Annotated in this window: 55 protein-coding genes and 2 pseudogenes (1 of these 57 running past the window's edge); 40 read left to right on the forward strand and 17 right to left on the reverse strand. The window is 60.2% G+C overall.

Annotation, left to right across the window (positions count from 1 at the left end; translation table 11 throughout):
- Nucleotides 1–432: 432 nt before the first annotated feature.
- The 3 genes from CKW16_RS28390 to CKW16_RS28400 form a co-directional block, all read right to left on the reverse strand.
- Nucleotides 433–849 carry an arsenate reductase ArsC gene (locus tag CKW16_RS28390; protein ID WP_095132670.1) on the reverse strand — a complete coding sequence of 139 codons (417 nt, stop codon included), beginning with the start codon at nt 847–849 and terminating at the stop codon, nt 433–435.
- Between the two features lie 60 nt (nt 850–909).
- Entirely contained in the window at nt 910–1845 is a 936-nt protein-coding gene (locus tag CKW16_RS28395) for a Ppx/GppA family phosphatase (RefSeq protein ID WP_095132580.1), read from the reverse strand.
- A 193-nt stretch (nt 1846–2038) separates the two neighbouring features.
- Nucleotides 2039–2857, reverse strand: a complete 819-nt coding sequence (locus tag CKW16_RS28400) for a CHAD domain-containing protein (RefSeq protein WP_095132582.1) — start codon at nt 2855–2857, stop codon at nt 2039–2041.
- A 105-nt stretch (nt 2858–2962) separates the two neighbouring features.
- Here CKW16_RS28400 and CKW16_RS28405 point away from each other — a divergent pair.
- A pseudogene (locus CKW16_RS28405) lies at nt 2963–3103 on the forward strand (rhizopine-binding protein); the annotation flags it as partial.
- A 57-nt stretch (nt 3104–3160) separates the two neighbouring features.
- On the opposite strand, the gene CKW16_RS28410 reads toward CKW16_RS28405, so the two are convergent.
- The 3 genes from CKW16_RS28410 to CKW16_RS28420 form a co-directional block, all read right to left on the reverse strand.
- Nucleotides 3161–4564, reverse strand: a complete 1404-nt coding sequence (locus CKW16_RS28410; RefSeq protein ID WP_095132584.1) for an MFS transporter — start codon at nt 4562–4564, stop codon at nt 3161–3163.
- Nucleotides 4565–5188: 624 nt separating this feature from the next.
- The gene (locus CKW16_RS28415; RefSeq protein ID WP_218244137.1) at nt 5189–5620 is read right to left on the reverse strand and encodes a DUF1801 domain-containing protein; all 432 of its coding nucleotides are present in this window, start codon (nt 5618–5620) and stop codon (nt 5189–5191) included.
- A gap of 42 nt (nt 5621–5662) precedes the next feature.
- Nucleotides 5663–5899, reverse strand: a complete 237-nt coding sequence (locus CKW16_RS28420) for a hypothetical protein (protein ID WP_008151753.1) — start codon at nt 5897–5899, stop codon at nt 5663–5665.
- A 172-nt stretch (nt 5900–6071) separates the two neighbouring features.
- On the opposite strand from CKW16_RS28420, the gene CKW16_RS28425 reads away from it, so the two are divergent.
- Entirely contained in the window at nt 6072–7835 is a 1764-nt protein-coding gene (locus CKW16_RS28425) for an L-lactate permease (protein WP_095132588.1), read from the forward strand.
- A 454-nt stretch (nt 7836–8289) separates the two neighbouring features.
- On the opposite strand, the gene glcC is transcribed toward CKW16_RS28425, so the two are convergent.
- A complete protein-coding gene (gene glcC, locus CKW16_RS28430) occupies nt 8290–9057 on the reverse strand; it encodes a transcriptional regulator GlcC (protein ID WP_095132590.1) in 768 nt (255 codons plus the stop codon).
- Between the two features lie 234 nt (nt 9058–9291).
- Here glcC and glcD point away from each other — a divergent pair, with 234 nt between their 5' ends.
- The 7 genes from glcD to CKW16_RS28465 all read left to right on the forward strand — a co-directional run bounded on the left by glcD (nt 9292) and on the right by CKW16_RS28465 (nt 17552).
- Entirely contained in the window at nt 9292–10791 is a 1500-nt protein-coding gene (gene glcD / locus CKW16_RS28435) for a glycolate oxidase subunit GlcD (RefSeq protein ID WP_095132592.1), read from the forward strand.
- Nucleotides 10791–11855, forward strand: coding sequence for a glycolate oxidase subunit GlcE (glcE, locus tag CKW16_RS28440; RefSeq protein WP_095132594.1), 1065 nt, complete (start codon nt 10791–10793; stop codon nt 11853–11855). The genes glcD and glcE overlap by 1 nt, the downstream gene beginning before the upstream one ends.
- A 3-nt stretch (nt 11856–11858) precedes the next feature.
- Nucleotides 11859–13076 carry a glycolate oxidase subunit GlcF gene (gene glcF / locus CKW16_RS28445; RefSeq protein WP_095132596.1) on the forward strand — a complete coding sequence of 406 codons (1218 nt, stop codon included), beginning with the start codon at nt 11859–11861 and terminating at the stop codon, nt 13074–13076.
- 20 nt (nt 13077–13096) lie between these two features.
- Nucleotides 13097–13498 (forward strand): heme-binding protein, encoded by a 402-nt coding sequence (locus tag CKW16_RS28450; RefSeq protein ID WP_008157093.1) that lies wholly within the window; start codon nt 13097–13099, stop codon nt 13496–13498.
- 55 nt (nt 13499–13553) lie between these two features.
- Nucleotides 13554–15734: a malate synthase G gene (locus CKW16_RS28455; protein ID WP_095132672.1), complete on the forward strand. Its 2181-nt coding sequence runs from the start codon at nt 13554–13556 to the stop codon at nt 15732–15734.
- Nucleotides 15735–16081: 347 nt separating this feature from the next.
- The gene (gene yghX / locus CKW16_RS28460; protein ID WP_095132598.1) at nt 16082–16969 is read left to right on the forward strand and encodes a YghX family hydrolase; all 888 of its coding nucleotides are present in this window, start codon (nt 16082–16084) and stop codon (nt 16967–16969) included.
- A gap of 130 nt (nt 16970–17099) precedes the next feature.
- Nucleotides 17100–17552, forward strand: coding sequence for a hypothetical protein (locus CKW16_RS28465; protein WP_095132600.1), 453 nt, complete (start codon nt 17100–17102; stop codon nt 17550–17552).
- Nucleotides 17553–17591: 39 nt separating this feature from the next.
- On the opposite strand, the gene CKW16_RS28470 is transcribed toward CKW16_RS28465, so the two are convergent.
- Nucleotides 17592–17996, reverse strand: a complete 405-nt coding sequence (locus CKW16_RS28470; protein ID WP_095132602.1) for a RidA family protein — start codon at nt 17994–17996, stop codon at nt 17592–17594.
- A 142-nt stretch (nt 17997–18138) separates the two neighbouring features.
- On the opposite strand from CKW16_RS28470, the gene CKW16_RS28475 reads away from it, so the two are divergent.
- The gene (locus CKW16_RS28475) at nt 18139–19065 is read left to right on the forward strand and encodes a LysR family transcriptional regulator (protein ID WP_095132604.1); all 927 of its coding nucleotides are present in this window, start codon (nt 18139–18141) and stop codon (nt 19063–19065) included.
- 64 nt (nt 19066–19129) lie between these two features.
- Here CKW16_RS28475 and CKW16_RS28480 read toward each other — a convergent pair whose 3' ends face one another.
- Nucleotides 19130–19447 carry a carboxymuconolactone decarboxylase family protein gene (locus tag CKW16_RS28480; protein WP_095132606.1) on the reverse strand — a complete coding sequence of 106 codons (318 nt, stop codon included), beginning with the start codon at nt 19445–19447 and terminating at the stop codon, nt 19130–19132.
- Between the two features lie 212 nt (nt 19448–19659).
- On the opposite strand from CKW16_RS28480, the gene CKW16_RS28485 reads away from it, so the two are divergent.
- The 4 genes from CKW16_RS28485 to CKW16_RS28500 all read left to right on the forward strand — a co-directional run bounded on the left by CKW16_RS28485 (nt 19660) and on the right by CKW16_RS28500 (nt 25331).
- Nucleotides 19660–21033 carry a glutamine synthetase family protein gene (locus CKW16_RS28485; RefSeq protein ID WP_095132608.1) on the forward strand — a complete coding sequence of 458 codons (1374 nt, stop codon included), beginning with the start codon at nt 19660–19662 and terminating at the stop codon, nt 21031–21033.
- A gap of 10 nt (nt 21034–21043) precedes the next feature.
- The gene (locus CKW16_RS28490; protein WP_095132610.1) at nt 21044–22435 is read left to right on the forward strand and encodes an aldehyde dehydrogenase family protein; all 1392 of its coding nucleotides are present in this window, start codon (nt 21044–21046) and stop codon (nt 22433–22435) included.
- Between the two features lie 3 nt (nt 22436–22438).
- On the forward strand, nt 22439–23599 hold the full coding sequence (locus CKW16_RS28495; RefSeq protein WP_046046824.1) for an iron-containing alcohol dehydrogenase: 1161 nt from the start codon (nt 22439–22441) through the stop codon (nt 23597–23599).
- 166 nt (nt 23600–23765) lie between these two features.
- Nucleotides 23766–25331, forward strand: a complete 1566-nt coding sequence (locus tag CKW16_RS28500; RefSeq protein WP_095132612.1) for an amino acid permease — start codon at nt 23766–23768, stop codon at nt 25329–25331.
- Between the two features lie 54 nt (nt 25332–25385).
- On the opposite strand, the pseudogene CKW16_RS32990 reads toward CKW16_RS28500, so the two are convergent.
- Nucleotides 25386–25500: pseudogene (locus tag CKW16_RS32990) on the reverse strand (DUF6124 family protein); the annotation flags it as partial.
- A 10-nt stretch (nt 25501–25510) separates the two neighbouring features.
- Here CKW16_RS32990 and CKW16_RS28505 point away from each other — a divergent pair.
- The gene (locus CKW16_RS28505; protein ID WP_095132614.1) at nt 25511–25966 is read left to right on the forward strand and encodes a VOC family protein; all 456 of its coding nucleotides are present in this window, start codon (nt 25511–25513) and stop codon (nt 25964–25966) included.
- A 232-nt stretch (nt 25967–26198) separates the two neighbouring features.
- On the forward strand, nt 26199–26360 hold the full coding sequence (locus CKW16_RS28510; RefSeq protein ID WP_095132615.1) for a DUF2986 domain-containing protein: 162 nt from the start codon (nt 26199–26201) through the stop codon (nt 26358–26360).
- A gap of 130 nt (nt 26361–26490) precedes the next feature.
- On the opposite strand, the gene CKW16_RS28515 is transcribed toward CKW16_RS28510, so the two are convergent.
- Nucleotides 26491–28392: a potassium transporter Kup gene (locus CKW16_RS28515; protein WP_095132617.1), complete on the reverse strand. Its 1902-nt coding sequence runs from the start codon at nt 28390–28392 to the stop codon at nt 26491–26493.
- A 305-nt stretch (nt 28393–28697) separates the two neighbouring features.
- On the opposite strand from CKW16_RS28515, the gene CKW16_RS28520 reads away from it, so the two are divergent.
- Nucleotides 28698–30137, forward strand: a complete 1440-nt coding sequence (locus CKW16_RS28520) for a M15 family metallopeptidase (RefSeq protein ID WP_095132619.1) — start codon at nt 28698–28700, stop codon at nt 30135–30137.
- Nucleotides 30138–30354: 217 nt separating this feature from the next.
- On the forward strand, nt 30355–31098 hold the full coding sequence (locus tag CKW16_RS28525; RefSeq protein ID WP_095132621.1) for a hypothetical protein: 744 nt from the start codon (nt 30355–30357) through the stop codon (nt 31096–31098).
- Nucleotides 31099–31140: 42 nt separating this feature from the next.
- Here the strand turns inward: CKW16_RS28525 and CKW16_RS28530 are convergent, their stop codons facing one another.
- The gene (locus CKW16_RS28530; protein ID WP_095132623.1) at nt 31141–31941 is read right to left on the reverse strand and encodes a hypothetical protein; all 801 of its coding nucleotides are present in this window, start codon (nt 31939–31941) and stop codon (nt 31141–31143) included.
- Nucleotides 31942–32144: 203 nt separating this feature from the next.
- Here CKW16_RS28530 and CKW16_RS28535 point away from each other — a divergent pair, with 203 nt between their 5' ends.
- The 15 genes from CKW16_RS28535 to CKW16_RS28605 all read left to right on the forward strand — a co-directional run bounded on the left by CKW16_RS28535 (nt 32145) and on the right by CKW16_RS28605 (nt 47631).
- A complete protein-coding gene (locus tag CKW16_RS28535) occupies nt 32145–32816 on the forward strand; it encodes a GntR family transcriptional regulator (protein ID WP_176471612.1) in 672 nt (223 codons plus the stop codon).
- Between the two features lie 114 nt (nt 32817–32930).
- Nucleotides 32931–33863 carry a 4-hydroxyproline epimerase gene (locus CKW16_RS28540; protein WP_095132625.1) on the forward strand — a complete coding sequence of 311 codons (933 nt, stop codon included), beginning with the start codon at nt 32931–32933 and terminating at the stop codon, nt 33861–33863.
- Nucleotides 33860–34975, forward strand: coding sequence for an FAD-binding oxidoreductase (locus CKW16_RS28545; protein WP_095132627.1), 1116 nt, complete (start codon nt 33860–33862; stop codon nt 34973–34975). The genes CKW16_RS28540 and CKW16_RS28545 overlap by 4 nt, the downstream gene beginning before the upstream one ends.
- Complete coding sequence (locus tag CKW16_RS28550) at nt 34968–35204, forward strand: (2Fe-2S)-binding protein (RefSeq protein WP_095132629.1); 237 nt, start codon at nt 34968–34970, stop codon at nt 35202–35204. The genes CKW16_RS28545 and CKW16_RS28550 overlap by 8 nt, the downstream gene beginning before the upstream one ends.
- Nucleotides 35201–36457: an FAD/NAD(P)-binding oxidoreductase gene (locus CKW16_RS28555; RefSeq protein WP_095132631.1), complete on the forward strand. Its 1257-nt coding sequence runs from the start codon at nt 35201–35203 to the stop codon at nt 36455–36457. The genes CKW16_RS28550 and CKW16_RS28555 overlap by 4 nt, the downstream gene beginning before the upstream one ends.
- A 74-nt stretch (nt 36458–36531) precedes the next feature.
- The gene (locus CKW16_RS28560; RefSeq protein WP_008157205.1) at nt 36532–37281 is read left to right on the forward strand and encodes an AraC family transcriptional regulator; all 750 of its coding nucleotides are present in this window, start codon (nt 36532–36534) and stop codon (nt 37279–37281) included.
- Between the two features lie 250 nt (nt 37282–37531).
- Nucleotides 37532–38350 carry a transporter substrate-binding domain-containing protein gene (locus CKW16_RS28565; RefSeq protein WP_095132633.1) on the forward strand — a complete coding sequence of 273 codons (819 nt, stop codon included), beginning with the start codon at nt 37532–37534 and terminating at the stop codon, nt 38348–38350.
- A gap of 10 nt (nt 38351–38360) precedes the next feature.
- A complete protein-coding gene (locus CKW16_RS28570) occupies nt 38361–40139 on the forward strand; it encodes an aconitase X (protein WP_095132635.1) in 1779 nt (592 codons plus the stop codon).
- Nucleotides 40132–40797, forward strand: coding sequence for an amino acid ABC transporter permease (locus CKW16_RS28575; protein WP_095132637.1), 666 nt, complete (start codon nt 40132–40134; stop codon nt 40795–40797). The genes CKW16_RS28570 and CKW16_RS28575 overlap by 8 nt, the downstream gene beginning before the upstream one ends.
- A gap of 10 nt (nt 40798–40807) precedes the next feature.
- Nucleotides 40808–41458, forward strand: coding sequence for an amino acid ABC transporter permease (locus CKW16_RS28580; protein WP_056745275.1), 651 nt, complete (start codon nt 40808–40810; stop codon nt 41456–41458).
- Entirely contained in the window at nt 41451–42173 is a 723-nt protein-coding gene (locus CKW16_RS28585; RefSeq protein WP_008157200.1) for an amino acid ABC transporter ATP-binding protein, read from the forward strand. Before CKW16_RS28580 ends, CKW16_RS28585 begins: the two co-directional genes overlap by 8 nt.
- A gap of 116 nt (nt 42174–42289) precedes the next feature.
- The gene (locus CKW16_RS28590) at nt 42290–43318 is read left to right on the forward strand and encodes a proline racemase family protein (RefSeq protein ID WP_076030925.1); all 1029 of its coding nucleotides are present in this window, start codon (nt 42290–42292) and stop codon (nt 43316–43318) included.
- Nucleotides 43319–43456: 138 nt separating this feature from the next.
- Nucleotides 43457–44374 (forward strand): dihydrodipicolinate synthase family protein, encoded by a 918-nt coding sequence (locus CKW16_RS28595; RefSeq protein ID WP_095132639.1) that lies wholly within the window; start codon nt 43457–43459, stop codon nt 44372–44374.
- Between the two features lie 73 nt (nt 44375–44447).
- On the forward strand, nt 44448–45845 hold the full coding sequence (gene abaF, locus CKW16_RS28600; RefSeq protein ID WP_095132641.1) for a fosfomycin efflux MFS transporter AbaF: 1398 nt from the start codon (nt 44448–44450) through the stop codon (nt 45843–45845).
- A gap of 205 nt (nt 45846–46050) precedes the next feature.
- Nucleotides 46051–47631: an aldehyde dehydrogenase (NADP(+)) gene (locus CKW16_RS28605; protein WP_095132643.1), complete on the forward strand. Its 1581-nt coding sequence runs from the start codon at nt 46051–46053 to the stop codon at nt 47629–47631.
- 138 nt (nt 47632–47769) lie between these two features.
- Here CKW16_RS28605 and CKW16_RS28610 read toward each other — a convergent pair whose 3' ends face one another.
- Nucleotides 47770–48777 (reverse strand): Ldh family oxidoreductase, encoded by a 1008-nt coding sequence (locus CKW16_RS28610; RefSeq protein ID WP_095132645.1) that lies wholly within the window; start codon nt 48775–48777, stop codon nt 47770–47772.
- Nucleotides 48778–49014: 237 nt separating this feature from the next.
- Here CKW16_RS28610 and CKW16_RS28615 point away from each other — a divergent pair, with 237 nt between their 5' ends.
- The 4 genes from CKW16_RS28615 (at nt 49015) to CKW16_RS28630 (ending at nt 51120) form a co-directional block, all read left to right on the forward strand.
- A complete protein-coding gene (locus CKW16_RS28615) occupies nt 49015–49455 on the forward strand; it encodes an Ohr family peroxiredoxin (RefSeq protein WP_095132647.1) in 441 nt (146 codons plus the stop codon).
- A 76-nt stretch (nt 49456–49531) separates the two neighbouring features.
- A complete protein-coding gene (locus CKW16_RS28620; RefSeq protein WP_095132649.1) occupies nt 49532–49975 on the forward strand; it encodes an Ohr family peroxiredoxin in 444 nt (147 codons plus the stop codon).
- Nucleotides 49976–50084: 109 nt separating this feature from the next.
- Nucleotides 50085–50525, forward strand: coding sequence for an Ohr family peroxiredoxin (locus tag CKW16_RS28625; RefSeq protein WP_095132651.1), 441 nt, complete (start codon nt 50085–50087; stop codon nt 50523–50525).
- A gap of 133 nt (nt 50526–50658) precedes the next feature.
- On the forward strand, nt 50659–51120 hold the full coding sequence (locus tag CKW16_RS28630) for a MarR family winged helix-turn-helix transcriptional regulator (RefSeq protein WP_095132653.1): 462 nt from the start codon (nt 50659–50661) through the stop codon (nt 51118–51120).
- A 37-nt stretch (nt 51121–51157) separates the two neighbouring features.
- Here CKW16_RS28630 and CKW16_RS28635 read toward each other — a convergent pair whose 3' ends face one another.
- Nucleotides 51158–52042, reverse strand: coding sequence for a LysR family transcriptional regulator (locus CKW16_RS28635; protein WP_046046804.1), 885 nt, complete (start codon nt 52040–52042; stop codon nt 51158–51160).
- Nucleotides 52043–52142: 100 nt separating this feature from the next.
- Here CKW16_RS28635 and CKW16_RS28640 point away from each other — a divergent pair, with 100 nt between their 5' ends.
- Nucleotides 52143–53534, forward strand: a complete 1392-nt coding sequence (locus tag CKW16_RS28640; RefSeq protein ID WP_095132656.1) for an aldehyde dehydrogenase family protein — start codon at nt 52143–52145, stop codon at nt 53532–53534.
- Between the two features lie 44 nt (nt 53535–53578).
- On the opposite strand, the gene CKW16_RS28645 is transcribed toward CKW16_RS28640, so the two are convergent.
- Nucleotides 53579–53950, reverse strand: a complete 372-nt coding sequence (locus CKW16_RS28645; RefSeq protein WP_056745311.1) for a nuclear transport factor 2 family protein — start codon at nt 53948–53950, stop codon at nt 53579–53581.
- Nucleotides 53951–54097: 147 nt separating this feature from the next.
- On the opposite strand from CKW16_RS28645, the gene CKW16_RS28650 reads away from it, so the two are divergent.
- Complete coding sequence (locus CKW16_RS28650; RefSeq protein WP_095132658.1) at nt 54098–54778, forward strand: glutathione S-transferase family protein; 681 nt, start codon at nt 54098–54100, stop codon at nt 54776–54778.
- Between the two features lie 18 nt (nt 54779–54796).
- Here the strand turns inward: CKW16_RS28650 and CKW16_RS28655 are convergent, their stop codons facing one another.
- The gene (locus tag CKW16_RS28655) at nt 54797–55741 is read right to left on the reverse strand and encodes an aldo/keto reductase (RefSeq protein ID WP_095132660.1); all 945 of its coding nucleotides are present in this window, start codon (nt 55739–55741) and stop codon (nt 54797–54799) included.
- Between the two features lie 412 nt (nt 55742–56153).
- Between CKW16_RS28655 and CKW16_RS28660 the strand changes: the two genes are divergently transcribed.
- Entirely contained in the window at nt 56154–56942 is a 789-nt protein-coding gene (locus CKW16_RS28660; RefSeq protein WP_095132662.1) for an alpha/beta hydrolase, read from the forward strand.
- Nucleotides 56943–56956: 14 nt separating this feature from the next.
- Here CKW16_RS28660 and CKW16_RS28665 read toward each other — a convergent pair whose 3' ends face one another.
- A protein-coding gene (locus tag CKW16_RS28665) for an epoxide hydrolase family protein (RefSeq protein WP_095132664.1) crosses the window boundary here: on the reverse strand, nt 56957–57059 show its final stretch. It continues 1169 nt past the right edge of the window; the window shows 103 of its 1272 coding nt (coding positions 1170–1272); its start codon lies beyond the right edge, outside the window; it ends in the stop codon at nt 56957–56959.

Raw genomic sequence — 57059 nt, forward strand, 5'->3', positions numbered from 1 at the left:
TTGAAAAGGTCGCCGAGGTCGAGCAGGTCCTGTTGAACAGACATAAAAAATCCGATGCCAGAGGTCTGGCATCGGATTTTCGGATAAGCCCGGCTTTGACTCAAATGCTTAAGTGAACAGCATTACGCACAAGGCGGGCTTTGTAAATCGAGTAGGTGGCCGGCGCTGGTCTCCGGCTTACAAGGTTTATCAGGCTTCCCACAGAACAGTTTTGTGCTGTCCTGCTTCACACGGCATAAGGGCTGGATCTCAGCGCGGAGATCTTTCTAACCGTGTACCCTTCGGAACGCGCCCCACGTTTCCTCGCCATCCGCTTGCGCATCAGTCTGCGTCTTCACCTACATCTTCAAGAGTAGTACAAACTCCAAAGCGCAAGGCGGGCTTTTTAGAACGATTTTGCCCTGAGGGCAACATCGTTAGCTTCAGGTGGACCTATGCCTGTCTGGTCTTCACGGTGACGAACATTTTGATGCGGTCGTGAATTTCCTGGAGGGCATGACGAAAAGGCTCATGGCGCTCACTGGTCGTCGGATCTTCGAAACTCCACACCATCACCTCGCCGGAAGTTGGCATCCGGGAGGCTTCTTCGGACGATTTATCACACAGGGTGATGACATAGTCGAACGGCTGCCCCTCAAACTCATCGATTGCTTTACTACGTAACCCCGCGCGGTCTACCCCAATGTGATCGAGAGATTCCAAGGTGCGTGAGTCGATCTCACTGGCCTCAAGGCCAGCGCTGAAGGCTTCGAAGCGTACCGAGTCAGTGTGTCGCAGCAGTGCTTCTGCCATGGGTGAACGAACGTCATTTTTTGCACAAACGAACAGCACTCGACATTTATCAGCCATAACGGACTTCCCCTGTTTCAAACTGTTGGCCTTCATCGAGGCAAGGTTGCTACGGGCTTATCAGTGTTTACTCATCAGACCATGCAGAACGCCGAACCTCAGACCCGGTTCGGAAGGCGTCATATGCGAGACACCAAACACCTTGAATGCCGCCAGCATGAGCACCAGACCGCCAGGCAAGATGCTCTGGCGATGGGTTTGCAAGCCCGCCAGGCCGAGCTGTTTGACATGCCCCACTTCAAGCAGGCGCAACGACAAACGCAACAGGCCGCTATAGGTGATGCCGCTTTCGCCATAGTCATTCAACCCGTTGGCCTTGAGGACTTTGGCCAGCATCCGTGCGGTGCCTGAAGAGCCAATCACCTGCTGCCAACCCAGCGCACGATAACGACGCGCCACTTTTTCAAACTGTAAAGTGGCTACACGCTCTGCCTCCAGAAGCGCCTGAGCCGTGATACAGCCACCCTGAAAGTAACGCGCGCCGAAGTTGCCGCTGCCTATGGCAATACTCTCGGTCATCAAGGGCTGAGCGCCCTGCCCCAGAATCAATTCAGTGGAGCCGCCACCGATATCCACGACCAGTCGCCTGTTTTCGGTACCGGGTATCGTATGGGCGACACCGGCGTACACCAGTCGGGCCTCTTCATGCCCAGAGATGACGTCAATACGAAACCCCAGGTGCCGCTCCGCGCTGGCCAAAAACAGTTGCGCATTGTCGGCTTCGCGCACAGCGCTGGTCGCCACCGCCCGCACACGACCGGCCTCGAAGCCGCGTAACTTTTTGCCAAATCGCGCGAGCGCTTGCCATCCCCGATCCAGAGCCAACTCGTCCAGCGCTCCACCTTGAAACCCCTCCGCCAAACGGACAGGTTCACGCAGGGTTTTCACTTCCTGGATCACGAACCCCTGACGCCCTCGGACTGACTGGCCGATCATCATGCGAAACGCATTAGAACCAAGGTCAATGGCTGCAAATAGAGAGGCATCTCCTTTCATGGGCGGGATTCCTTGCAAGCTGAGCGCTCTAGGCGGTTTGCGAGGATTTTGCCATGGGGTCGATGACGCTAAGATGACACCCGCTACTCTTTACGGATGAGCAGACACCAGGATCGCGGGTCTTGAGGATGTGATCTTCGAAGGACGCAAAAAATGTGTCATCGCGCTGTAACCTTCGACAGTAATACTCAGGCTATACAACGCGTGCTTGTTCTTCTGCTGCCCCTTTAGGCGGCTTTTTTTTGCCTGATGATTTTGGCAGCCGTTTTGCCAAGCCTACCAATTGGATCTCAGCTTTTTCGAGAGCGGTTGCCGCGCAGCCTTGCCAAACCTTTTCCAACGCACGCAGGTCGGATTCGATCAGCGCCTTTTGGCACCATTGATAATGGTCATGCCAGGCGCCCAAAGCCGATTGCAGTGCCTTGAGCGCACTCGCCGCTTTACGCGAAAGCGGTGAAAGACGGGGAAACGCTTCCGTCAGGTAACGCGTTCGCTTGACCAGGATTCTCAACTCGTGCCGATCAAACCCAACGTCATCCACGGCCGCATGCAGCCGGTCAATCTGCTTTTTCAGCGCTTTTTCGATTTGAGGCTGGATGTGTTTTAAACCGCCGCTGACTTCAACTGAGCGAAAAGCGGAAGGCCACTCATCCAGTTGACTGAACAGGTTCTTGAGGACCGGGCTTTTTAGAATCCTGGAGTAGTGAGATGCCAAGCGCGCTTTTCTGGGCTGTACCAGGCCAGGAAAGCCCCTGTCCTCCAGTTCCTGAATCATCACCTCCAGATCGCGAGCAGGTGTGGTCAGTCTTCCCACTTCAGTCGCCGCAGTGTTCAGAGCCACCACGCCGTTGAGGGTGCGCATCGGTCGAAGCAAACTCCTGATACGCCTCACGGCGATCCTCAGATCATGCAAAGCTTCGCTATCAGTTCGTGCCTCCAACCGAGCACGGGCGTGGTACAGGGCAACCTGAAGGGCCAGTATCTCAGCAACGAACTTGTCGACGAATGCCATTCGGTCATCTCATTGAAACGGAATTGACACGAGCTTAGCAGAGCCGTCGATTATCAATGTTGACCTCCATGAGCATTACTGCGCGATATTCCTGACCACGCGAATGACCCCAAGGCGCAAGCAACGAGCGCGCTGCAAGCGGCCATCAAAATGATCAAGGGGGAGCCGGTCGAGGCGGATGTCTGGGTGCCCTTCCAGCTGATCATGCCGGAGCAAGTGGCCGTGTTTGAGCAACGCTACAAGTAACGTCAAACGGGCGCATGGCCTGCGGACGGGAAGTCAGCAGGCCATGCGCGTCGCTGTTTACAGGTCGGTGATTTCCTTATGGCGCGGCACCAGCACCTTCATCACGCTCCACGCCACCAGATAGGCCAGCGCACAGATGGCAAACATGATCATGTAGCCGGTATGGATATCGTTGATCAGTTTGTAATGGTCGATCACCCAACCGCCGATCTTGGTCATCACGACGCCCCCCAAGCCGCCGGCCAAACCACCAATGCCGACCACCGATGCGATGGATTTTTGCGGGAACATGTCAGACACGGTGGTGAATATGTTGCACGACCACGCCTGATGCGCCGATGCGCCCACACCGATCAGCAGCACCGGCACCCAGAAACTGATGTAACCGAATGGCTGTGCCAGCAGTACCAGCAGCGGGAAGAAGGCGATCACCAGCATGGCTTTCATGCGGCCGTCATACGGCGCGTCGCCGCGTGACATGAAATAGCTCGGGAACCAGCCGCCGCCGATACTGCCCACCATGGTCATGCTGTACAACACGGCCAGCGGCAACACGATGGCCTGGCCCTTCATGCCGTATTGCGCAGACAGATAGGTCGGAAGCCAGAACAGGAAGAACCACCACACGCCGTCGGTCATGAATTTGCCGAAGGCAAAAGCCCAGGTCTGGCGGTAGGTCAGCAACTTGAACCACGATACTTTTTTGGCGGCGGCACCCGAGTCTGTGCCGGTGAGCGCTTGCGCGCCCTGATCGCTGCGGATGTAGGCCAGCTCTTGCACCGACAGACGTTTTTGCTGCTCCGGTTTTTCGTACAGCGCAATCCATACCACCACCCAAACGAAGCCCAACGCACCGATCACGATGAACGCCGCTTCCCAACCCCAAAGGCCGGCAATCAGCGGCACGCAGATCGGTGCCAGGATCGCGCCCACATTGGCGCCGGAGTTGAAGATACCGGTGGCGAAGGAACGCTCCTTCTTCGGGAAGTATTCGGCGGTGGCCTTGATCGCAATCGGGAAGTTACCCGCTTCGCCGATCGCCAGCACGGCGCGCGACAGCATGAAACCTGCGATCGAAACCGGGATCACTGCAAGGCCCAAGGCGCTGCTGATGCCGGCAATCCCCTCGCCCATCGGCTCCGCAAAGGCGTGCATGATCGCGCCGGTCGACCAGATGCAGATCGCTACCACATAGGCCTTCTTGGTGCCGATCTTGTCAACGAAGCGGCCGGCGAACAGCATGGAAATCGCGTACACAAACTGAAAGACAGAGGCGATGTTCGCGTAATCGGTATTACTCCAGCCAAATTGTGTCGACAGATCCGGCGCCAACAGACTCAGTACCTGGCGGTCCAGGTAATTGACGGTGGTGGCAAAAAACAACAGCGCGCAAATCGTCCAGCGGTACTTGCCGACGGCCTGGCCGATTCGTTGCGGATTGATGGGCTCGTTCAGATTCATGGCATCACTTTATTGTTGGATTATGGTGATGATCTCTCGGTTTCAAGCGAGATCAATTGTGTCGTGAAGCATCGCCAAAACGCGATGGGTCGGCGCCACTGTATTGCGGGCTCGAAAATGGGTACCCCATGCTCAGCGGCTGGAGTTGGACATTTGGCAAGAGCTATCGGGCGTTTGGTGGGACAGTCGTTTGCAACAGGCGTGACTGTGGGGATGGGCAAGCAGTCAAGGTCGAACCATAGGAAGCGGCATTCAGGGCGATGCGCGGGCGGGTTGTATTCATGATGGGGCCGACACTCTTTTTATTTTTAGGGTTTAACAGTCGGTAATCGTCTGTCGTCGTACAACGTTGCCTTTTATATCGATTTCAATACCGCGCTGTCAATCTGAAAAAACAGCCGTTCGTCTCCACAATGACCGCCCGTTAACATGCTACTTCGTACACAAGCTGCTGGTTGTGGTGCCGTTAGCCTTTTGACGTTTCGGGTATTAAACGCAGGGTATGGATGATTTGATGATTGAGCATTGTTGTACGACAACGCACTTTGCAAGCGCTGACGAGAGACATCGATAGCGGGTTATCTCGTCAGCGTGCTTTTCGACTGGCAGGTCGGTGAAGACGAATCAGATTTCGCTGCCGGTTTGGTGCGATCGTGCCGATGTGTTGAGCGCCACGGCAGCGAGAATGAGCGCCTTCAAAGCTTTCTCATCGAGCTTGTCGCCCTCATGCAAATCAATGGCACGTCGGGTGCTGCCTTCAAGACTGGCATTGAAAAGGCCTGAAGGGTCGTCCAGCGAGGCGCCCTTGGCAAACGTCAGCTTCACGACCTGCTTGTAGGTCTCACCGGTGCAGATGATTCCGGCATGCGACCACACTGGAACGCCCCGCCACTTCCATTCCTCGACCACGTCGGGGTCGGCCTGCTGGATGAGCGCTCGAGCCCGAGCGAGCATCTCGCCTCGCCAATCGCCCAACTCCTTGATTCTCGCGTCTATCAGCTGAGAGGCCGAAACGCCTCCCTCTTCTTCCTTTGCGCCGACCTGCTCTTTCTTCATGATGGTTGTCGCCTTCTTCATGAGGGTGTCCAAAACCGGGCTTTACAGCGTTTTTTGACTGTTGCCCAGGGTCTTGGCCTTCTCGATCCCCCAGTCAAAGGCAGCCTCCATGTCCAGTAGATGCGGTTTTGGATCGTGGTCCTCAAAAATGGCCGTGCCGTCCGGTCGGTAAACACCGATGAACATCCCCAGCGAGCCGTCCTTCAATATCTCGGCTTTGACCTCGATCTTGCATCCGTTCGACAGCGTTTCCTTGTGGTGCATATGGCGTTCGGTCATGGCTGCATTTCTCCCGTCGTTGAAGTCCGAGTAGCGCATTTACCCATTGGCCATGTTAGCTCAGTGCGGCCCACTAAAACGCCTGCCAGGACAGCGGCGTAATGCCACCTATACTGGAAGCCACCGCCCCCTCGGGGTCTGCACTCCCAACAATAAAAAGCAGAGGTGGAACATGGTCTGGCAGCAAATCTACGATCCGTTCGGCAACCCGATACTTTCAACCCTCATGGCAGCAGTGCCGGTCGTGGTGATGCTGGCAGCCCTGGCGTTTTTCCATGTGAAGGCGCATCTGGCAGCATTGATGGCCCTGGCCTCGGCACTGGTGATCGCGATCTTCGCCTTCGGCATGCCGGCGAACATGGCTGGCTCGGCCGCACTGTACGGCGCCGCCAACGGCTTGCTGCCCATTGGCTGGATTGTGCTCAACATCATCTTCCTGCATCGGCTGACCACCGAGAACGGCTCGTTCAAAGTGCTGCAGGATTCCCTCGCGCGCATCACTGACGATCGACGCCTGCAACTGCTGCTGATTGCCTTCTGCTTTGGTGCTTTCTTCGAAGGGGCCGCCGGTTTCGGCACGCCGGTGGCGGTGACCGGGGCGATTCTGATCGGGCTGGGCTTCTCGCCTCTGGCCGCGTCTGGCCTGGCGTTGATCGCCAACACCGCACCCGTGGCGTTCGGTGCGCTGGGCACGCCGATCATCACCCTGGCCAAGGTGACCGGGCTGGATGAAATGGAGCTGTCGATGATGGTCGGCCGGCAATTGCCGTTCTTCTCGGTGATCGTGCCGTTCTGGTTGATCTGGGCCTTCGCCGGCTGGCGCAAGATGCTGGAAATCTGGCCAGCGATTCTGGTGGCCGGGGTCAGTTTCGCCGTACCGCAGTTCCTGGTGTCCAACTACCACGGGCCGATGCTGGTGGACGTGATCGCCGCACTGATTTCCATGGCTTGCCTGACCGGTTTCCTCAAGGTCTGGAAACCGGCCACCGTGCATACCTCAGCCGCGCTGTCAGGGCGGGTAGACAACTCAAAGATCGACGATGAGCACGACGTACAACCCACGGCGACCGCCACCTTCAACAGCGAAAACCGCTCGGCGGTGATGCGCGCCTGGATGCCTTGGATCATCCTCACGATCTTTGTGTTCGCCTGGGGCACCCAGAGCTTCAAAAACATGTTCGATACTCGCGCGGCGATCGATCCGGCCACCAGCTCCGCCAAACTCGACCCGCAAGGCAAACCGATGCGCGAAGCCAACCCGATTTTCGCCCCGACGCTGACCTTCACCACCATTCACCAGCAGATCGAGAAGGTTCCACCGGTGGTGCCTGCGCCGAAAACCGAAGAGGCGATCTACAAGTTCAATTGGTTCACCTCCACCGGTAGCGGCATCCTGTTGTCGGCGATCCTCGGCGGGTTGCTGATGGGTTACTCCATCCCGCAGTTGATCCACCATTACCTGCGAACGATCTGGTTGGTGCGTTACTCGTTGATTACTATCGTGGCGATGCTCGCCCTCGGATTCCTCACCCGCTACTCGGGCCTGGACGCCACCATGGGCCTGGCCTTCGCCGCGACGGGCATCTTCTACCCCATGTTCGGCACACTGCTCGGCTGGCTCGGCGTAGCCTTGACCGGCTCGGATACGGCGTCCAACGTGCTGTTCGGCGGCTTGCAACGGGTGACTGCAGAGCAGCTGGGGATCAGCCCGGTGTTGATGGCTGCCGCCAACAGTTCCGGCGGGGTCATGGGCAAGATGGTCGACGCGCAGTCAATCGTGGTGGCCTCCACCGCCACCCGCTGGTACGGGCATGAAGGGGAAATCCTGCGTTATGTGTTTTTCCACTCGATCATCCTGGCCATTCTGGTCGGTGGTTTGGTGACGTTGCAGGCGTATGTGGCGCCGTTCAGTCATATGGTTGTTGGTGGGCATTGATTGATGTAGTTCGGGATGGGATGGGGGGCATATCCGTTTCTGCGGTGATGGCGACTTAGGGTTCCGCCCTTACGGCGGGTCACTTGGAAAAGCGCCAAGTAACCAAACGCTCTTGCCCCTGACGTACGGTGCCTCGCCTAGGCTCGGCATACCCTCGCTCCGGTCCTGCTCCGTGGGCCTTCCGATGGGGCAAGAAGATCAAAAACAAAAGCGAGGCGGCCTACCGGCCGGCCTATCCTTCGAGCCCGCTCCCGCAGATCATCGGCGGAGCCCCCCAATCCCGAGCCCGGCAAAAATCCAAATGTGGGAGCGGGCTTGCTCGCGAAGGCGGACTCGAATTCACCTTTGATGTCGACTGGCACGACCCCTTCGCGAGCAAGCCCGCTCCCACATAAAGCAGATCGGTGTACAGCTTTTGCTTTTCACCACGCCTCACCCCGATGTGACCCGAGCCTTACGCCCACCCCTCAAGTCGCAACGTGGCCCGAACCAACCGCTGTTCCTCGCTTTCAATTTCCTTGAGGTTCTCGCAGATGCTCTGGATGTGCGCGATGGCCGCCTTGCGCGCCTGCTCCGGCATACGGCCGGTGACGGCGTTGTAGAGCCGCGCATGTTGACGGTCGATCTGACGCTTTTGCGGTTCGCGGTGATAAAGGTTGTTGACCGAGGCAAACACCGTGCTCAGCAGCAAGTCCGTCAGTGAGCGCAAGGTTTGCACCAGCACCGGGTTGTGCGAGGCCTCGCAAATCGCCAGGTGAAACGCATGATCGAGTCGGGCGTGTTCGGACGCCTCCAGCGAACGGCTGTGAGCATTGAGCAACGCCTCGTAGCTGCGGGTGATGAGGACGAAGTCGGCGTCGGTTCCGCGCAACGCCGCCAGGCGTGCGGATTCGCCTTCGAGCAGGCTGCGGACCTCGAACAAATCGTAGAGCGTGCGGGGCTGTGAGCTGAACAAGTGCATCAGCGGCGACGCGGCACCGTGACCCGAAAGGTCGGCGACAAATGAACCTTTGCCCTGCTCTGTCTTGATAATCCCGCGAGCGCGCAACAGCTTCAGGCCCTCGCGAAGTGCCGTGCGGGAAACGCCGAGTTTTTCGGTAAGACGACGCTCCGACGGCAACAGTTGCCCGGTCTTGAGCACCCCGTCCACGATCAGCCGTTCGATGCGTTCACAGACCACGTCGGCGACTTGCGGATTACGGCTCGTTCCTGCCCTTTCCATCGACTCTCCAACTGGTATGACCAGTCTCGCTGCCAAAACCACCAATGTTCAAACACAAACATAAGCTTATGTTTTAAAACTGTTTATTTGAACTCATAAAAAACCATCGAATAAAAAACTGGTTCGACCAGCCAAACAACACATAGACAGTAGAACGCCTCAGGCCAATCATGCAAGTCAGTGGTAAACGGACACAGACCTCCTATAAAAACAACTGAGGGTCGTCAACCGACTATGAACATTCTTTACGATGAACGCGTCGACGGCGTCCTGCCAGACGTCGACAAAACTGCCCTGCTGCAAGCCCTGCAAACGCAGTGGCCGGATCTGGAAGTCCTGCATCAACAGGAAGAGCTCAAACCGTACGAATGCGACGGACTTTCTGCTTACCGCACCACGCCCATGCTAGTGGTACTGCCGCGCCACATTGACGAAGTGCAAGGCGTGCTCCGACTCTGCCATGAGCGGCAGGTCGCGGTGGTCGCCCGCGGTGCCGGCACCGGTTTGTCAGGCGGTGCATTGCCGCTGGAAAAAGGCGTGCTGCTGGTGATGGTACGTTTCAACAACATCCTGCACATCGACCCTGCCGCCCGCACCGCTCGGGTTCAACCGGGGGTGCGCAACCTGGCGATTTCCCAGGCTGCAGCGCCGTTTGGCTTGTACTACGCGCCGGACCCTTCCTCGCAGATCGCTTGTTCAATCGGCGGTAATGTGGCGGAAAACGCCGGTGGCGTGCATTGCCTCAAGTACGGGCTGACCGTGCACAACCTGCTCAAGGTCGACATCCTCACCGTCGACGGCGAACACCTGACCCTGGGTTCGCAAGCGCTCGATTCTCCGGGCTTCGATCTGCTGGCGTTGTTCACCGGTTCCGAAGGCATGCTCGGTGTCATCACCGAGGTCACGGTCAAACTGCTGCCCAAACCCCAGACCGCCAAAGTGCTGCTGGCGGCGTTCGATTCCGTCGAGAAGGCCGGCCGTGCGGTGGGTGACATTATTGCCGCCGGCATCATCCCCGGCGGTCTGGAGATGATGGACAACCTGGCCATTCGCGCCGCCGAAGACTTCATCCACGCAGGGTATCCGGTCGACGCAGAAGCCATTCTGTTGTGCGAGCTCGATGGCGTTGAAGCCGACGTTCATGATGACTGCGACCGCGTACGCCAGGTGCTGGAACAAGCCGGCGCCACCGAAGTGCGCCAGGCTAAAGATGAAGCCGAACGCGTGCGTTTCTGGGCGGGGCGCAAGAATGCCTTTCCGGCGGTGGGCCGTCTCTCACCGGATTATTACTGCATGGACGGGACGATTCCTCGCCGCGAGTTGCCCGGTGTGCTGCAGGCGATCGCCGAGTTGTCGGCCGAGTACGGCCTGCGGGTGGCCAACGTTTTCCACGCCGGTGACGGCAACATGCACCCGCTGATTCTGTTCGATGCCAACCAACCGGGTGAGCTCGATCGCGCTGAAGCCCTGGGCGGCAAGATCCTCGAATTGTGCGTGAAGGTCGGCGGCAGCATTACCGGTGAACACGGCGTGGGCCGGGAGAAAATCAATCAGATGTGTGCGCAGTTCAATAGCGATGAGTTGACCGTGTTCCATGCCGTCAAAGCCGCCTTCGATCCGAGTGGCTTGCTCAACCCCGGCAAGAACATTCCGACGCTGCACCGCTGCGCCGAGTTCGGCGCCATGCACGTTCACATGGGTCAGCTGCCCTTCCCTGAACTGGAGCGTTTCTGATGCGCAGCGAACACGATATCGACGACAGCGCCTCGCTGCTGGAACAGGTCAACCAGGCGCTGCAAAACGCTACGCCGTTGCGCATTCAAGGCTCCAACAGCAAGGCGTTTCTTGGGCGCATCGTGGCGGGCGAAGTGCTCGACACGCGCAGCCACCGAGGCATCGTCAGCTACGACCCGACCGAGTTGGTGATCACCGCCCGCTGCGGTACCCCGTTGGCAGAACTGGCTGAAGTGCTGGACGCGGCGCAGCAGATGTTGCCCTGCGAACCGCCCTCCTTCGGCGACTGCGCCACCGTCGGCGGCATGATCGCCAGCGGGCTGTCGGGGCCACGGCGTCCTTGGTCGGGCTCCGTCAGGGACTTCGTCCTCGGGACACGGGTCATCACCGGCCACGGCAAGCATTTGCGCTTCGGTGGCGAAGTCATGAAAAACGTCGCCGGTTACGACCTGTCGCGCTTGATGGCCGGCAGCTACGGCTCGCTCGGCGTGGTCACCGAAGTCTCGCTCAAGATCCTGCCCAAGCCGCGTCAAGCTTTAAGCATCAGCCTGGAAATGGACAGCGATCGCGCCTTGCTGCGCCTCGCCGAATGGGGGCAACAGCCGCTGCCGATCAGCGCTGCGTGCCACGATGGGCAACGACTGCACCTGCGGCTCGAGGGGGGCGAAGGCTCGGTGGCGGCGGCTCATGACCGACTCGGCGGCGAGTTGCTCGACGCTTCCTATTGGGAGGATCTCAACGAACATCGATTGAGCTTCTTTGATGAGGACCAGGCACTTTGGCGTCTGTCCGTCCCTCACAACACGCCTCGGCTTTCCCTGCCTGGCCGTCAACTGCTCGATTGGGGCGGTGCACAGCGCTGGCTCAAATCTGACGCTGAGGCAGCGTTCATTCGCTCGATCGTCGAAGAAGTCGGCGGGCATGTGACCTGCTATACCCATGGCCTGATCGACAGCCCGTTTCAACCGTTGCCTGCCGCATTGATGCGCTACCACCGGAACTTGAAGCAACAACTCGATCCCCGGGGCATCTTCAACCCCGGGCGCCTGTACGCGGAGCTTTGACCCATGCAGACCACCTTGAGCGAACAAGCCCGCCAGCTACCCCGCGCCGAAGAAGCCGAAAGCATCTTGCGCACCTGCGTGCACTGCGGTTTCTGCAATGCCACCTGCCCGACCTATCAATTGCTGGGCGATGAACTGGACGGACCGCGAGGCCGCATCTACCTGATCAAGCAGGTTCTGGAAGGCAACGAAGTCACGCAGAAGACCCAACAGCACCTGGATCGCTGCCTGTCGTGCCGTAACTGCGAAACCACCTGCCCTTCCGGCGTTGACTACCACAACTTGCTGGACATCGGCCGCGCGGTGGTCGATGCGGCGGTGCCGCGCCCACTCGGTCAGCGCTTGTTGCGCGAGGGACTGCGCAGCGTCGTGCCCAATCCGGCGCTGTTCAAAGGGCTGGTCAGCAGCGGTCAGGTGTTCCGGGCGTTGTTGCCCAACACCTTGCAGATAAAGTTGCCTCGCCGCGTCTATCCGGCCAAACCGCGCCCGGTCACTCGCCACACCCGGCAGGTGCTGATGCTCGAAGGCTGCGTGCAACCGAGCCTGTCGCCGAATACCAACGCGGCCGCCGCGCGAGTACTGGATAGACTGGGGATCAGCGTCACCGCGACCCGCGAGGCGGGCTGTTGCGGCGCCGTGGATTATCACCTCGACGCTCAGGCGGCCGGCCTGGACCGCGCCCGTCGCAACATTGACGCGTGGTGGCCGAGCATTGAAAACGGTGCCGAGGCCATCGTGCAAACCGCCAGCGGTTGCGGTGCCTTCATCAAAGATTATGGCCACCTGCTCAGCACCGATCCGGCGTATGCCGAGAAGGCAAAAAAGGTCAGTGCGCTGGCCAAGGATCTGGTCGAAGTGCTGCGCGACGAGCCGCTGGAAAAACTCGGTGTCCACAGCGACCAGCGCCTGGCATTCCATTGCCCCTGCACCTTGCAGCACGCGCAAAAACTGGGTGGCGCGGTGGAAGCGATTCTGACGAGTCTGGGCTTCAACCTCACGTCGGTTCCCGACAGTCACCTGTGCTGCGGCTCGGCGGGCACCTATTCGCTGACCCAACCCGAACTGTCCCGGCAACTGCGCGACAACAAGCTGAACGCGCTGGAAAGCGGACACCCCGAAGTCATTGTCACGGCCAATATCGGCTGTCAGTCCCACCTCGACGGTGCGGGCCGAACACCTGTCAGGCACTGGATCGAACTGGTCGAAGCCGCCTTGCCATAACCGAGCACTGGAGAGTTCCCATGAAAAGCAAAGCCGTACTGAGCCAGACCGAAGTCAGCCAAATCCTCGCAGCGGCACGCACAGAAGCGCAGAACAACCAATGGGCCGTGACCATCGTGATTGTCGATGACGGCGGCCATCCCCTGGCTCTCGAGCGCCTCGACGGTTGCGCTCCGATTGGCGCCTACATCGCCACCGAGAAGGCCCGCACTTCGGCCCTGGGTCGGCGCGAATCCAAAGGCTATGAAGAGATGGTCAATGGCGGGCGCCACGCCTTTTTGTCCGCGCCATTGCTGACGTCGCTTGAGGGCGGCGTGCCGATCATCGTCGACGGCCAGGTGATCGGCGCGGTCGGGGTGTCCGGTGTCAAAGCCGAGCAGGACGCACAAGTGGCCAAGGCCGGCGCGCAATGCCTGAACTGAATTGAGCCGGGCGCGATTTAGCGCTCGATAACACTGTGTGATGGAGATGCAAAAAGTGACCGATTTCGTGAACTGCCAAGGCCTCACGGTCGCGCCTGTCTTGCAACGTTTCGTTGATCTGGACGTGCTGCCGGGAACCGGCCTGGAACCTCAAGCGTTCTGGAGTGGTTTCGCCGCACTGGTGCATGAACTGGCACCTATCAACCGCGCGCTGCTGGCTGAGCGTGATCGCCTGCAAACCGAACTGGACACCTGGCACCGCGCCCACCCGGGACCGGTGACGGACATGTCGGCTTATCGCAGCTTCCTGAGTGGTATTGGTTACCTGCAACCGCAACCCGCAGACGTCAAGGTCAGCACCGCCAACGTCGATACGGAGATCAGTGTGCAGGCCGGACCGCAACTGGTTGTCCCGGCCGTCAACGCGCGTTATGCGCTGAATGCCGCGAATGCGCGCTGGGGCTCGCTGTACGACGCGCTCTACGGCACCGATGTGATTTCCAATGACGGCGGCGCCGAACCGGGCCGGACTTACAATCCCGTGCGTGGAGAGAAAGTCATCGCGTTTGCCCGTGGTTTCCTGGATCAGGCATTCCCCTTGAGCAGTGGCTCTCATGCGGCAGTGGCGCGCTACCGGATCGACAACGGCACACTGCAGGCCACCTTGAAAGACGGCAGCCAAACCGGTTTATCGAACGCCGCGCAGTACATCGGCTACCAGGGTTCACTCGCTGATCCCACGGCCATTCTGCTGAAAAACAATGATCTGCACGTCGAGATTCAGATCGATCGGCAGAGCGTCATCGGCCTGGCTGACGCCGCTGGGGTCAAGGATCTGCTGATTGAGGCAGCCCTCTCGACCATCATTGATTGTGAAGACTCGGTCGCGGCGGTCGACGCCGATGACAAGGTGCAGGTGTACCGCAACTGGCTGGGTTTGATGAAGGGCGACCTGAAAGAGGACCTGGAGAAAAACGGTAAAACCATCACTCGGCGGCTGAACCCGGACCGCGAGTACACTGCGGCCGATGGCAGCTCACTGTCGCTGCACGGGCGGTCGTTGCTGTTCATCCGCAACGTCGGACACCTGATGACCAGTCCGGCGATTCTCGACAAGGGCGGACTGGAAATCCCGGAAGGCATTCTCGACGGTGTCGTCACCAGCCTGATTGCCCTGCATGACCTGCAACGCCGCGGCAATTCCCGCACCGGCAGCGTCTATATCGTCAAACCGAAAATGCACGGCCCCGCCGAAGTGGCCTTCGCCGAGCAATTGTTCAGCCGCATCGAAGACCTGCTCCAGCTCGAACGTCACACCCTGAAAATGGGCATCATGGACGAGGAGCGGCGCACCAGCGTCAACCTCAAGGCCTGCATCGCCGCAGCTTCCTTACGGGTCGCTTTCATCAACACCGGCTTCCTGGATCGCACCGGCGACGAGATGCACACCGCCATGGAAGCGGGCGCGATGCTGCGCAAGGGCGACATGAAAAACACCGCGTGGATCGAGGCCTACGAGCGCAACAACGTGCTTGTCGGTCTGGACTGTGGATTGCGTGGGCGGGCGCAGATCGGTAAAGGCATGTGGGCCATGCCGGACCGTATGGCCGATATGCTCAAGCAAAAAATCGCCCACCCGCAAGCGGGCGCGAATACCGCGTGGGTGCCCTCTCCGACCGCCGCCACCTTGCACGCGCTGCATTACCACCAGATCAACGTGCGCTCGGTGCAGGAGTCCCTTGAAACAACTGACTTCGGTGCCGCCAACCCGGCACTTCTGCACGGTTTGCTCAGCGTGCCGGTCGTCATCGAGCCATCCTGGTCGGCCGATGAGATTCGTCAGGAAGTCGAAAACAATGCGCAAGGCTTGCTGGGGTATGTGGTGCGTTGGGTCGAACAAGGCATCGGCTGCTCGAAGGTGCCCGACATCCATAACGTGGGCTTGATGGAAGATCGCGCGACCTTGCGCATTTCCAGCCAACACATGGCCAACTGGCTGCAACACGGGGTGATCACCAAGGATCAGACTGTCGAGATTTTGCAGCGCATGGCGCGGGTCGTCGATGAGCAAAACGCCGGTGATCCGATCTACACGCCTATGGCGCCGGACTTCGAGCAGTCGGTTGCATTTCAAGCGGCCTGCGCACTGGTGTTCGAGGGATGTGCACAATCCAATGGCTATACCGAACCGCTGCTGCATAAATTCCGGCGCGTGTATAAGCAGTCGAGGGTGTGAACCTAGGGAACAAAAGAAGAGGCTCCGGCCAATGCCAGTCAGTTCCGCCGTATCGCGATCTGTAGCAGCTGCCGAGCCCGCGAGGCTGCGTTCGGCTGCGTAGCAGTCGTAAAACCAGTAAATACGGTACGTCAGGCATACCGCGTCAGCCGGACTCACGACTGCTACGCAGCCGAACGCAGCCTCGCGGGCTCGGCAGCTGCTACAAAAAGTGTCGCGGCTGAAATTGGCTGACTGACTGGCATTAGTCTCCGGCCTCTTTTTTTTGTGAACGGCTACGCTCGTTAGGTATCGCCCACCCTGTCCAACCGACAGAGCAATCGGCCCGCCCAAGAGGAAGCGCACAGATGACCCGTCTCACTGCGAAAGACTTTGCCCCGGAACTGCTCGAACTGTACGACTACTACGCCCATGGCAAGATCAACCGGCGTGAGTTTCTGGATCGGGCAGCGTTGTTCACCTTGGGCGGTTTGACCGCCAGCGCGCTCCTCGCCGCGCTGAGCCCGAATTATGCGCTCGCCGAGCAGGTTGAATTTACCGACCCGGACATTGTTGCCGAGTACATCACCTATCCATCCCCCAAGGGCAACGGGCAGGTCCGTGGCTATCTGGTGCGCCCGGCGAAAGCCACCGGCAAGGTGCCGGCGGTGGTGGTTGTGCATGAAAATCGCGGGCTCAACCCGTACATCGAAGACGTCGCGCGGCGTGTGGCCAAGGCAGGGTTCATCGCTCTCGCCCCTGATGGCCTGACGTCGGTGGGTGGCTATCCTGGCAACGATGACAAAGGCCGGGAGTTGCAGGCGACCGTCGACCCGGAAAAGCTCATGAACGACTTTTTCGCTGCCATCGAGTGGTTGATGAAGCATGACGCGACTACTGGAAAAGTCGGGATCACCGGGTTCTGTTACGGCGGTGGCGTCGTCAATGCGGCAGCCGTGGCTTATCCGGAACTGGGGGCTGGCGTGTCCTTTTATGGTCGCCAGCCAGAAGCCAAGGATGTCGCCCGAATCAAGGCGCCGGTGATGCTGCACTACGGCGAACTGGATACGCGCATCAACGAAGGCTGGCCCGCCTATGAGAAGGCACTGAAAGCCGCGGGCAAGACTTATGAGGCGTACACCTACCCCGGGGCCAATCATGGTTTCCATAATGACTCCACGCCTCGATACGACGAGGCCGCGGCCAAGCTGGCCTGGGACCGGACGCTGGGGTGGTTTCGGCGGTACCTGGCTTAATGGTGAGGTTGCTCGCCTGTTGCCAGATCCCGCATGAATGGAGGGTTTCGAACAGGCAACGCCAGGAAGACGATTAATGAGCTATACCCGCTAATCTCCCATTGCAGTTCTTCACCACAGGAGGTTGGCAATGAAACGCAGTCACTCACTTGCAGCTCTAATGGTCACCGCAAGCCTTTTCGGCTGCACCACTTCATCCGCCCCTGGAGTGAGCGTTCCTTTGGTTGCCACGCGGCAGAACACCGGTCAGATCGGCAATGTAACGTTGGCCGACTGGGGCAAAGAAACCGGGTTCAGTTTCTTCATCAGTGGTGCTCCAAGCGGAGCGTCTCTGCCCTTGCGCCTCTTCACCTTCATCAACAAAGGCAGCTGCCAGCACCCCGGGCCAGTCGCTTACGCAATGAATGATCATGTCACCACCGAACCCCAGGCCATACGCGGCTGGGCTTTCTCTAGAAGCGCACCTGTCGCACTGCCGGTCCTGCTTGCCGGTGAGTACTCCATCGTCGTTCGAAGTGCACCGGACAGTGGCAACATCGATATTTTTTGTGGAGATATCAAACAGAAAGGCTCGGGGAAATAGCCTCGCTTTGATCTGCTCCGGAGGTTTTCGCTGGTCAGATCATCCCCTGGTGGTTTCTGGAAGCTTGGCGATCACCTTGATCTCGAACTGGTAACCATAGAGCCACGTGACGCCGACGGCGGTCAGCGTCGGGTGCGGCGCGCTACCCCAGAACTCCGGCACAACCTTCCAGATCGTCTCGAACTTTGATTCGGGATCGACGATGAAAACGGTGACGTCAATCACATCGTCGAAGGTGCAACCGGCAGCGACCAGGATGGCATTCAGATTGTTGAACGCGAGTCGGACCTGGGCCTCCAGGTCAGGTTCGGGCGAGCCATCTTCGTGACTGCCGACTTGCCCCGACACGAATAAAAAGCCATTGGACTTGATAGCCGGCGAATAGCGATTGCGCTCATAAAGCGCCTGGCGTCCAGGCGGAAAAACAACATCACGCTGCGTCATAAGTACCTCCATCAATGGGTCAAAGCCGACCCGAAACTAACGATGGAGAGACTGTAAGGACTTGTGCCTGGGCGATAAACAAGCAACCTTGGCTATCACTGTTTGTGAAATCCAAACAATCTGATCGATAGCGGGGGCAGCAATGGACCGTTTTGATGCAATGCAGGCGTTTGCTCGAGTGGTGGAAGCGGGCAGCTTCACCAAGGCGGCCGAAACACTGCATATGAGCAAGACCACCGTGACACAACTGGTGCAGCAGCTGGAGGCTCGGCTGCGCGTTAAATTGCTTAACCGCACGACTCGCAAAGTCAACGTCACTGCCGATGGTGCCGTCTATTACGAGCGAGTGCTACGGCTGCTGGCCGAGATGGACGACGCCGAGACTAGCCTGTCCGGCGCCTCGGCGCTGCCCAGGGGCCGGTTGCGAGTGGATGTGCCGAGCCCGCTGGCCAGCATGATTCTTGTACCCGCATTGCCTGCGTTTTACGTGCGATACCCAGACATCCAGATCGACATGGGCGTAAGCGATCGTATCGTGGATATGATCGATGAGAACGTCGATTGCGTGGTGCGCGGCGGCGAGCTAACGGATCAGTCGTTAATAGCCCGGCGGGTAGGCGAACTGCAGCTTGGCGTTTTTGCAGCGCCGAGCTACCTGGCACGCGTCGGTATGCCCGAGCATCCGCGGGAGCTGGAAGATTCGCATCATCGTATCGTCGGCTTCTTGTGGGCGCGCACCGGCAAAGCCGTGCCCTATGCCATGCGCAACCCCGTTGAGAGTGTCCAGATCAAAGGTCGCTACGCGCTGGCAGTCGACGATGGCAATGCCTACCTCGCGGCCGGCCTTGCCGGACTGGGTGTGCTTTGGCTGCCAAAGTACATGTCCAAGACCTTCGAAGCGCGCGGCGAGTTAGTGCCCCTGTTCGAGAACTGGAGCCTCGATCCGATGCCCATCTACGTGGCATTTCCCCCGAACCGGCATATCAGCATCAAGTTGCGCGTGTTCATCGATTGGGTCGCTGAGCTGATGGCACAACTTGCGCCTGTCAGCGACCGACATGATTCGTGACTACCGCTTTGCGGGGCTCGCTTGTGATCAAGGCGACCAGTGCCCTGTCTTCCAGCGAACTCGTTCACGTCTCAATCACATCATCCGCCCAACTGATGGCCGCAACGACGGTCGGGAAACCGATCGTGCTAGTCAGCGAGATCAGCGTGTGACGGATCTGCTCTGGCGTGGCGCCCGCCTCCAGTGCCCGTCGGGTATGACTGTGCACCGCGCCCTCAGAACGGATGGCCGCCGCGGCACCGAGCTGGATCAGCTGGACAACGATCTCCTCCAGTGGGCCGGTATGACGCACCGCCGTACCCAAGGCCTCCACGGCAGCCAGGTAATCCGGGTACTGCTGTTCGAGACGTTGGTAGGTGTTGTGCTCTCTCTTCTTTGTCATGGTTGTTTCCTCGCGTTGGAGGGCGATCAGTTCTCGCCTTTGCGCCCGACTCATCAGGCTGCGATTTCCGAAACTTGCACACTGCAACAGTAGGCTACGCTTACAGCAGCTCATTGCACACGATGCTCGCGTCTGCAGGTTTTGGTTTGTTCTGGAGAGCGTCTGCAACAGCTATTTCAGACAGGCCCAAACAATTCACGCAGGACTACGTGATGACCGAGCCCCTCCTCAGTTTTGATCAACTCAAGCGTGCTGCCGCCTCCGGCGAGATCGATACCGTTCTGGTCTGCATGGTCGACATGCAAGGCCGACTGGTCGGCAAGCGATTCCAGGTCGAGTTTTTCATCGACAGCGGCCATGAAGAAACCCACTGCTGCAATTACCTGTTGGCCGACGACATCGACATGGAACCGGTGCCGGGTTACGCCGCGGCCAGTTGGAGCAAAGGCTATGGCGACTTTGTGCTCAAACCCGATATGGCCACGTTGCGGCGGGTGCCGTGGCTTGAGTGCACGGCGCTGGTGCTCTGCGATGTGCTCGATCATCACCATCGGCGCGACCTGCCGCACAGCCCGCGGGCGATCCTGAAAAAGCAGGTCGAGCGACTGCGCGAACGCGGCTACACCGGCATGTTCGCCTCGGAACTGGAGTTCTATCTGTTCGACGAGAGTTACGAGGCGATCCACGAGCGCAACTACCACAAGCCGAAAACGGCCGGTCACTACATCGAGGACTACAACATCCTGCAGACCACCCGCGAAGAGCCGGTGCTGAGGGCGATTCGCAAGCATCTGCAGGCCTCCGGTATTCCCGTGGAAAACTCCAAGGGTGAATGGGGGCCGGGCCAGGAAGAGATCAACATCCGTTATGCCGATGCCCTGACCATGGCCGACCACCACGTCATCATCAAGCACGCCTGCAAAGAGATCGCGCAACTGCAGGGCAAGGCGATCACGTTCATGGCCAAGTGGCGCTATGACGCCGCCGGTTCCAGCAGCCACGTCCACAATTCACTGTGGGACAAGAACGGTAAAAAGCCGCTGTTCTTCGACGCCAAGGCTGAGTTCGGCATGTCGAAACTGATGCGTTCCTGGGTGGCCGGGCAGCTTAAATATGCCAACGACATCACCTGTTTTCTCGCGCCCTACATCAATTCGTACAAGCGCTTTCAGGCCGGCACCTTTGCCCCGACCCGGGCGGTGTGGAGTCGGGACAATCGCACTGCGGGCTTTCGTTTGTGCGCAGAAGGCAGCAAATCCATCCGCATCGAATGTCGCATTGGCGGCGCCGACCTCAACCCTTATCTGGCCTTCGCCGCGTTGATCGCGGCGGGACTGGCCGGTATCGACGAGAAGCTCAGCCTTACGCCGCCCTTTGAGGGCGATGCCTACGTCGATGAACACTTGCCTGAAGTGTCGAAGACCCTGCGCGAAGCTTGCGCCGCACTCCAGGGCTCGACCATGTTGCGCGAAGCGTTCGGCGATGAAGTGATCGACCACTACGTGCACACCGCCGAATGGGAGCAGAAAGAGTACGACCGGCGGATTACTGACTGGGAACTGCAGCGCGGTTTTGAGCGCTATTGAGACCGCCATCATGACTTCAACCATTCAACTGATCTCCCCGGTCGATGGCCGGGTCTATGCCGAACGCCGCTGCGCCGATGCGGCGCAAATCGACCAGGCGCTGGCGGCGGCCGAAGCTGCCCAGACGCAATGGAAACGCCGGCCACTGAGCGAACGCGCCGCCTTCTGTAGCGCCGCGGTGGATGCGATGCTGGCGATGAAGGCTGACATCGTGCCGGAACTGGCCTGGCAAATGGGCCGACCGGTGCGCTTTGGCGCGGGTGAACTGCGCGGTTTCGAAGAGCGTGCCCGGCATATGATCGCCATTGCGCCTGAAGCCCTGGCTGCGATTGAACCCACGCCTGTCGCCGGTTTTCGACGCTGTATCAAACGCGAGCCGGTGGGTACGGTATTGGTCGTCGCGCCCTGGAATTACCCCTATCTGACGGCAGTGAATACGATCATCCCCGCGCTGATGGCCGGCAATAGCGTCATCCTCAAACACGCCTCACAAACGCTGCTGGTGGGTGAACGGTTCGCCGAGGCGTTTCGCCGCGCCCATCTGCCCGAAGGGCTGTTCCAGAACCTGCTGCTCAGTCATGTTTATACCGGAGCGATCATCGCCTCTGGACGCGTGCAACAGGTGAACTTCACCGGCTCAGTCGAAGCTGGCAAATCCATGGAACACGCTGCCGTCGGAGGTTTCCTCGGCGTGGGCCTGGAGCTCGGCGGTAAAGACCCGGCCTACGTCCGGGCAGACGCCAACCTCGAACATGCAGTGGAAAACCTGGTGGACGGTAGCTTCTTCAACTCCGGGCAAAGCTGTTGTGCCGTCGAGCGCATTTATGTCGATGAAAAAATTTACCCGGCGTTTGTCGAGCGCTTCGTTTCTTTGACCCGCCAATATGTGCTGGGCAACCCACTGGACGAAGCCACCACGCTCGGTCCGCTGGTGACACCGAACGCCGCTGATTTCGTTCGTGGTCAGATCGCCGACGCACTGACCCAAGGCGCTCGGGCGCTGATCGATCCAAGGGATTTTCCTGCCGATGCGCCGGGCAGCGCCTACCTTGCGCCGCAAGTATTAGTGGATGTCACCCATCAAATGTCGGTGATGCGCGAGGAAAGCTTTGGCCCGGTGGTCGGCATCATGCCGGTGGCCAGCGATGACGAAGCCATCGCCTTGATGAACGACAGTGAGTTCGGGCTCAGCGCGTCCATCTGGACGCAAGACCTTGCCGCCGCCGAACGCCTGGGCAACGAGATCGACACCGGCACCGTGTTCATGAACCGCTGCGATTACCTGGACCCGGCCCTGGCCTGGACCGGAGTGAAGAACAGCGGGCGCGGCGTCACGCTGTCGCGCCTGGGTTATGACAACCTGACGCGAGCGAAATCCTTCCATTTGCGCCACGAGATCTGAGCCATGAGCCTGACCGCGAACTGGAACTACCCCACAAGCATCCGCTTCGGTGTCGGCCGCATCGCCGAGCTCGCCGAGATCTGCCGCAGCCAAGGGATCCAGCGACCGTTGCTGGTCACCGACAGTGGCCTGGCGCGCGCCCCGATCACCGCCGCAGCGCTGGACGCCTTGCGCGCCGCCGGCCTTGGCGTCGCGCTGTTTTGCGACCTTAAACCCAATCCGGTCGAAGCCAATCTGGCGGGCGGGCTCGACGCCTGGCGCGCCGGCAAACACGATGGCGTGGTCGCCTTCGGCGGCGGCAGTGGCCTGGACATGGGCAAGCTCATCGCCTTCATGAGCGGCCAGACCCGACCGGTGTGGGATTTCGAAGACATCGGCGACTACTGGACCCGCGCCGACGAAGGCAGCATCGCCCCGATCATTGCGGTGCCGACCACGGCGGGTACCGGCTCCGAGGTGGGCCGTGCGGCGGTGATCATCGATGAGCGTACGCACACCAAACGCATCATCTTCCACCCGAAGATGATGCCGCGCGTGGTCATCAGCGACCCGGCCCTCACCGTCGGCATGCCGGCCAAAGTCACGGCTGGCACCGGCATGGATGCGTTTGCGCATTGTCTGGAATCGTATTGCGCCCCCGGTTTTCACCCCATGGCCGAAGGCATTGCGGTGGAAGGTATGCGCCTGGTCGCCAATGCCTTGGTGCGAGCCGTGCACACACCTTCGGACCTGGAGGCGCGCGCGGAAATGCTCGCGGCTGCCGCGATGGGCGCTACCGCTTTCCAGAAAGGTCTGGGCGGGATGCACGCCCTCTCACATCCGGTGGGCGCCCTGTACGACACCCATCACGGCATGACCAACGCCACGTTCATGCCCTATGTCCTGAAGTTCAATCGCCCGGCCATCGAGGAACGCATCACCCGCCTCGCCGCTTATTTGCGCCTGCCCTCGCCCGGCTTCGACAGTTTTTTGGCCTTCGTCCTCAAGTTGCGCAAGGACATCGGCGTGCCCCATACGCTGGTTGAGCTGGGGGTGGATGACCGGCAGGCCGACCTGATCGCGGACATGGCGATTGTCGACCCCTGCGCCGGCGGCAACCCGCTGCCATTGACCCGAAATGGCGCGGCAGAAATTTTCGAAGCGGCGTACCACGGCCGTTTGTAGGAGCCGAGCTTGCTCGCGATGGACGTTAACGATAACGCGTGCTTTCTGAATAAACGCGTCGCCCTTTAGTCCATCGCGAGCAAGCTCGGCTCCCACAAAAAACCAAGGTCGCAGCCTACGGCGGCTCAGTTCGGCCTGTACCAAAACCTGACAAGGGGCACACAACATGAATCCAGCAAGCCAGCCCGGCACGAGCACGCCGCAAGACGATGACGTCAAGGTGCTGCACAACATGGGCTATGCCCAGCAGCTCTCGCGACGCATGGGCGTTTTCTCCAACTTTGCCATTTCCTTTTCGATCATCTGCATCCTCTCGGGTGGTATCAATTCACTCGCCCAGGGCACCTCGGGTGCAGGCGGTGCGTCAATCGGCATCGGCTGGCCGATCGGTTGCCTGATCTCCGGGGTTTTCGCCATGGCCATGGCGCAGATTTCCTCGGCCTACCCTACCGCTGGCGGCCTCTATCACTGGGGCTCGATTCTCGGTAACCGCTTCACCGGCTGGCTGACCGCGTGGTTCAACTTGCTCGGACTGGTCACCGTGCTCGGTGCGATCAACGTCGGCACCTATTACTTCTTTTTCGGCGCCTTCGGGCCGGCCCTGGGGATGGAAGACACCACCACGACCCGGGTGATTTTCCTGGCGATCCTGACGGGCATCCAGGCCATGTGTAACCACCTGGGTATCGGTCTGACCGCGAAGCTCACCGACTTCTCGGGCTATCTGATTTTCGCCACGGCGCTCGCGCTGACCATCGTCTGCCTGATCTCTGCACCCAGCTATGAGTTCGCCCGGTTATGGACCTTCAGCAACTACTCCGGCGAGGCTGGCGGCAGCGTCTGGCCACAGGTGTCGAACGGCTGGATATTCATGCTCGGCCTGCTGTTGCCGATCTACACCATCACGGGCTATGACGCCTCCGCGCATACCTCGGAAGAGACCCGAAATGCCGCCATGTCGGTGCCACGCGGCATGGTCATGTCGGTGGTCTGGTCGCTGCTGTTCGGCTGGGTCATGCTCAGTTCGTTTGTGCTGATGCTGCCAAACATGGACGAGGCGGCGAAGCATGGCTGGAGCGTGTTTTTCTGGGCCATGGACACCCAGGTCAATCCGACTGTGAAGCTGGCGCTTTATGTGGCGATTTTCATCTCGCAGTTTCTCTGCGGGTTGGCGACCGTGACCTCGGTCTCACGCATGATCTTCGCGTTCTCCCGGGACGGCGGCCTGCCCTTCTCCAAAGCGCTGTCCTCGGTCTCGCCGACCCTCCGCAGCCCGGTGGCGGCGATCTGGACCGGTGCCACGCTCGCGGTATTGTTCGTCTGGGGATCATCGGTAATCTCGATTGGTGAAACGCCGGTCTATACCATCGTGGTGTCCTGCACGGTGATCTTCCTGTTCTTCTCCTTCGTCATTCCCATCATCCTGGGCCTGTTCACATTTGGGACTTCGAAGTGGCCAACCATGGGGCCGTGGAACATGGGACGTTTCTGGTACTCGGTGTTCGCCATCCTCTCGATCCTCTCGATGGTGATCATTTTCGTCATCGGCATCCAGCCACCGAACGATTGGGCGCTGTACATCACCATCGGTTTTCTGGTGCTGACGGCTATCGTCTGGTTCGGTTTTGAAGCCCGACGCTTCCAGGGTCCACCGATTGGCGACATGATCGTCAAGCGTCAGGCTGAAATTGCCGCGGCGGAAGAGGCATTGAATAAGCGGGCTGGAAGCTGATCGCTACAGCCATAAAAATACGGACCTGTGGGAGCGAGATTGCTCCCACAGCGATTATTCAGGTGGATCAATTTCATCCAGCACCCGGTTCGCCGTGATCTCCGCCAGCATGATACTGTTTGAAATGCCCAGCAGGGCGTAGCGACCCACCGTCTAGATGATCCACCAACAGGCATGCAATGGAACTGAAGTTCAGTCACGTCGATGTACTGGTCAAGAACCTCGAAGAAGCCTGTGCGTACTACGCGCAGATACTGAAAGCCAGGATCTCCAAAACGCTCGTCTGGGAACGAGGTGGTCTGCACGTGCGCTACGCGATTGCGCTGATCGGCCAAGAGCGTTTCATGTTGGTGCAGCCGTTGGCGGGGAACCTGAAGGAGCTATTGGACTCCTCGGGCGAGGGGATGATTTATCGCCACTGCTACTCGACACCGGACATCGAGAAGGCCTATGACGAACTGATGGTCGCCGGTGTTCAGCCAGAAGACGAAAACGGAAAGCCATTGGCCCGCGCAAACCTGCAATCCCCGTCCGGGGCACGCATCATCTGGTTGCCCAAGCGCTTCGGGCACTTCTCTATCGAGATCCTGGAAGACAAGGCGCTGGAGGCATTTATCGAGGCTGCATTTGCCTGAGAGATGCGGCGGTGAATGTCTGCTTTGGGCTGTAGCGGGTGCTGCGGGTATCGGGAACTCAACAACCTGGCCACTGCCCCCGATTCACGCTTACCATACCTCCTGATCGTCTGCAGTCGTAACCATCCTGAGCTGGTTGATATGCTCCAAGACGCAGTGAAGCCCTATCTCACTCCTTGGGCTTCGTGCGCAAACCTCTGTCATCATTCAAGACTTACAAGCCGAGTAGAAAATGAATCGTCGTAAAAAAATACAGCAGCTATTAAAGGCTCACGCAAAAAAGGCCAGTGCCAAATTGGCACCGCCAAGCAAGTCTAAATACATTAGTAAAGCTGACCGATTGAAACTAGCTGCTGAACCCAGTCCAGACTCGATCATTTCCCCTGAGAGCTGATCTACGTATCTTGAACACCACTGAAATTTAGATCTTTATGCGCTTGCCCCCAATCCTTTTACCAACTTACCAGGCATCCATTTAGGCTTTCTTGAGCCTATGGTGCTGGAGTCAGCAGCTTTGTTTATCGCTACATCTCGACCTGTGTGCCCAGCTCTATCACCCTGTTCAGTGGCAATTTGAAGTACTTCAGATTGCTGTTGGCGTTCTTGAGTAAAAAGGCAAACAGACTCTCTCGCCAACGAGCCATACCCATGCGTTTGGTCGCAATGACCGTTTCTCGGCTGAGGAAATAGGTGGTGCGCATCGGACTGAAATCCAGCTCAGCCAAGTGACAGAGACTCAAGGCCAGGGGGACATCGGGCTCCTCGATAAAACCAAAGTGCAGACTGACCCGGAAGAAGCCTTCACCATAGGCTTCGACCTCAAATCGTCTGTCAGCACTTACGCGAGGGCTGTCTTCAGACACTACCGTGAGCAACACGACTTGTTCATGCAAAACCTGGTTATGCAACAGGTTGTGCAGCAACGCATGAGGAACGGCATCGGCCCTGGCCGTCAGAAACACCGCCGTGCCTTGTACGCGATGGGGAGGCTGCGTACGGATGCTGCCGATGAAGAGCGGTAGAGGAAGCGCCGTTTCATCCAGCCGCTCAACAACAATCTTCCTGCCCCGCTTCCAGGTCGTCATCAAAATGAACAGGCCAATGCCGGCAATCACCGGGAACGCACCGCCCTGAAAAATCTTCGGCGCGTTGGCCGCGAAATACAGACCGTCTACCAGCAAAAATCCGAGCAGCATCGGGATGGCCAACCAGCGCGGCGTTTTCCATAAGAGCAGGACGACAGCCGAAGACAAGATTGTTGTGATCAGCATGGTCCCCGTCACAGCGACGCCATAAGCTGCGGCCAAAGCACTGGACGACTCAAAACCAATCACCAACAACACAACACCGACCATCAACGCCCAGTTAACCGTGCCGATGTAGATCTGTCCCTGCTCCTGGCTGGAGGTGTGCTGGATAAACATGCGAGGGACGTAACCCAGCTGGATGGCCTGGCGAGTCAGGGAGAAAGCACCGGAGATCACGGCTTGAGAAGCGATGATGGTAGCCAGCGTGGACAGCGCGACCATCGGCAGCAGTGCCCATTCAGGCGCGAGCAAATAGAACGGGTTGCGCACAGTCTCCGGGTTTCCTAGGATCAAGGCGCCTTGGCCAAAGTAGTTGAGCACCAAACCGGGCAACACGAGAATGAACCAGGCACGAGAAATCGGTTTGCGACCAAAGTGGCCCATGTCGGCATACAACGCTTCAGCACCGGTCAATGCCAACACGACGGCGCCCAAAATCGCCACCCCCATTCCCGGATGAACCACGAAGAACTGCACCGCCCAAGCAGGGTTAAGCGCTTGCAACACTTCGGGCCGCTGTAAAATGCCGTAGATCCCGAGCGCGCCCAACACCAAAAACCACAGCACCATGACCGGGCCGAACAGGATACCGATGCGAGCCGTGCCGTGTTTCTGTATCAAGAACAGCGCCACCAGCACGATCACCGACAAGGGCACAACCCAGTGCTCTATTCCGTCAAACGCCAGCTGAAGTCCCTCAACCGCAGAAAGCACCGAAATAGCCGGGGTGATCATGCTGTCCCCGTAAAAAAGTGCCGCACCGAACAGGCCGAGCAGAACCAGTACCTTGCTCATGTGCGGATAAGGTGCTGCCGCGCGGCGGGCTAAAGCCGTCAACGCCATAATGCCGCCTTCGCCCTGGTTGTTGGCGCGAAGGATGAACAGCACGTACTTGATCGAGACCACCCAGATCAGTGACCAGAAGATCAACGACAGAATGCCTAGCACTCCGTCGTGATTTACCTGAACTCCGTAGTGACCGGAAAATACTTCTTTCAACGTGTAGAGGGGGCTGGTGCCAATGTCCCCGTAAACCACTCCGACAGCGGCAACGAGCAAGCCTGCACCTGACGTTTTGGCGTGAGAATTTTCATGTGCAACGGTCGTTGTTTCGCTCACGGTAGACTCTCTGAATGGGGGGGAGAAAGTGCATGCCATCCTTGAGCGAGACGGCTCCCCGAGGCCGTTTGAGATAGGCGGCCGTAAAAAGGCATTGATTCAAACGGTTATTAATGACATTGGTCCACACGTCGCTAAGCCAAGAGGTGAAGTGCTATACGTATCGACGTTAAAAACGCGGTCAGTATCGTGTCGGACGAAAATGACCACTGTAAAGAAAGCGTAAAAAATCATACGAGAGGCGAGCCTTGGACATTCGATCGTCCAAAACCCTGACGGGCAGATCAAACCACCATCGTTGCACAATGGATCAGCAAAACAGGCTCGCGCGGACCTGTCTGCGATGGGCCCTGTGCCTGAGCATTGTCGTGCCCGGCATGGCCGGTGCAGAGACACGCCCCGAGAACATGGTGTATCTGCGTACGATTGATCCGGGCATCGAGCAAGACATTCGCTATGCCAGCGCTCACAACTTCACCGGGCACCCACTCGACGGTTACGCCGCGGCACAGTGCCTGTTATCGCTGGACGCCGCCAAGGCCCTCGCCCGGGTACAAACGGCATTGCGTGCGCAAGGCTACGGTTTGAAGGTGTTTGACTGTTATCGGCCCAGCCGTGCCGTTGCCGATATGGGGCGTTTCGCGACGGAACCAGGCGACCCACGCAAGGCCGAGTTCTATCCGCGCGTGGACAAGCAGGACTTCTGGCGCCTGGGTTACGTGGCCCGGGTGTCGAACCACTCCAAAGGCTCAACCGTGGACCTGACACTGACCGGCCCGGATGCCCTGCCCGCCGATACCTGGACACCTTCAGCCGGGCAAGTCGATTGCACGGCGCCCTATGGCCAGCGTTGGCGCGACGGCGCACTCGATATGGGCACCGGTTTCGATTGCTTCGATGAGCGAGCGCATACCGCCAACCCGACGATCAGCGCTGCCGCCAGGGACAATCGCCAGAAGCTCAGCAGGGCCATGGAGAAAGAAGGGTTTACCGGGTACTCGAAGGAATGGTGGCACTTCACTTACAGTGGGGAAGGTTCGCCGAAGAACGTGATGGACTTCCCCATCACGCCGCTGGGTGCACGCGATGTTCTCGACACCGCCAATCAGCTGATTGTGGTCACCACAAAAAACTGGACTGACATCCAGGGCACAGCCCAGCGCTATGAACGGCAGGGAAACACCTTTCGAAAATACGAAGTGTCGTTTCCGGTGGTGGTCGGCAAGAGCGGGCTGGCGTGGGGCAAGGGCCAGAGCAGCGTTGAGCAACGCGAAGGCCCGGTCAAACATGAAGGTGATGGCAAAGCACCTGCCGGGGTATTCAAACTGGGGACGGCGTTTGGCTACGACAGCACGGCCGACACCAAACTGCCTTACCTGGCGCTGACCTCGACCATCGAATGCGTGGATGACAGCCACTCCGCACGCTATAACGAGCTTGTCGATGGAGCGGCTATTTCGAAAGACTGGAACAGCTCCGAACGTATGCGCCGCGATGACGACACGTATCGAAAAGGCATATTCATCGAGCACAATACGCCGGCGTCCCCCGCCTCGGGCTCGTGCATTTTCTTCCACATCTGGCGCGGTCCCACCTCTCCGACGCTGGGCTGCACCGCGATGGATTCAGCGGATATTTCTCGTTTGTTCCATTGGCTTGATCCTCACCAGTCCCCTCTGCTGGTTCAAATGCCCGAGGCGGAATATGAGCAAATACGCGAAAGCTGGAACCTTCCCGAACGTTGATACAACACCGTTACGCCGGCTGTTACTTCCTCCTCCGCACCGGCACCAATGCCCCTTCAGACTGTAACGCCAAGACACTTCGCCGCACTGCACGACCCGTCTACTGTGAAGCCGTCAATGTGCTTACAGGGTCGTGACACATCATCGGCACCGTCCGCCGGATTCGAAGCCCGCTGCCCATTGATTGCCCAACACTCAACCAAGGAAGAGGGAAACCATGAGTCAGTCAAGCGCAGTCAGTAAACAAAGCCAGCAACTGCACAAAGACGTGCAAGAGGCTTTCAAGTCGTTCCAGAGCGTCGCCCCAACAGCCCTGAAAACCACCGACTACAGCAAGGTGCTGACGTCGACCCTGGCGGCCACCCTAAAGTCGGTCAAGATCCAGATCGCCGCCGCTGATCTGACCCTGCTCAAACAATCAGGCTACAAGCTGTGCTTTGCCAAGAAGGTCGGCAATGAAGCCTACAACGTGGTCTGGCAGTCCTACGTCCAGTACCTGAGCAACAGCACTTTCAGCTGGACGCCCCAGTATCAGTTGTTCGGCGCCAACTCTTTCCAGGCCAACGTGCAGGTTGATGTATCGACCAACCTCGTCAATATCGGGCTGGGCCAACAGTCGATACTCGACAATGCCGGCCTGTTGGGTTCGGCGACGAGCGGTGGCCCCGACACCTCCATCACCCTGGTGAACAACTACGGTGCGATCCACCCCGGCATCAGCCAATTGTCCACGGGCATCGATGGCAAACAGATCAGCACGCCCATCTACGTGGCCTCGGCACAAGTAGTCACCGGCCAGACCGTGCTAACCCCCGTCGAGACCATTCTGGTGTGGTTCGAACAGAACGTGCAGACCAGCACCATGTTCAGCACCTCGCGCTCGCAATCCGTCGAAATCGACCTGACCTTCGATAACAATGCGACCCGCCTCTACTCTGGCGGTATCTGGACTACCGTGTAACACCAACATCCGGGGGCAATCTTGCGGTTGCCCCTCGGCTCATCAATCGTCATTGCCACCCCGGGCGAAATAGCCCGTCAACGACCGGCAAATGGACTCGGCCAAATCTTCCTGAGTGGCAATGCCATAGGGCTGATTGCGATCGAACTGCTCTGACCAGCGAATGCGGCCCTGAGCGACATCAATCAGGCGTACCGAGGCCCGGACACGAGCCGGCTCCACCCGCACGCTGCCTTCCAGCGAATAGCTGCCCCGCCCCGTCCGCCCTTGGGCCAGTGTTTTCACGCTGCTTCGCGGCACCTTCATCAGCACATGACTGGCGCGGGTTTGCGTCTGTTCAAACGACTCGAACAGCCTGCAACTCAACTCTTCGCACAAGCCCTGGGTAAAGTCGTCGCCGTCGCGGGTGATGCAGGTAAACGGCTGGAGTTGCAGGACAGGATGGCGAATAGCGAGGCCTTTGAGTCTGAGTCGCTGGTACGCCAGCCGATAACAACCGGCCGGAATGCTCAGGCGCACCGGATCCTGTTGGCCAAACGTGGCGTAATGACTGGCGAGCTTGCGCCGCAACCGGCCTACCTGAACCCGCACCACCGGATCATCGCCGGTGCAGTAGACCGCCGGATCACGGCGAAACACCGAGATGCCGATGGCGTGCTCGGTAAGGGGGATATCCGGGAACTGAAGATCGTGCTCGACCAGAAAGCGCAGCAGGCTGCCCATCCGCCTGGACTTGGCGAACAACGGGCTGGCCAATATCAACGCGAGCACCCGCTCCACCTCTTCCCGAGCGAGAGGCTCGGGAACGATGTCTGCACTTGCATTGCCAATGTGCTTGATCACCTCAGCCTGCCTCCTTGCAGGTAACCGCTTGTCGCCCGCCACCTTGATGGCATGAACGACTCGAGCGCTGCCAGAACGTAGCGTAGCAGTTGCAATCGGATCGGGAAGATATTGCAGTGGCTGGAGGTCCTGGACATCGACGAAGGAACACCCAGGGAAAATTCGTATACCATATCTGCAATTCAATCCTAACGATCACGACCGTGGCCCTGACAAAACTCAACGCGCCCGACCTTGGCAATTCGCCTTCGACGTCGGAAATCATCACCCGTCATCTACGTGACGCCATCGTCGCCGGGCATTTCGCCGAGGACGAGCCGATTCGCCAGGACGACATCGCCCGCCAGTTCAACGTCAGCAAGATTCCGGTGCGCGAAGCCCTCAAGCGCCTGGAGGCCGAGGGCCTGGTGATGTTCCAGCGTAATCGCGGGGCGATGGTCACGCGGGTTTCCGATGCAGAACTGGCGCAGATGTTCGAAGTGCGCATGCTGCTCGAAGACAAGGTGCTGCGCCTGGCCATTCCCAACATGACCGAAGACACCTTCGCTCGTGCCGAACGCATCTGCCAGGAGTTCATCGGCGAAGATGACGTGGGACGCTGGGCCGAGCTCAACTGGGAACTGCACGCTTGTCTCTACGAACCGGCGCAACGACCGTTTCTGGTCGGCCTGATCCGCTCGGTCAACGACAAACTGGAGCGCTACCTGCGCATGCAGATGAGCCTGTCGGCCGGCAAGGAGCGCGCCGATCACGAACACCGTGAAATCCTCGCGGCCTGTCGCGCCGGTGACGTGGACCTGGCAGTGAAGTTGCTCGACGAGCACATTGCCGGGGTCTGCAAGACCCTGTTCGAACACCTGCCTCACCACCACTGACGGCTCGCCGCACTGTGCCGATTTCGTCATCGGCACTGGATAAAACCATCAAGCCGACAAGCCCCCGCACAGGCCACTCTTTCGTTCACTCATCTGAACGGACGTGGCCATCCCATGAAACGCATCACCGTGATCGACTCCCACACCGGCGGCGAACCGACCCGCCTGGTGACCGCCGGCTTTCCTGATCTGGGCAACGGCAGCATGGCCGAACGTCGACAGCGGCTGGCCGAACAGCATGATCATTGGCGCGCTGCCTCCGTGCTCGAACCCCGAGGCAGCGATGTGCTGGTCGGCGCCCTGCTCTGTGAGCCGGTGGACCCGAGCGCCTGTGCCGGCGTGATTTTCTTCAACAACAGCGGTTACCTCGGCATGTGCGGCCACGGCACCATCGGTCTGGTGGCCTCGCTGGCGCATCTGGGCAAGATCGGCCCAGGCGTGCACAGCATCGAAACCCCGGTGGGCACGGTGCAGGCGACGCTGCACGAAGACCATTCGGTCAGCGTGCGCAACGTGCCGGCCTACCGTTACCGCAAAGCGCTGTCGCTACAGGTGCCGGGGATCGGCCAAGTAACCGGCGATGTTGCCTGGGGTGGGAACTGGTTTTTCCTGATTGCCGAGCATGGCCTGCGCATTGCCGGCGATAACCTCGATACGCTGACCGCCTACACCTACGCCGTGCAGCAAGCACTGGAGGCTCAGGGAATCCGCGGCGAAGACGGCGGCTTGATCGACCATGTCGAGCTGTTCGCCGATGACGAGCAGGCCGACAGCCGCAACTTCGTCCTCTGCCCTGGCAAAGCCTACGACCGCTCGCCCTGCGGCACCGGCACCAGCGCCAAACTGGCGTGCCTGGCGGCCGACGACAAATTGCAGCCGGGACAGATCTGGCGTCAGGCCAGCGTCATCGGCAGCGAGTTCGAAGGTTCCTACGAACTTCAGGGCGAGCGCATCGTGCCGACCATTCGCGGCCGCGCCTTTATCAGCGCCGAAGCCAGCCTGATCATCGAACAGGACGACCCGTTCGCCTGGGGCATTCGCCCGTGAACGAGGGCCTGGTGGCCGATGTGATCGTGATCGGCGCCGGCATCATCGGCGCCGCGTGTGCCCAGGCGCTGGCGGGTCGCGGCTTGCGCGTGCTGGTGCTGGACGCCGGCCTGCCCGGCGCCACGGCGGCGGGCATGGGCCACTTGCTGGTCCTCGACGACAACCCGGCCGAACTGGCCCTCAGTCAATATTCCCTGCAACGCTGGCGCGAACTGGCGCCGGCCCTGCCCGACGGCTGCGCCTACCGTTGCAATGGCACCCTCTGGCTCGCGGCCAATGCCGAAGAAATGACCGTCGCCCACAGCAAATACCTGAACTTGCAGGCCCAAGGCGTGGCCTGCGAGTTGATCTCCGGCAGTGCCTTGCACCAGCGCGAGCCGGAACTGCGTGAGGGCCTGGAAGGCGGACTGCTGATCAATGGCGACGGCATTCTTTATGCGCCGGCGACGGCTAATTGGATGCTGGACACACCAAACATCAGCCAACGCCGGGCGCGGGTCAGCGAAGTCGACGGCAACCGCGTGCGACTCGACAACGGCCACTGGCTGAGCGCCGAAGCAGTGATTCTGGCCAACGGCGTCCAGGCCAACGAGCTCTGCCCGGAGTTGCCGATCGAGCCGAAGAAAGGCCACTTGCTGATCACTGACCGCTACCCCGGCAAGGTCACCCATACCCTGGTGGAACTCGGTTACGTCACCAGCGCCCACAACGCCACTGGCCCATCGACGGCGTGCAATATTCAGCCCCGGCCAACCGGGCAATTGTTCATCGGTGCCTCGCGACAATTCGGCACCACCGACCCGCAAGTCGAAGGCTGGATGCTGGCGAAAATGCTCCGGCGTGCCACCGACTACATGCCGGGGCTGGCTCAGCTCAACGGCATCCGCGCCTGGACCGGTTTTCGCGCTGCCAGCCCCGACGGCTTGCCGCTGGTGGGTCAGCACCCGCAACGCAAAGGTTTATGGCTGGCGGTCGGTCACGAGGGCCTCGGCGTGACGACCGCCCCCGGCACCGCCGACCTGCTGGTCGCGCAGCTGTTCGACGAAACGCCGCCACTGGCCGCGCAACCGTATCTGCCGCAACGTTTTCTCGGAGAGCCCGTTTATGCCTGAATTGATGCTGGACGGACGAGCCCTGCGGGTTGCCGAGGGCACCAGCGTCGCCGCGGCACTGGCGCTGAGCGGCGATGGCTGCACGCGCACCTCGGTCTGTGGCCAACGTCGCGCACCGTTGTGCGGCATGGGCATTTGCCAGGAATGCCGAGTAACCATCGATGGGCGACGGCGCCTGGCCTGCCAGACGCTGTGCCGTGAAGGTATGCACGTGGAGACTCAAGCATGAGCGAATACGCCGACCTGCTGATCATCGGTGCCGGTCCCGCCGGCATGGCCGCTGCGCTCGCCGCAGCACCAAGCGGTGCACGCATCGTCCTGCTCGATGACAACCCGCTGCCGGGCGGGCAAATCTGGCGCGACGGGCCTCAAGCCAAGCTGCCGAACCCCGCGCGTCAGATGCGCGAGCGACTGGAGGCGTGCAGCAACATCCGCCGCCACTCCGGCACTCGGGTGATCGCCTGCGCCGGACCGAAACAACTGCTGGTCGAAGACGCCGATAGAGGCTGGTTGATCGGTTACGACAAACTGATTCTGTGTACCGGCGCCCGCGAATTACTGCTGCCCTTCCCCGGCTGGACGCTGCCTGGAGTGACCGGGGTTGGCGGTCTCCAAGCGTTAATCAAGAGCGGCCTGCCGGTGCAGGACGAACGCATTGTGATTGCCGGCAGCGGACCGTTACTGCTCGCCAGCGCCGCCACCGCAAAACACAACGGTGCCCGGGTGCTGCGTATCGCCGAGCAAGCCCGCGCGGCCGCCGTCGCCGGTTTCGCCGCGCAACTGCCACGCTGGCCCAACAAGCTGATGCAGTCGGTCACGTTGTTCGACCGCCATTACCGTACCGGGACCCATGTACTGGCGGCCCTGGGCAATGAGCGGCTGGAAGGTGTGCGTCTGCAACAGCAAGGGAAAGTCGTCGAACTGGAATGTGATCGCCTGGCTTGCGGCTTCGGTCTGATTCCCAATACCCAACTCGGCCAGGCTCTGGGCTGCGAGCTCGATGGCCCGGCGATTGCCGTCGATGCCTGGCAGGCCACTCGCCGCGCCGATCACTACGCGGCGGGTGAATGCACCGGTTTCGGTGGCAGTGAACTGGCGTTGGTCGAAGGCGCAATCGCTGGCCACGCCGCCGTCGGTGACCTTGATTCGGCCTGTGCATTGTGGCCGCGTCGTGCGCGCTGGCAGGGTTTCGCCAACGCCCTCAACAAGGCCTTCACCCTCGATCTGCAACTCAAGTCGCTGGCACAACCCGACACCCTGGTGTGCCGTTGCGAAGACGTGCCTTACGGGCTGCTTGCCGGGCACACTGACTGGCGCGACGCCAAACTGGCCAGCCGCTGCGGCATGGGCGCCTGCCAAGGCCGGGTGTGTGGCAGCGCGTTGCAGCACCTGTTCGGCTGGCAACCTTCGGCGCCACGCCCGCCCTTCAGTCCGGCGCGGATCGAGACCTTGTTGTGCCTGGACGACACCCCGCCGGCCTGAATGCCGGCCCGGGGCTTTCGGGTCCGTCGCCGAGTCTTTATGATCCCGGGCATTGCCTCCAGACGCCCAGCGCCATGTATGCCTCGCTCACTACCTTCAAACCCTGCGACCTGCCCACTCTGCTGAGCAGTCTGCAGCCGATCGCGGCGCTGCTCGACACCCTGTCGGACGTGGTGTTTTTCATCAAGGACAGCGAGGCCCGCTACGCCTTCGTCAACCAGACCCTGGCCCGGCGCTGTGGCTTCAAACACAGTGACGAGCTGCTCGGGCGCACCGCTGACATGGTCTTTCCCGAGCGTTTCGGCCCGCTGTACACCGAGCAGGATCGTCGCGTGCTGTCCACCGGCCGCGAGCTGGCCGACCAACTCGAACTGCACCTGTATTACGGTAACCAGCCGGTCTGGTGCCTGACCCACAAACTCGCGCTGCGCGACCTGCAAGGTCAGATCGTCGGCCTGGCCGGCATCTCCCGCGACCTGCAAACGCCACAGTCCAGCCACCCGGCGTTCCAGAAACTCGCGGCGGTGGACGCGCATATCCGCAGCCATTTCGCCCGCCCTATCAGCCTCGCCGAACTGACCGCGATCGCCGGGTTTTCCGTGGCGCAACTGGAGCGCCATTGCAAACGGGTGTTCCAGCTCACCCCACGGCAGATGATTCACAAGGCGCGCCTGGAAGAAGGCTCGCGACTGTTGCTGCACACCGACCTGCCCATCACCGAGATTGCCCTGCGCTGCGGTTACACCGATCACAGCGCCTTCAGCCGGCAGTTCCGCGCCTTGACCAGTCTGGCGCCGAGTCAGTATCGCGAAAGCCGTCGCTGAACCCGGGCAAGTGTTCCCTTAAGGGGCGCCCGGCGTTCCCACTGCTCCCTTCTGTAACACCACCTGATACGGCCCGTCGAGGCGTTCTTCTCCTACGCCCTGTTCCCACAATCTTGTAAGACGTTTAACTCAAGGCTTGGCGATTAATTCTCGCCTCTGCTCGGAAACAGGCACGCTCATTGCTAATCACATATCGTATACGAAATTCACAATACGATATCCAACAGCACTTTCCGACAACGAGGCCTCTATGAAAAACCCCGCATTTGCCGTAGCCCTCAGCGCTGTTCTCAGTACGTCCTTTATCGCCACCGCCCAGGCCGACAAGCTCGACGACATTATTGGTTCGGGCAAGCTGCGCTGCGCCGTGACCCTGGACTTCCCACCCATGGGTTTCCGCGATGAAGGTAACAACCCGGCCGGTTTCGACGTGGACTACTGCCGCGACCTGGCGAAGATCCTCGGAGTCGACGCCGAAGTGGTTGAAACGCCCTTCCCCGATCGAATTCCGGCTCTGGTCTCCGGGCGCGCAGACGTGATCGTTGCGTCTACTTCCGACACCCTCGAACGGGCCAAGACCGTCGGCCTCACCGTGCCGTACTTCGCCTTCCAGATGGTGGTGCTGACCCGCGACAACACCGGCATCAACAGCTTCGCCGATATCAAAGGCAAAGCTCTGGGCAACACCAGCGGCACCTATGAAGCCATCGCCCTGGAAAAAGACGTGAAGAGCTGGGGCACCGGCACCTTCCGCGCCTATCAGTCGCAGAACGACACGCTGCTGGCGGTCGCCCAAGGCCACATCGACGCCACTGTGGTCACCAACACCGTGGCCGCCGCCACGATCAAGTCGGGCAAATACAAGAACCTGAAAATCGCCGGTAACGCGCCGTACACCATTGACTACGTGTCCCTGGGCGCCAAGCGCAACGAGTATGGCCTGCTCAACTACCTCAACCTGTTCGTCAATCAGCAGGTGCGCAGCGGCCGATACAACGAGCTGTTCACCAAATGGGTCGGCACCGAGATTTCACCCACCGACCTGACCGTGCCCAAGGTCTATTACTGAGGTGTCCGGCATGCCTAGGCCAACCTCTCTGACCGGTCGCAGCCTGGTCGCCGGCGCCGCACAAGGCGCCTTGCTGTTCGCCGATGTCGGGCTGAGTTTCTGGGGCGGGGTCGATCCGTACAGCGGCGAGGTCATCGACCGTCACCACCCGCTCAGCGGCGAACATCTGGCCGGCCGGGTGCTGGCGATTCCCAGCGGCCGCGGTTCGTGCACCGGCAGCAGTGTGCTGATGGAACTGATCAGCAACGGTCATGCGCCGGCCGCACTGGTGCTGGCCGAACCCGATGAGATCCTGACCCTGGGCGTGCTTGTGGCACAGACCATTTTCGAGCGTTCCCTGCCGGTGCTGTGCATCGGCCGGGAGGCCTTCGCCGCCTTGCGCGGCAAGGCCTTTGCTCGGGTCGAAGCATCAACGGTGACCGTGTTCGAACACCTGCCGGGCGATGCCTGGCAGGCACTCGACAGTCCGTTGCAGAAAGCAGAAAAAAGTACCGCTATCGAACTCACCGAACACGATCAGGCGCTGCTCGACGGCGAGCATGGCAAAGCCGCCCAAGTGGCGATGCAGATCGTCCTGCGCATGGCTGAACTGCAAGGTGCGCGACACCTGGTGGATGTCACCCAGGCACACATCGACGGCTGCATTTATACCGGACCTGCGAGCCTGCGCTTTGCTGAACAGTTGGTGCAGTGGGGAGCAAACGTACGGGTGCCGACTACCCTCAATTCGATTTCCGTCGACCAGCGCCGTTGGCGCGAGTTGGGCATTGATCCGGCACTCGGTGTGCCGGCCAGTGCTTTGGGCGATGCGTACATGGCGATGGGCGCACAGCTGAGTTTCACCTGCGCGCCCTACCTGCTCGACAGCGCGCCGAAGGCCGGCGAGCAAATCGTCTGGGCCGAATCCAACGCCGTGGTCTACGCCAACAGCGTGCTCGGCGCACGCACCCTGAAATACCCGGACTACCTGGACATCTGCATCGCCCTGACCGGCCGTGCGCCCCTGATCGGCTGCCATCTGGACGCGCAGCGTAAAGCGAAACTGCAAATCGAATTACCGGTTTTGCGTGAGTTGGACGATGCCTTCTACCCGTTGCTCGGTTACCACATCGGTGCCCTGGCCGGCAGCCGGATTCCGCTGGTGCTGGGGCTGGAATACAGCAAGCCGAGCCTGGATGACCTGAAAGCTTTCGGTGCGGCTTTCGCCACCACCTCCGCCGCGCCGCTGTTCCATATCGCCGGGGTGACCCCGGAAGCACTCGACCCGACGCAGGTGCTGGAGGCGGATGCCGATGTGCCGGTGGAGAAAATCCGCCTGAAAGATTTGCTGCTCAGCTGGCGCGAGCTCAACAGTGCCCGCGACAACCGGGTGGATGTGGTCTCGCTGGGCAATCCGCATTTCTCCCTCAGCGAATTCGCGCATCTGGCGCGACTGTGCCGGGGTCGGCACAAGCACCCCGAGGTCGTGCTCGCCATCACCTGCGGTCGTGCGGTGCTGGAACAGGCCCGCGAGGCTGGACATATCGCGGTGATCGAAGCCTTCGGCGCGACCCTGGTCACCGATACCTGCTGGTGCATGCTCGGCGAGCCGGTGATCCCGTTGGCCGCCAAAACCTTGATGACCAACTCAGGCAAGTACGCCCATTACGCACCCGGCCTGGTGGGCCGCAAGGTGCACTTCGCCAACCTCGCCGAATGTGTCGACGCCGCCTGCAGCGCCACGGCCAGTGGTCGTTTGCCGGCCTGGCTGCAATCGGCCGCCTCTCTGGAGAGCCACGCGCATGTTTGATTACACCTTCCAATGGCGCGCGACCCTGCGCGCCCTGCCGGACATGCTCGCCGGCGCCTGGGTCACCTTCGAGACCGCCGCGCTGTCGATGATCTTCGGCGTGCTGATCGCCCTGGCCCTGACGGTGATGCGTGAAACCAAACAGCCCTTGTTGCGCAGCATCGGCAACGGCTGGGTGTCGATCGCCCGCAACACCCCGTCGCTGTTCCAGATCTACGTCCTGTACTTCGGCCTCGGCTCGCTGGATTTGCATGTCAGCTCATGGTTCGCGCTGCTGGCCGGGATCACCTTCAACAACGCCGGCTACCTGGCGGAAAACTTTCGCGGCGGCCTCAAGGCTGTGCCCGGCACGCAAGTGCGCGCCGCGCGCTCGCTGGGCATGAGTGCCTTTCAGGCTTACCGGATGATCATCGTCCCGCAACTGCTGCGGATCGTCTTCTATCCGTTGAGTAACCAGATGGTTTGGGCGGTGTTGATGACGTCGCTGGGGGTGATCGTCGGGCTGAACAATGACCTCACCGGCGTGACCCAGGACTACAACGTCAAGACGTTCCGCACCTTCGAATACTTCGCCATCGCAGCGGCGTTGTATTACCTGATTGCCAAGGCGATCGTCGCCGTCGCCCGGCTGATGGCCTGGCGGCTGTTCCGCTATTGAGGAGGTGACCATGTTGACTACCAGTTTTTCCTGGAATGACCTGCTGTTCTTGCTTGATGGCGCCTGGGTCACTCTGAAACTCACGTTCTGGTCGATCATCCTCGGCTCCTTCGCCGGGCTGTTGTTCGGCTTGCTGCGGGCGCTGTTTCCGCGCGCCAGCCTGCCGCTGGCCTGGGTGCTGGACGTGTTTCGCAGCGTGCCGTTGCTGATCCAGTTTGTGTTGTTCAACTCGCTGAAAAGCATCGTCGGTTTGAACATCAGCGCCTTCAGCGTTGGTTGCATTGTGCTCGGGGTCTACGCCGCCGCGTACTTCACCGAGATCGTGCGCAGCGGCGTGCTGTCGGTGCCGTTCACCGTGCGCCGGGCCAGTCGCTCGCTGGGGTTGAGTTTCCTGCAGGACCTGCGCTGGATCGTCCTGCCGATGGCCACGCGGGTGGCCTTTCCCGGTTGGCTGAACCTGGTGCTCAGCGTAATGAAAGACACCGCGCTGGTGATGTGGATCGGCATCGTCGAACTGCTGCGCGCCTCGCAAACCATCGTGACCCGCATTCAGGAACCGCTGCTGGTGCTGTGCATCGCGGGCCTCATCTACTACGTCATGAGCCTGGTGGTCGCTCGCCTCGGCGCTCGTCTGGAAAGAAGGTGGCAAGAAAATGATTGAGATCGACAACGTACACAAATCCTTCGGCAACCTCGAAGTGGTCAAGGGCGTCAACCTGACGGTGAACAAGGGCGAGGTGGTGTCGATCATCGGCGGCTCCGGCTCGGGCAAGTCCACCCTATTGATGTGCATCAACGGCCTGGAGCCGATCCAGAAAGGCAACATCCGCGTCGACGGTGTCGAGGTCCATCACAGCGCCACGGACCTCAACCGTCTGCGGCAGAAGATCGGCATCGTCTTCCAGCAATGGAATGCGTTCCCGCACCTGACCGTGCTGGAAAACGTGATGCTGGCGCCGCGCAAAGTGCTGGGCAAGAGCAAGGCCGAAGCCGAGGAACTGGCGGTCAAGCAACTGACTCACGTCGGTCTGGGCGACAAGCTCAAAGCCTTTCCCGGCAAGCTCTCTGGCGGCCAGCAACAGCGCATGGCGATCGCCCGCGCCCTGGCTATGTCGCCGGATTACATGCTGTTCGACGAAGCCACTTCGGCCCTCGATCCGCAGTTGGTGGGCGAGGTGCTGGACACCATGCGCATGCTCGCTGAAGACGGCATGACCATGGTTCTGGTGACTCATGAAATCCGCTTCGCCCGCGATGTGTCCGACCGCGTGGCGTTCTTTCGCAATGGTTTGGTGCATGAGATCGGCTCGCCTGATCAGGTTATTGGTAACCCGGTGCATGCAGAAACTGCGGCCTTTCTGAAATCAGTGAAATAACTAATGGCCCCTTCGCGAGCAAGCCCGCTCCCACATTGGCCTATGTATAGCCCCAAACCCTGTGGGAGCGGGCTTGCTCGCGAAAGGGCCCTAACAGACAAAACAAGGAGCAGACAATGCGTTCATCGAAAGTGATTCATGTAGTCAGCTGCCACGCCGAAGGCGAAGTCGGCGACGTGATCGTCGGCGGCGTCGCGCCACCGCCCGGGGCCACCGTGTGGGAACAGTCGCGCTGGATTGCCAAGGATCAGACCCTGCGCAACTTCGTGCTCAACGAGCCGCGTGGCGGTGTGTTCCGCCACGTCAACCTGCTGGTGCCGGCCAAGGATCCTCGGGCGCAGATGGCCTGGATCATCATGGAACCGGCCGACACGCCGCCGATGTCCGGCTCCAACTCGCTGTGCGTGGCCACCGTGTTGCTCGACAGCGGCATCCTGCCGATGACAGAACCGCAAACCCGACTGGTGCTCGAAGCGCCGGGCGGACTGATCGAAGCGGTGGCCGACTGCCGTGACGGCAAAGTCGAACGGGTGGAAATCAAGAACGTGCCCTCCTTCGCTGACCGCCTCGACGCCTGGATCGAAGTCGAAGGCGTCGGCTCGTTGCAGGTCGACACCGCGTACGGCGGCGACAGTTTTGTGATTGCCGACGCCAAGCGCCTGGGCTTTTCCATTCGTCCTGATGAAGCGGCCGAACTGGTCGAGGTCGGGCTGAAAATCACCCGCGCGGCCAATGAACAACTGGGCTTTGTCCATCCGCTGAACCCTGAGTGGTCGCACATTTCCTTCTGCCAGATCGCTGCTCCCCTCGTCTATGAAAACGGCATTGCCACCGGCGCCAACGCGGTGGTGATTCAACCCGGCAAGATCGACCGCTCACCGACCGGCACCGGCTGCTCGGCACGCATGGCGGTGCTGCAGGCCAAGGGCTTGATGCAGGTCGGCGAGCGTTTTATCGGCCGCTCGATCATCGGTTCCGAGTTCCACTGCCGCATCGATTCGCTGACGGAAGTGGCTGGACGCCCGGCGATTTACCCGTGCATTTCCGGCCGGGCCTGGATCACCGGCACCCACCAGTTGCTGCTTGATCCGAGCGATCCGTGGCCACAAGGCTATCGACTGTCTGACACCTGGCCTGGGGCCTGAACACAGCCTTACAAACCCTCACCAAAAAACTCTGACAAACGGCTAGCAAAAAACCCCTCGTAACTGAAAAAAGCACTGGCCGAGTTTTTTCACATACAATATCGTATACGAAATACAATAAATGAACCGGAGGCAACAATGAGCAAGCGCATTAACTGGAGTGGCGTCTTCCCCGCGGTGACCACTCAATTCAACGACGACTTCACCATCAACCTGGAAAAAACCCACCAGGTGATTTCCAACGTGATCCGTGACGGCGTGTCGGGCCTGGTGGTGTGCGGTTCGGTGGGGGAAAACACCTCATTGACCGCCGAAGAAAAAATCGCCGTGACTGAAGTCGCGGTCGACGCTTCCCGCGGCCGCGTGCCGGTGATCTGCGGCGTGGCCGAATTCACCAGCGTGCAAGCGGCCAAGGTCGCCAACGCCGTGCGCCGCGTCGGTGTTGACGGGGTCATGCTGATGCCGGCGCTGGTCTACGGTTCCAAACCGTTCGAGACCGCCGAGCACTACCGCTACGTGGCGAAGAATGCCGACGTGCCGCTGATGGTTTACAACAACCCGCCGATCTACAAAAACGACGTGACCCCGGACATCCTGATTTCCCTGGCCGACTGCGACAACGTGGTGTGCTTCAAGGATTCCTCCGGCGACACCCGTCGTTTCATCGACGTGCGCAATGAAGTGGGCGACCGTTTTGTGCTGTTCGCCGGCCTTGATGACGTGGTGCTGGAAAGCATCGCGGTGGGCGCCGAAGGCTGGGTCTCGGGCATGTCCAACGTGTTCCCGAAAGAAGGCGAAACCATCTTCCGCCTGGCCAAGGCCGGTCGCTTCGCCGAAGCCATGCCGATCTACGAATGGCTGATGCCAATCCTGCACCTCGACGCCCGTGCCGACCTGGTGCAGTGCATCAAGCTGTGCGAAGCCATCGCCGGTCGCGGCAGCGCCCTGACCCGTCCGCCACGCCTGGCGCTGCCGGAAGTCGATCGGGTTTTCGTCGAGCAGATCATGGCCAAGGCCCTGGCCAACCGTCCGGAACTGCCGGACGTCGGTCTCTGAGTGATTGCCGGGCGGGTCCCTTGCGGACCCGGCCCGGCTGCCTGTTTTTTGCGCCTCTACAGGAAACGTCAGTATGCCCAATCCTCACAGCACCGCCCGCGCAACTTCACCTTCGGGACTCAAACGTGTCGTGGGCGCCGCCATGGCCGGCACCGTCGCCGAATGGTATGAATTCTTCCTCTATGGCACCGCCTCGGCACTGGTCTTCGGACAGCTGTTCTTTCGCCAGACCGACAGCCCGATCGATGGCATTCTCGCCGCCTTCGCCCTGTATGCCGTCGGCTTCCTCGCCCGCCCATTGGGTGGTTTGGTGTTCGGTCACTACGGTGACAAGTTCGGCCGCAAACGCCTGCTGCAATTGAGCCTGGTGGTGGTCGGTATCACCACGTTCCTGATGGGTTGCCTGCCCGGTTTCGACCAGATCGGCTACGCCGCGCCCGTGTTACTGGTGCTGCTGCGGCTGATCCAGGGTTTCGCCTTCGGTGGTGAATGGGGTGGTGCGATTCTGCTGGTGTCCGAACACTGCCCGGACAATCGCCGAGGCTTCTGGGCCAGCTGGCCGCAAGCCGGCGTGCCGGCCGGCAACCTGGTGGCGACTGTCGCGTTGCTGCTGTTGTCATCGAACCTGTCGGAGGAGCAATTCCTCGCGTGGGGCTGGCGTGTAGCATTCTGGTTCTCGGCGGTGGTGGTGCTGATCGGCTACTGGATTCGCACCAGCGTCGATGACGCGCCGATCTTCAAGGAAGCCCAGGCCCGTCAGGCGCAAAACAAGCAACAACAGTTGGGCGTGGTCGAAGTGTTGCGTCATCACTGGCGTGCGGTGCTGGTCGGTATCGGTGCGCGGTTTGCCGAGAACATTCTCTACTACACCGTCGTGACCTTCTCGATTACCTACCTGAAACTGGTGGTGCACAAGGACACCTCAGAGATTCTGTTTCTGATGTTCGGCGCGCACCTGCTGCATTTCTTCATGATCCCGCTGATGGGTTATCTGTCCGACCTGGTCGGGCGCAAACCGGTGTACCTGACGGGTGCGATCCTTACCGCGTTCTGGGGCTTCATCGGCTTCCCGATGATGGACACCGGCAACAACTGGCTGATCATCGGGGCGATCACCCTGGGCCTGGCGATCGAGTCAATGACCTACGCGCCCTACTCAGCGCTGATGGCCGAAATGTTCCCGACCCACGTGCGCTACACCGCGTTGTCCCTGTGCTATCAGGTGGCTCCGATCTTCGCCGGCTCGTTGGCGCCGCTGATTGCCCTCACGCTGCTCAACAAGTACCACAGCTCGACACCGATCGCCTGGTACCTGGTCTGTGCCGCACTGATCTCCATTGTCGCCGTCGGTTTGACTCGGGAAACCCGTGGCAAGTCGCTGCACCTGGTGGATAGCGAATCCGCTGCGCGGATCGCAGCTCTGGATACCGCCGAAACCGCCAGCGCACGTCGGGGTGATTCTCTGGCTTGACCTCAATACGCAACCTGTAGCAGCTGCCGCAGGCTGCGTTCGAGCGCGTAGCGGTCGTCAATACGGGCGATACGGTGTGACTGAGACACCGCGTTGCATGGTTTTACGACGGCTTCGCCGCCGAACGCAGCCTGCGGCAGCTGCTACAGGTCATGCGCTGCGGTCTGCCAACGTACTTGGCCTCACATTTCGACAGGAGTTTTTCATGCCCCACATCATCGGCCACAACTACATCGGCGGTGCGCGCAGTGCCGCCGGCAACATCACCGTGCAAAGCCATGACGCGAGCACCGGTGAAGCACTGCCCTACTCGTTCACGCAAGCCACCATTCAGGAAGTCGACGCCGCCGCCCAGGCAGCGGCTGCCGCCTACCCAGCCTTTCGCAATTTGCCGGCGAGCCGGCGCGCGGAGTTTCTAGAGGCCATCGCCGCGCAACTGGATGCGCTGGACGATGAGTTCATTGCCCTGGTCACCCGCGAGACGGCGCTGCCGACCGGACGTATACAGGGTGAGCGCGGCCGTACCAGCGGTCAGATGCGCCTGTTCGCTCAGGTACTGCGCCGTGGCGATTTCTATGGCGCTCGCATCGACCGCGCCTTGCCTGAGCGTCAGCCACTGCCACGGGTGGATTTGCGCCAGTACCGAATCGGCGTCGGCCCGGTCGCGGTGTTTGGCGCGAGCAATTTCCCGCTGGCGTTCTCCACCGCCGGTGGCGACACCGCTGCCGCCCTGGCCGCCGGTTGCCCAGTGGTGTTCAAGGCCCACAGCGGGCATATGGCGACTGCCGAGCTCGCGGCCGATGCAATCATCCGCGCCGCCGAGCAAACCGGAATGCCCAAAGGCGTGTTCAACATGATCTACGGCGCGGGTGTCGGCGAAGCACTGGTCAAACATCCGGCGATCCAGGCGGTCGGCTTCACCGGTTCGCTCAAGGGTGGTCGCGCCCTCTGCGACATGGCCGCCGCACGGCCTCAGCCGATTCCGGTGTTCGCCGAAATGAGCAGCATCAATCCGGTGCTGGTACTGCCCGAAGCCCTGCAACTGAGGGGCGAGAAAATCGCCAGCGAACTCGCTGCGTCAGTGGTGCTCGGCTGCGGCCAGTTCTGCACCAACCCCGGATTGGTGATCGGCATTCGCTCCCCCGAGTTCAGCGCATTTGTTGAATCGCTCAGTGCGATCATGGCCGACCAGCCGGGGCAAACCATGCTCAACGCCGGCACGTTAACCAGCTACGCCAACGGCGTACAGGCGCTGCACGCGCATCCGCACATCAGCCACCTGGCTGGCCGCGAACAACAGGGCAAGCAGGCCCAGCCGCAGCTGTTCAAGGCCGACGTCAGCCTGCTGATCAACGGCGACCCGCTGTTGCAGGAAGAGGTTTTCGGGCCGACTACCGTGCTGGTGGAAGTAGCCGACAAGACCGAACTGCAACGGGCATTGCACAGCTTGCGCGGTCAACTCACGGCCACCCTGATTGCCGAGGCCGGGGACCTGAAAACCCATGACGAGCTGCTGCCGCTGCTCGAACAAAAAGTCGGCCGGGTGCTGTTCAACGGCTACCCGACCGGCGTCGAAGTCTGCGATGCGATGGTGCATGGCGGTCCCTACCCAGCCACCTCCGATGCCCGTGGCACCTCGGTCGGTAGCCTGGCCATCGAGCGTTTCCTGCGCCCGGTGTGCTTCCAGAACTGCCCGGATGCGCTCCTGCCCGAGGCGCTTAAAAACGCCAATCCGCTGGGCATCGCCCGTCTGGTCGATGGCAACAGCCACCGACAACCGCTGTAAAAAACACTCAAATGTGCAGCGACCTCCTGTGGGAGCGGGCTTGCTCGCGAAAGCGGTGTAACAGTCGACAGAAATGTTGAATGTTATGGCCCCTTCGCGAGCAAGCCCGCTCCCACAGGGTTGGGCGCCCCTGCTTCTTCAGCCCAGCAGCGCCTTCAAGTCGTTGTACAAGGCTTCGGGAATCTGCACGCCCTCCACCAAACTGCGCGCTCGCGCCTCGTAACGCCGTTGCGACGGCAAGCGTGCGCCCTGCCCTTGTATGCTCTGGAACATGACTTCGGCACGGGCCAGGTGCTGCTCGGTGGCCTCACCGAGGAAGCGCTGCGGATCGAGGGCGATGATCAGCTCGCCGTGGTACGGCGATGACTTGCTGCCCGCGTCGTACGCCAGCGATTCCGCACTGGTCAGGTCACCAATCAACGGCCCGGCGATCAACTCCACCATGGCGGCCAGCGCCGAGCCCTTGTGCCCACCGAACGTCAGCATCGCGCCGGTATCGAGTACCACGTTCGCATCAGTACTCGGCTGCCCGTCTGCATCGACGCCCCAGCCTTCGGGAATCGCTTTGCCGGCACGTCGATGCAACTCGATCTCGCCACGGGCAATCGCACTGGTGGCGAAGTCGAACACAAACGGATCCTTGCCCGAACGCGGCCAGCCAAACGCAATGGGATTGGTGCCGAACACCGGTTGACTGCCTCCCGCTGGTGCGACCCAGGCATGGCTGGGATTACACGCCAGCGCCACCAGGCCGGCAGCGGTCAGTTGCTCGATCTCGACCCATAGGGCGGAAAAATGCACACAGCGATTGATCGCCAGCGCCGCAATCCCGTTTGCCCGGGTTTTCTCCTCCAGTAATGGCAGACCCGCCTGAAACGCCAACTGGGAAAAACCACCCGCCGCATCGACCCGCACGATCGAAGGGGCCTGGTCGATCACCCGTGGCTCGGCATCGGCCACCACCTTGCCGGCCCTGAGCGAATTTACGCAGCCCAATACCCGATACAAACCGTGGGAGGCGCAGCCATCGCGCTCGCCGGCAATCACCGTGGCGGCCACCGCCTGAGCGTGGGCAAGGTTGAAACCGTTGTGCAGCAAGATCGATTCGGCCAGCTCGCGAGCTTCGGCCAGGGACAGTCGTTTCATCATCAACTCCTTGGACAGACCGCCCAGACTGGCCCATTCCCAAAGCCACGGCTTGATCGCTTTAGACCCGGTCGACGACGAATTCGGCATATCCCGGTAACCCGGCCATTCGTCGGCTGGTCAGCACACCACCCCTTGACACCGATTGAGTTCTGCGCGAGTATTATTTCAATCGCATACGATACAAACGTATACGACATATAAACACCACCTATTGAAACGTTGAGGATTCATTCCATGAGCAAGATCGAAAAAGTACTGGTTACCGGCAAAACCCACACCACGTTCAGCGACGCGACCCGTGCCCACGGCAACCTCGACATCGAGCTGTCGTCGCCAGGAAACGCCAAACCGGCCCACGTGTTCGCAGCCACCCAACCGCACCCGACGGCCGAGCAACTGTTCGCCGGTGCGTGGTCGGCCTGCTACATCTCCGCCATCGAACACGTGGCCAAAGCGAAGAACGTGGCGCTGCCGGCCGATGTGTCCGTCGACATCGAGGTCGATCTGGGCCAGACCGGTCAGGCTTATTTCCTTCAGGCTCGATTCTTTGTCCGCTTGCCGGGCGTGGCACACGACGTCGCAACCGCACTGGCGCACGCCGCACACGAACTCTGCCCGTACTCGAAAGCGACGCTGGGCAACATTGACGTGGCAGTGAACATCCTGACGGCGTGAAGATCGCTTTAATCCACTGAATATGTCGCATGCGATATAAGCGCATACGAAAACAATAGAAACTCAGGAAATCATCATGAGCAAGATCGAAAAAGTACTGGCCACCGGCAAAACCCACACCACCGTCAGCAACACCTCGCGCGGCCATGACGGCAGCCTCGACATCACCCTGTCGACGCCTGGCAACGCCAAGCCAGCCCACGTGTTCGCCGCCACCCAGCCGCACCCGACCGCCGAGCAACTGTTCGCCGGCGCATGGTCGGCCTGCTACACCGCCGCCGTCGGGCTGGTGGCCGACGAGATGAACGTGGTACTGCCGTCGGATCTGTCCGTCGACATCGAAGTCGATCTGGGTCAGACCGGTCCGGCTTACTTCCTTCAGGCTCGATTGACCCTGCGTGTACCGGGTTTGTCGAACGATGTTGCGACGACACTGGCGCACACCGCCGATCAAATCTGCCCGTACTCGAAAGCGACGCGGGGTAACATTGACGTGGCCCTGAACGTCCTCACGGCTTGACGCACCGCGCGGCGTTGCTGTCGATCGGCATTGTCGATACACCATATATATCGCATGCGCTTTAAGCGCATACGAATCACAAACCCAACAAAACGTTGAGGACTCAACCATGAACAAGATCGAAAAAGTCCTGGCCACAGGCAAAACCCACACGACGTTCAGCGACGGTGACAACTCTTCCCGCGGCCTCGCCATCGAGCTCTCGTCGCCTGGAAACCCTAGACTGGCACACGAGTTCGCAGCCATTGTGCCGCACCCAACGGCAGAGCAGTTTTTCGCCGGCGCATGGTCGGCCTGCTACACCGCTGCCGTCGAGCTGGCGGCGAAAAATATGAAGGTGACGTTGCCGCCCAATCTGGCCATTGATATTGAGGTCGATCTGGGCCAGACCGGTCCGGCCTACTTCCTCCAGGCCCGTCTGACTCTTCGCGTGCCAGGCTTGACGCAAGACCTCGCGACGGAGCTGGCGCACGCCGCAGACCAAATCTGTCCGTACTCGAAAGCAACGCGAGGCAATATCGACGTGGTCATCAACGCCCTGACAGCGTGATGCACCGTACGACCGGTTCGACTTTCGCCGTCGAACCGGTCGCCACTGTCAGTTAGAGTCGTTCCGACACAATCGCATACGGGGTATATTTCGCTTTTTGCGAGCCATCCGTCTTTGGCCAACGAGGATGCACATGAAACCCACCGACAACGCCGTCCCCGACAACCTGAAGCTCTCCGAATTCCTGTGTTTTGCGGTCTATTCCACGAACCTGGCCTTCGGCAAGGCTTACAAGCCGATACTTGAGCAGCTTGGGCTGACCTATACGCAATACATCACCATCGTCGCGCTGTGGGAGGAAGACAATCAGACCGTCGGCAGCCTGGGCGAGAAGCTGTTTCTGGAGTCGAACACTTTGACCCCGATCCTGAAGAAACTGGAAGCGATGGGCTTTTTGCAAAGGCAACGCGATCCCGAAGACGAGCGCCAAGTGCGGATCAGCCTGACGAAGAACGGTCGACAGCTGCGCGAAAGCCAACCGGAAATGGGCCTCGCCGACGCAACGGGCCTGACGCTCGACGAGTTCTCGATCCTGCAAAAAGCGGTCGTGAAGCTGCGCAACAATCTGATCAAGTCGACGAAAGCCGGGGAATGAGCCGGCACACCGATCTGGACATTCTCAAACGCGCGAACTAGCGCACCGCCTCATCCCGCACCACCCCGCGCTCCTCGAGCAAGCGCACAAACATGGTCAGACTTTGCGACACCGTCCCCCGGCGCCACACCAGCCAGGTGCGCAAATAGCGGAACGATTCCGATAGCGGCCAGACGCTCACCGTGGTGCATCCGGGCATGCTGTTGAGCATGCTGCGGGGCATCAGCGCCAGGCCTGCACCGGCGCTGACGCACGCCAGCATGCCGTGATAGGACTCCATTTCGAAAATCTTGCCGGGCACCGCCGCGTCCTTGGCGAACCAGCTTTCGAAGTGGTGTCGGTAGGAACAATTGGAGCGGAAGGCATAGATGTTTTCGCCATTAACATCCCGCGCGCGATGAATGGGGGAATGGTTGAGCGGTGCGATCACCACCATTTCTTCCTCAAACGCCGGCACGCCTTCCAGTGCCGGGTGCAGCACCGGTCCATCGACAAACGCTGCCGCCAGTCGCCCCGACAACACCCCGTCGATCATGGTCCCCGAAGGTCCGGTGGACAGGTCCAGCTCGACCTTGGCGTGCTTCTGGTTATACGCCGCCAACAGCTCAGGGATGCGCACCGCCGCAGTGCTCTCCAGTGACCCAAGGGGAAACGATCCCTGCGGTTCTTCGCCCGCCACCGTCGCGCGAGCCTCCTGGACCAGATCGAGAATGCGCCGGGCATAGTCGAGGAAACTCCAGCCGGCCGGCGACAGACGTAGACGGCTCTTCTCGCGGATAAACAGGTCCACGCCCAGATCCAGCTCCAGCTGCTTGATCCGCGTCGTCAGGTTCGACGGCACCCGGTGGATGTGCTGAGCCGCCGCGCTGATGCTGCCGTGTTCGGCGACGGCTTTGAAAATTTCCAGCTGAACCAGATCCAAGGCATTCTCCAAACGTGAACGATATGCTCAGTATTATTCAGTTTCCAGAAAACAAACGCCACCGTAACCTGAGCGCATCCCCACCTCGCAGGACGGTGCCATGACTCAAGTTTCCAGCCTCACCCATGCCATTTCGATCAACCCCGCCAACGGCGAGCAGATCGGCCACTACCCTTTCGAATCCGCATCGGCACTGGACGATGCCCTGTCCCGCGCCGCTGCCGGGTTTCGCGCCTGGCGCAGCAAACCGGTTGATCAACGTTCGCAGTTGTTGATCGCCCTGGCTCAGGCATTGCGCGACAACGCCGCAGCGATGGCGAACATGATCACCCTGGAAATGGGCAAGCCGATCACTCAGGCGCGCGGCGAAATCGAAAAGTGCGCGCAACTCTGCGAGTGGTACGCCGAACACGGCCCGGCGATGCTGAGCGCTGAGCCGACGCTGGTTGAAGGTGGAAAAGCGCGCATTGAATATCGCCCGCTCGGCCCGATTCTCGCCGTAATGCCGTGGAACTTCCCGATCTGGCAGGTCCTGCGCGGCGCCGTTCCAGCGTTGATCGCCGGCAACACCTACGTGCTCAAACATGCTCCGAACGTGATGGGCAGCGCCTATCTGTTGCTGGAAGCCTTCAAGCAAGCCGACTTCCCTGAAGGTGTCTTCGAGGTGATCAATGTCACGCCCGACGGCGTCTCAACAGCGATCGCCGATCCTCGCATCGCGGCAGTCACTCTCACTGGCAGCGTGCGAGCCGGCATCGCCATCGGCGCTCAAGCCGGCGCGGCGCTGAAGAAGTGTGTACTGGAACTGGGCGGTTCAGATCCGTTCATCGTGCTCAACGATGCCGACCTCGACGAAGCGGTCAAAGCCGCCGTGATTGGTCGTTACCAAAACACCGGGCAAGTCTGCGCGGCGGCCAAACGCTTGATCGTCGAGCAAGGCATCGTCGAGGAATTCACGCGCAAGTTCGTCGAAGCCACGCAAAAACTGGTGGTCGGCGATCCACTGGCCGCCGACACTTACATCGGTCCGATGGCTCGCTTTGATCTGCGTGATGAACTGGATCAACAGGTGCGCGACACCCTGGAAGAAGGTGCGACGTTGCTGATGGGCGGCAAGAAGGCTGAAGGCGCTGGCAATTTTTATGAGCCCACGGTTTTCGGTGCTGTCACCGATCAGATGACCTCGTTCAAACAGGAGCTGTTTGGCCCGGTGGCCTCGATCATCACTGCACGAGACGCAGCCCATGCACTAGAACTGGCGAATGACAGTGAGTTCGGCCTCGCCTCCACCATTTACACACGCAACGTCGAGCTTGCCGAGCAGATGGCCGATGAACTGGAAACCGGTGGTGTGTTTATCAATGGCTATTGCGCCTCCGACCCACGCGTCACCTTTGGCGGCGTGAAGAAAAGCGGGTTTGGCCGTGAGCTCTCGCATTTCGGCGTGCGTGAATTCTGCAATGCCCAGACGGTGTGGCTGGATCGGCACTGATCGCATAACGATGCCCGGGAGCTTTTGGCTCCCGGGCTCACGCGTTATTCGTTCAGGTAATACAGCTTGTTCACAATCATCCAGCGGTAATTGATGTTCAGTAGCGACAGATAATCGGTAAATCGCATGCCGAGATAATCATCAGTGACTTTTACCGCGGCGGCATCACCCGTGACATCGATGCTGAGCACTTCCCAAAACGGTTTGACCTCTTTGGCTGCCGGCCCCTCAGCCTTGATCGCGCTGATAAATTCCTCCAGGGATGCCCATTCAAGCTTTTCTTCGTAATGGCCAATGATGCGGCAAGAAGGATGAAAGGCCTGTCGCAGCAAGGCTTCATCAGCGAACACCATGCCTTCTACATAATTGCGGACCACCACGTTGATGTGTTCTTTAGCCAGCAGTTGAGTCGTCATGTCATACCTCCAGCGTTCTCACCATTGCACCGCCGGATCAGGTTGATCGATCATCCATCCCACCCTGAAAGTCTAGCACCGCGCGCTTAACCGTCCCGGACGGCGACTATGATGATGGGGGTCACTTGCCTTTCGAGGAGCTGAGAGATGTCGCTGACTCTTTACTACCATCCGCTGTCGTCGTTCTGCCACAAAGTGCTCATCGCGCTCTATGAAAACGCTGTCGAATTCGAGAAGCGGATCATCGATCTTGCCAACGATGCAGACAGAGCAGAGCTGCAAGCGCTGTGGCCGCTCGGCAAATTCCCGGTCATCCGCGACCGCGCTCGCCAGCGCAACGTGGCGGAGACCACGATCATCATCGAATACCTGGACCGATTTTATCCAGGTGCTCATCCGCTCGTTCCCGACGATTGGGATACCGCACTGGAGGTCGGTCTGTGGGACCGTGTGTGCGACCACTATCTACAGACACCGCTGCAACAGATTGTGTTGGATCGCCTGCGCGGCGCTCACGGCGATTTGACCAGAGAACGTTCCACACTGCAGACGGCGTACGGCATGCTCGACCACCAGATGGCGTCCAGAATCTGGTTGGCCAGTGCAGATTTCAGCCTGGCCGATTGCGCCGCGGCCCCGGCACTTTTCTATGCCAGTACGCTCGAGCCGTTCCCCGACGACTTTGTCCACTTGAAAGCCTATTTCGACAGGCTGATGAACAGACCGTCCGTCCAGCGGGTCATTGACGAAGCCAGGCCCTGGTTTTCGTTTTATCCATTTGCAGAGGCCATCCCGGAGCGGTTTCGCCAGCCGTCGGACAACACCTGACAGGCCTGGAACACTCGCCTACCCCACCACGTCAATCAACTGCTCACGCTGCGCTCCCGTCAGCATCGGACCGAAACCTGCACCGGCATTTTCCGCCATGTAACGCGGGTTGCCGGTGCCGGGGATGACGCAGGTCACCGCCGAATGCGTCAGCAGGAACTTGAGCGCCAGTTGCGCCCAGCTATTGACCCTCACATCCGCGGCCCAGCGCGGTAACGGTTTGTCCTTCAAGCGGGCGAGCAAATCACCGCCGCCGAAGGGTCGATTGCAGATCACCGCCACGCCGCGTTCGCGACACAGCGGCAGGATGCGCTTCTCGACGCCGCGATCGTCCAGGGCATAGTTGATCTGCAAAAAGTCCAATGGCTCGGACTTGAGTACCGCTTCCACCTCCTCATACGCCGACGCCGTGTAATGGGTGATGCCGATGTAACGAATGCGCCCTTCTTCCTTCCATTTGCGCAGCGTGGGCAAATGGGTTTTCCAGTCCAGCAGGTTGTGAATCTGCATCAGGTCGATCCGGTCGGTTTGCAGCAGTTTGAAAGACTGCTCCATCTGCGCGATGCCTTCTTCGCGGCCACGGGTCCACACCTTGGTGGCCAGAAAGGCCGGCGAGCGCGGCTCATGAATCGACAGCAGCTCACCGGTCGACTGTTCGGCGCGACCGTACATGGGCGAACTGTCGATCACCTTCCCGCCCTTCTCGAACAACGCGCGCAGCACCGCAGGCAGCTGCTTGTAGGCGGGGCTTGAAGGCTCGACATCAAAACCACGATACGTGCCCAGCCCAACGATCGGTAAGAGTTCGGCGCTGGATGGAATGGCCCGGGTCAGCATGTTCTTGCCTCCTGTTTCGCTCGACGGCGTGGATGCTGCAAAAGCTGGATCGAAGGTGAAAACCGCCGAAGCACCGGCAGCCAGCGTGAGTATTTTTCGACGCGTGTACCCATCAGTGTGGCTCATGGAATTGCCCTTCCACATTTTTGCTGTCAGCCACGGTCCACCGCACTTTTCGCGTCGGACGCACGAGGCTGGCCACATCAGCATAGCTACCGGCGACCATTCGCCCCTCTACAAGCACCGCGATCTGTAGCAGCTGCCGAGCCCGCGAGGCTGCGTTCGGCTGCGAAGCAGTCGTAAAACCTGCGTTTGCGGTCTTCCTGAAACACCGCATCGTCTGATTTCACGACTGCTGCGCAGCCGAACGCAGGCTTCGCCAGCTGCTACAGATCGCGTTACGGCTTAACTGACTGGCATTAGCCGTTGAGCCATTTAACAGCGATGGGCATGGCGGCCCCTCCCGGTGCGTCGCGCTATCGGTCTACTACACTCAGACAGCGATCAAGCGATAGCCGTCTTCAGGCCAGAGCCGTCAATGCCGCCCACTAAAGTTAGCCGAATGCCACGAATCCTGGTGTCAATCGTCGTCATCGTCGCCGTTGTGTATCTGGCGCTGTGCGCCGCGCTGTTCGTGTTCCAGCGCGCCCTCATCTACTTCCCGCAACCCCGCGCTGTCGGTACATCGGCAACATTGATCACGCTGTCGGTCGACGACGCGCAGGTGCTGGTAACCGTCAGACCGCACGAGGGGCGGAACGCGTTGATCTATTTCGGTGGAAATGCCGAGGACGTCTCCCGGAGCCTGCCTTCGTTTTCCGAAGCCTTTGCCGATCACGCCCTCTACTTGCTGCACTACAGAGGCTACGGTGGCAGTTCCGGATCGCCCTCCGAGGAGATGATTTCGCGCGACGCCATGACCTTGTTTGATCTGGTCTACGCCACCCATCCACACATTACGGTGGTCGGTCGCAGCCTGGGCTCGGGCGTCGCCGTGCGCCTCGCCAGCCAACGCCCGGCGGCGCGTCTGGTGCTGATCACGCCCTACAACAGTGTTGCAGAACTCGCCGCCCGGCAGTTCCCCATCTTCCCGGTGAAGTGGTTGCTCAAGGACACCTATGAATCATGGAAGTACGCCGCCCACATCACGGTGCCGACGCTGTTGATCGCGGCCGAGCACGACGAAGTGATACCGCGTTCCAGCACCGAGCGGCTCTACACGCATTTCGCCAACGGGGTAGCGTCGCTGAAGGTCATACCGGGTACGGGGCACAACTCGATATCCGAGAGTCCCGAGTACCTCAAGGTGTTGGGCGATGGTTTGTGAGTGGCGGTGTTCGACTAGCGCAGGGATCGGAACGCCGTGCGAAGCTCCTCGGTAAAAAGCTGCGGCTGTTCCCAGGCCGCGAAGTGGCCGCCCTTGTCGGCCTGGTGGAAGTAGATC

Origin of the sequence: Pseudomonas sp. Irchel s3h14 (genome assembly GCF_900187425.1) — a bacterium.
Classification (GTDB): domain Bacteria; phylum Pseudomonadota; class Gammaproteobacteria; order Pseudomonadales; family Pseudomonadaceae; genus Aquipseudomonas.

Coding starts and splice junctions, on each gene's coding strand:
- CKW16_RS28555 (WP_095132631.1), top strand. CDS start 35,201: ATGAGCGAATACGCCGACCTGCTGATCATCGGTGCCGGTCCCGCCGGC.
- CKW16_RS28550 (WP_095132629.1), top strand. CDS start 34,968: ATGCCTGAATTGATGCTGGACGGACGAGCCCTGCGGGTTGCCGAGGGC.
- CKW16_RS28520 (WP_095132619.1), top strand. CDS start 28,698: ATGGATCAGCAAAACAGGCTCGCGCGGACCTGTCTGCGATGGGCCCTG.
- CKW16_RS28650 (WP_095132658.1), top strand. CDS start 54,098: ATGTCGCTGACTCTTTACTACCATCCGCTGTCGTCGTTCTGCCACAAA.
- CKW16_RS28490 (WP_095132610.1), top strand. CDS start 21,044: ATGACTTCAACCATTCAACTGATCTCCCCGGTCGATGGCCGGGTCTAT.
- glcC (WP_095132590.1), bottom strand. CDS start 9,057: ATGGAAAGGGCAGGAACGAGCCGTAATCCGCAAGTCGCCGACGTGGTC.
- CKW16_RS28645 (WP_056745311.1), bottom strand. CDS start 53,950: ATGACGACTCAACTGCTGGCTAAAGAACACATCAACGTGGTGGTCCGC.
- CKW16_RS28475 (WP_095132604.1), top strand. CDS start 18,139: ATGGACCGTTTTGATGCAATGCAGGCGTTTGCTCGAGTGGTGGAAGCG.
- CKW16_RS28425 (WP_095132588.1), top strand. CDS start 6,072: ATGGTCTGGCAGCAAATCTACGATCCGTTCGGCAACCCGATACTTTCA.
- CKW16_RS28485 (WP_095132608.1), top strand. CDS start 19,660: ATGACCGAGCCCCTCCTCAGTTTTGATCAACTCAAGCGTGCTGCCGCC.
- CKW16_RS28630 (WP_095132653.1), top strand. CDS start 50,659: ATGAAACCCACCGACAACGCCGTCCCCGACAACCTGAAGCTCTCCGAA.
- CKW16_RS28450 (WP_008157093.1), top strand. CDS start 13,097: ATGAAAAGCAAAGCCGTACTGAGCCAGACCGAAGTCAGCCAAATCCTC.
- CKW16_RS28390 (WP_095132670.1), bottom strand. CDS start 849: ATGGCTGATAAATGTCGAGTGCTGTTCGTTTGTGCAAAAAATGACGTT.
- CKW16_RS28580 (WP_056745275.1), top strand. CDS start 40,808: ATGTTGACTACCAGTTTTTCCTGGAATGACCTGCTGTTCTTGCTTGAT.
- CKW16_RS28660 (WP_095132662.1), top strand. CDS start 56,154: ATGCCGCCCACTAAAGTTAGCCGAATGCCACGAATCCTGGTGTCAATC.
- CKW16_RS28415 (WP_218244137.1), bottom strand. CDS start 5,620: ATGAAGAAAGAGCAGGTCGGCGCAAAGGAAGAAGAGGGAGGCGTTTCG.
- CKW16_RS28410 (WP_095132584.1), bottom strand. CDS start 4,564: ATGAATCTGAACGAGCCCATCAATCCGCAACGAATCGGCCAGGCCGTC.
- CKW16_RS28610 (WP_095132645.1), bottom strand. CDS start 48,777: ATGAAACGACTGTCCCTGGCCGAAGCTCGCGAGCTGGCCGAATCGATC.
- CKW16_RS28655 (WP_095132660.1), bottom strand. CDS start 55,741: ATGAGCCACACTGATGGGTACACGCGTCGAAAAATACTCACGCTGGCT.
- CKW16_RS28500 (WP_095132612.1), top strand. CDS start 23,766: ATGAATCCAGCAAGCCAGCCCGGCACGAGCACGCCGCAAGACGATGAC.
- CKW16_RS28620 (WP_095132649.1), top strand. CDS start 49,532: ATGAGCAAGATCGAAAAAGTACTGGCCACCGGCAAAACCCACACCACC.
- CKW16_RS28605 (WP_095132643.1), top strand. CDS start 46,051: ATGCCCCACATCATCGGCCACAACTACATCGGCGGTGCGCGCAGTGCC.
- CKW16_RS28525 (WP_095132621.1), top strand. CDS start 30,355: ATGAGTCAGTCAAGCGCAGTCAGTAAACAAAGCCAGCAACTGCACAAA.
- CKW16_RS28510 (WP_095132615.1), top strand. CDS start 26,199: ATGAATCGTCGTAAAAAAATACAGCAGCTATTAAAGGCTCACGCAAAA.
- yghX (WP_095132598.1), top strand. CDS start 16,082: ATGACCCGTCTCACTGCGAAAGACTTTGCCCCGGAACTGCTCGAACTG.
- CKW16_RS28570 (WP_095132635.1), top strand. CDS start 38,361: ATGCCTAGGCCAACCTCTCTGACCGGTCGCAGCCTGGTCGCCGGCGCC.
- CKW16_RS28465 (WP_095132600.1), top strand. CDS start 17,100: ATGAAACGCAGTCACTCACTTGCAGCTCTAATGGTCACCGCAAGCCTT.
- CKW16_RS28590 (WP_076030925.1), top strand. CDS start 42,290: ATGCGTTCATCGAAAGTGATTCATGTAGTCAGCTGCCACGCCGAAGGC.
- glcF (WP_095132596.1), top strand. CDS start 11,859: ATGCAGACCACCTTGAGCGAACAAGCCCGCCAGCTACCCCGCGCCGAA.
- CKW16_RS28400 (WP_095132582.1), bottom strand. CDS start 2,857: ATGGCATTCGTCGACAAGTTCGTTGCTGAGATACTGGCCCTTCAGGTT.
- CKW16_RS28505 (WP_095132614.1), top strand. CDS start 25,511: ATGGAACTGAAGTTCAGTCACGTCGATGTACTGGTCAAGAACCTCGAA.
- glcE (WP_095132594.1), top strand. CDS start 10,791: ATGCGCAGCGAACACGATATCGACGACAGCGCCTCGCTGCTGGAACAG.
- CKW16_RS28615 (WP_095132647.1), top strand. CDS start 49,015: ATGAGCAAGATCGAAAAAGTACTGGTTACCGGCAAAACCCACACCACG.
- CKW16_RS28575 (WP_095132637.1), top strand. CDS start 40,132: ATGTTTGATTACACCTTCCAATGGCGCGCGACCCTGCGCGCCCTGCCG.
- CKW16_RS28470 (WP_095132602.1), bottom strand. CDS start 17,996: ATGACGCAGCGTGATGTTGTTTTTCCGCCTGGACGCCAGGCGCTTTAT.
- glcD (WP_095132592.1), top strand. CDS start 9,292: ATGAACATTCTTTACGATGAACGCGTCGACGGCGTCCTGCCAGACGTC.
- CKW16_RS28595 (WP_095132639.1), top strand. CDS start 43,457: ATGAGCAAGCGCATTAACTGGAGTGGCGTCTTCCCCGCGGTGACCACT.
- abaF (WP_095132641.1), top strand. CDS start 44,448: ATGCCCAATCCTCACAGCACCGCCCGCGCAACTTCACCTTCGGGACTC.
- CKW16_RS28565 (WP_095132633.1), top strand. CDS start 37,532: ATGAAAAACCCCGCATTTGCCGTAGCCCTCAGCGCTGTTCTCAGTACG.
- CKW16_RS28585 (WP_008157200.1), top strand. CDS start 41,451: ATGATTGAGATCGACAACGTACACAAATCCTTCGGCAACCTCGAAGTG.
- CKW16_RS28480 (WP_095132606.1), bottom strand. CDS start 19,447: ATGACAAAGAAGAGAGAGCACAACACCTACCAACGTCTCGAACAGCAG.
- CKW16_RS28495 (WP_046046824.1), top strand. CDS start 22,439: ATGAGCCTGACCGCGAACTGGAACTACCCCACAAGCATCCGCTTCGGT.
- CKW16_RS28420 (WP_008151753.1), bottom strand. CDS start 5,899: ATGACCGAACGCCATATGCACCACAAGGAAACGCTGTCGAACGGATGC.
- CKW16_RS28560 (WP_008157205.1), top strand. CDS start 36,532: ATGTATGCCTCGCTCACTACCTTCAAACCCTGCGACCTGCCCACTCTG.
- CKW16_RS28395 (WP_095132580.1), bottom strand. CDS start 1,845: ATGAAAGGAGATGCCTCTCTATTTGCAGCCATTGACCTTGGTTCTAAT.
- CKW16_RS28640 (WP_095132656.1), top strand. CDS start 52,143: ATGACTCAAGTTTCCAGCCTCACCCATGCCATTTCGATCAACCCCGCC.
- CKW16_RS28625 (WP_095132651.1), top strand. CDS start 50,085: ATGAACAAGATCGAAAAAGTCCTGGCCACAGGCAAAACCCACACGACG.
- CKW16_RS28540 (WP_095132625.1), top strand. CDS start 32,931: ATGAAACGCATCACCGTGATCGACTCCCACACCGGCGGCGAACCGACC.